A 57,671-nucleotide genomic window follows, 5' to 3' on the forward strand; every position below is an offset into this window, starting at 1 on the left:
TCGGCGGCCGACGCGGCACGCCAGACCCGAGCCTCGCTGCTGTTGCCGCGCTGGTCCAGGACGGCGGCCAGGCCGGCCATGGCCCGCACATCGCCGTGATCCGCCGCAGTGCGCCACCAGTGTTCGGCGGCGGCCAGCTCGCCCTGGCGGAAACGCACCACCGCCAGATCGTAGGCGGCGTCGAGGTGCCCGAATCCGGCTGCCTGCGACCACAACTGGCACGCCTGCTCCAGCTCGCCCCGATTGTGCATGGCCACGCCGAGGTCGTAGAGCGCGTCCCGATACTGTCCGGCTTCCGGATCGGGCTCGGGTTCGACCGGGGTCAGCTCGGTGCTGAGTTCGACCACCAGCTCCCCGAAATCGGCCGGACCGACCCCGGTGCTGCAGTGCAGCACCGTGCACGTGCGCTCCCGGGTGATGAGCATGCCGTAATTGCCGGCCCAGGAGACCACGGCATCGGTGTGATCCACCCACACCGGGGTCAGCGTGATGGTGGCCTCGGGCCCCGTGGGGCACACCCGTAGCTCGAGGCCGCTGGACATGGCGTCGCTCCAGGCGTCGACGCCGCGCATCTGTCTGCCGCCGAACGACACGTGCCCGTCGTCCACGGCCAGCCCCATGCCGAGCCCGTGCACGCCGTGCCGCGGCGCGGCGGCGCGCAGGCGCAACATCACCGTGGTGGGGGAGATGCCGATGCGCACCGAATGCATCGGATACACCTTGGCCCCGTTCCAGGTCACCGGTTCGGCGCTGTCGTATCGGTCGGCGAGCGTAGGCTCGGGTTCCAGCCACTCGACGTACTGATAGCGCCCCGTCATCTGCCCCGCCTTTTCCGCGCGCCACGTGTAGGTTTCGGGCCCACCGTAGTACCCGAGGCGGCCGGTGAACCCCGTATTTGCCAGGTGTTTCTCCCAGCAAACACCTGGTCGGATGACCTGCGAATCCAGGGCGTTCGCGCCCGATAGCTCGACGTGTCCAGCAGGTCCGGCCGGTGTGTCGTAGCGGTACTCGGCCCGGTGTCATGTTGAATGACGCCGAACTACCAGCGAACGAGTGAAAGGTTAAGGACATATGGCTCTGCCCACCATGACCCCCGAACAACGCTCCGAGGCGCTGGCCAAGGCCGCCGCGGTGCGCAAGGCCCGCTCGGAACTCATCGCGCAGGTCAAGAAGGGATCGGTCAGTCTGGCCGAAGTTCTCAAGCGGGCCGACAAGGAAGACCTTGTCAAGAAGACCAAGGTGGCGGCGGTCATCAAGGCGCTTCCGGGCATCGGCCCGGTCAAAGCGGCCAAGCTGATGGACGAGGCGGAAATCCCCGCCGACCGCCGCATCGGCGGCCTGGGTTCCCGCCAGCGCGCCGCGCTGCTGGACGCACTGAGCAGCTGACATCGGGGGGTCGCCGGCCGGGCCGAATCCGGGCCCGGCGGCAACCTTTCCCACCCCATCCGCTGCGGACCGAACCCCGCCGTCAACGGCCGATTTGGTCCACACGGTCTCATCCGATAACCTTGCTGAGCACCACCGGTCCGGGTGGCGGAATGGCAGACGCGCTAGCTTGAGGTGCTAGTGCCCGTATTAGGGCGTGGGGGTTCAAGTCCCCCTCCGGACACATTGAGGAAAGAGCTCTCCCTACATGTAGGAAGAGCTCTTTTTTCGTCCATTTTCGACTTCTCGTAATCAGATCGTTGTCGCTGGGCTCATAACCCAGAGGTCGCAGGTTCAAATCCTGTCCCCGCTACTACGAAAGGCGGTCCTGGCCAACAGGTTTCAGGATCGCCTTTCAATCTTTGTCGAGGTTGATGACATCGCCGTTGGCATCACGCCGAAACGGCTATTTCGGTCAACGCCTGAAACGGCTGAAATGTATCGCTACCAGATGACTTCGAGCGGACAGCGCAGGACATCTGGGACTGTGATCGCTGGGTTGCCGGCCCAGTGATGGCACGCCTCGTCGGCGTCGCCTGGAGTCCGCGCACCCATCGTCGGCCTGCTGGCGCAGGTGCCCACGCGCCCGACAATACCGCGGTAATCATCGCAATGATCGCTGACTTCCCGATCGCCAAGTTCCCGGCTTCTCACGCTCACTTCAGCGGCAGCGCGCCGTCCATGCCGCCGACGTCGGTGACCTTCCAGTCGGCATTGCGGTCGACGGTCACGTTGTAGGTGACGGTGGTCTGGACGCCCTCCGGGTTCTGGGCATTGGTGGAGGTGACGTTGACGAAGACGTTGACCCGGTAGGTGCCATCCTGCTCGCTCATCACCTTCGCGGCGATGGGGGTGCCGGTGGACGTCCACTTCAGGGGGACGAGCAGGTCCTGGAGTTTCGGAGCGCTGGCATCGAACTTGGTGGCCAGAGCGGGGGCTGTCTCGGCTTTGAGCCGGGTCACCCACGCGCCGAAATCGGTGTAGTTCACCGTGGACGCGCCGACCGCGTAGTCGGTGGCGACCTGTTCGGCGTGCGCGCGGTGGCCGGCGGTGGCGTCACGGTCGGCGAGGTCGTCCCGGGCGGCGATGAGGAAGCCGGACGCGACGAACGCGACGAGGATCGCCACCGTCACAGCGGCGGACCAGCCGAGGGTGACCAGAGGGACGGCGACCGAGCGTCTCCCACGCCGAGTGTCGGAGGCGGCATCGCTCCGATCCGGTTCGGGGGCAACGGACTTCTCCGCAGACGTGGTGGATTTCGCAGTGCCGGAGGAGGTTTCGATGCCTTCATCCGTGAGATCGAGTGTCATTGCTGTTCCCGCTCTTTCGTACGGTGGTTATTTCACGGCGATCTGCAGATGCAGAGCGCCGTCGTCGCTGGTGGCATGCAGCGCCTGCGCGATGAGTCCACCCAGGTCCACCCTGCTGACCAGCGCGGGAGCCTGGGCCAGCACCGGCGCGAGCATCGGCCACAGCGGTGCGAATTCCGGTCCCATCAGGTCCAGGCGTTCGGTGGTCTCGCGCAGGAACGGCACCAGGCCGATGGTTTCGCCGTTCTCCTCGAGGAAGGAGTCCGGAGCGTCTCCGGCGCGAATGACCCGCGCGATGGAGTCCGCCACCTCCGCGACCCGGGGCCCGAAGTCTGCCCACGGTCCGGCCGCGCCGCGCAGCGCCGGACCCGTCCAATCCATGTCGGTGGCGCGGGACTGCATGGCCAGCAGCATTTCCCGGATGATGTCGGTGCGGGCCAGCAGTGTGGCCGCGAGCAGATCGGTGGCCCGGGACAGTTGCGGCACCACTGTTTCCGTGCCTGACAGGGCCGTGCCGAAGGTGTCCACGATGGAGGCCAGTGCCTCCGGATTCAGTTGGCGCAGCAGTTCAGTGGTGGTGCGGGCGATATCCGGGATGGACCGTGGCGCGGTCACCTTGTCCGCGGCCACCGTCTGCCCGTCGCGCAGGTACGGTCCTGCCGCGGTTTCCGGCCGGAAGTCCAGGTAGGACTCGCCCAGCCCGGACAGCCCTTCGATACGGACCTTGCTGGCCAAGGGAATTCGATGGTCCCCGTCCACCCGGAAGCGCACCTCGACTCCGGCCCCGACATGCGTCACCGAGGTCACCTGCCCGACCTGTACGCCTGACAGCAGCACTTTCGAGCGGGGCAGCAGCCCACCGGATTCCGGCACCGTCATGGTGGCCTCGACACGATCGCGGAACCAATGCACTCCGACCACGCCGAAGGCCAGATACGCGCCGCCGAACACCAGGATCACGAAGATACTCGCCACCGACGCGAGAGAACTCGGCTTCACCGGACCACCCCGATCATCCGCAGGGCGCGCACCATGGCGTTGACCTGCTCCTCCGTCGACACCGGGGAAACGGTGTCCGCCCCGGTGATAGTGAGCTTCGGCCCCTTCTCCACATAGGGAACGACCTTGTCCCGCAACAACGCGACCAGCCTGTTCAGGTTGGACGGTGCGCTCAGATCGAGGGGGTTGTCGCCCAGCATGAGCGGCACGAAGGCGCGGGCGGCGGCGTCCCCGGCGGACAACAGCGGGGTCAGCCAGCTCAGCGATTCGGCGATGGCGCCGAGGGAGCCGACGATGCCCAGGGTGTTCACCAATGCCGCCACGTCGGCTGGAATGTCCACCGCGCCGCGTTCGCTCAGCAGCGCATCGAGTTCGCGCGGATTGTCCTGCACCGCACGCAGATCCTTCTGGAAGGCGGCCAGCGCGGCGTCGAGCACATCCAGATTGCCGCTCAGGTCCTCGACATTCGCACCCATGCGGTCGAAGATTCGCGCGGTCTCCGATTTATCCTGCGGCAGTGCGGCATTGGCCTGATTGATGATCTCCTGAACCTGATGCAGCGCGCCGCCGCCCACGAACGTGGACATGCCGACCAGCAGATCCTCCACCTGCAGTGCGGGTTTGGTCTGCTCCAGCGGGATGGTGCCGCCCGGCGCGATGGTCTCGCCGGTGTCGCCGACCGGGGTGACCAGGCCGATGAAGATGTCGCCCAGAATCGTGTTCTGCCGCAACTGCGCCGTGGACGATCTGGGGATTCTCACCGAGCTGCTGATGGCCACCACCGCGTCGATTCGTCCCGGGCTGGCGGCGGACGGGTCGATCACGGTGACCGAACGCAGACTGCCGATCTTCGCGCCATTGGCCATGACCTTGGCCTGCGCGGGCAGGTTCAGCGCGCTGGCGAACTGGATGTGCACGTCGTAGGTGTCGCCGGAGACCGCCGCACCCGGCATCGGCACGGTGGCCGGATTGAAGCCACAGCCCGCGGGCAGCAGCGCCGCCACGCACAGGGCGGTTCCGGCGAGTGCGCGGCGGGCGGGGGAATTCCGGGTCATCGCGCACCCGCCATTCCCAGCACCAGCGGCACCAGGCTCACATTCGCCGGTCCGTTGTCGCCGCGGCGGCAGCTGCCCGGGCGCACGGTGTCGGCCAGCGTGCACAGCTGTTCGGCATTATCTTGTGGCAGCGCCACATTCGGTGCTCTGTAGGTGACTCGCACCTGTCCTGTCTCCGGATCGAGGGATTGCTGGAAGGCGGTGACGAGGGGCGGGATCATGTCGAGCAGCTTCTGCAGCCCGGAAATGCCCGCCCCCAGCAATTTCACCTTCGGGATGGCCGCGTCCAGCCCGCGCAGGATGGGTTGCCCGTGCTTGCGGAAGATGTCGTTGAACCAGGGCAGGATCACCAGCAGTGAGTCCACGATCTGCACGGTGCTGCCCCAGACCTCGTTGATGAAACCGACGCCCTCCTCGGCCTGGGTGAGCGCGACCTTGATGTCCTCCCATTTGATCGCCACGCTGGCGGCGATCTCTGCGAAGGCATCGATCATCGTGCCCAGGTGCCCGATCGCGGCGTTGGGCGAATTCAACGCGGTTCCGAGGTCTCTCACCAGCTGGTTGAGTTTTTGCCCGGTGCCGGCGGTGGCCTGATCGAACAGGCTCACGCTGGTGCGCAGCCGGGCCTGTTCGGCGGGATCTCCGTGCCCGGTGAGTTGATCGGCGAGGTTGGAGAAGGCTTCCAGGGTCTGGGTGATGCTCTTGGGCGTGAAGGTCTTGGTGATGCATGTGTCCTGCCGCCACGGCGCGTCGGATGTGCTGTCGCCCAGCACTTCCAGCGCTCGGTCGGCTACGAGGGTGTCAGAGACCGTCGTGGCGGTGACCGCGCCGCGCAGTGGGTGGCTGGCGTCGATGCTGAAATCCACCCGCACCGCGGTGCCTTCGGGTTCGACCGCGGTCACGGTGCCGACCGGGATGCCGAGCATGGTGACGTGGTTGCCCTGGTACAGGCCCACCGCGTCGGGCATGATCGCGCAGTAGGACAGGTTCTGCCGCAGTGGGTTGACGGCGACCAGATAGCCGGCGACGGTCAGCACCGCTACCGTGGCGACGCCGGCCAGGGTGACGAAACCCTGTGATCCGAGAAAGCGTTTCACGACTCAGCACGCCTTTCCGGGCAGTGGGACACACACGTCGGGGGCCGCCAGCGTGATGGCGGACTGATCGACCGTCACGCCGTCCTCCGCCGTGATCGCCGACGTCAGCCGGGTCTTGATCACGCCGAGGTTGTTCAGCGCCTGGTCGAAGCGCCGGCCCAGGTCCTCCAGTTGCGGCACCGATTCGGCCAGCTTGTCGGCCAGCGGCTCGAGCTGACTGTCCCAGGCCGGTTCGATGGCGGCCATGCGCGAGAGCAGCTGCCCCGTGATGCGCAGGGCTTCCGCGATCTCGGCCTTCTTGGCCAGCCCGGCGGTTTCGAGCCCGCCGATCTCGCGCAGGAAGGTGCCGATCAGGCCCTTGTTGTGGTTGATGGCGGTCAGGTATTCGTCCATGACCGTCAGCGCCTGCGACACTCCGGCGTTCTGCCGGTTGAGCAGCCCGACGAGGGATTCCATGGCATTTCCCATGCGGCGCAACGCATCCGGGCTGCCTTCCAGGGACTGCTGGAGGGCGGTGAAGTTCTCCCGCAGCGTGTCCCCGTCCACCTGGCCGATCGGGGTGGCGGCATCCTGGAGAGTGCGGATCAGGCTGTAGGGCAGCCGCACCCTCTCCATGGGAATGACGGTGGCGCCCAATGGCTTTTCTCCGGCGGGGACGGCCGCGATGTAGTGGCCGCCGACCACGGTCAGCATGCGCACCTCGAGGGAGGTGGCGTCGCCGAGGAAGACGTCCGCGTCGACGGTGAAGGTCATGCGCACTCGATCGGGCAGCAGCTCCAGCGATTCCACGCTGCCCACGTGCAGCCCGGCCACGCGGATCTCGTCTCCGGCCTTGACCGCCCGCGCCTCGCTCAGCTCGGCGGTGTAGGTGGTCTTGCCGATCGGCAGCACGTAGATGACACCCACCGCGACGAGCAGCGCGGCCAGGGCGGCGACGCCGTACATGCCGAGCTTCAGCTCGCGCCGGGCGGCAGCGGATTCGCGTGCGTCGCGATGATGTGCCAGTCGCGCCTGGCGTGCGCGAATTCCCTTGCGGGGAAGTCTGTTCGAAGCAGGTGTCAGCTCTTGCATATCGAGATCCTCTGGCCGGAGATGAGCACCGAGAACGGCGCGGGAACCTCGGCCTGCCCCTTCGAGCAGTGCATATCGATCAGTCCGGCGGTGCTGCCCGCCGCGGGTGGCATGAGGCCGGCCAGGGATTGCAGCAGACCGGGCAGGCGGCCGAGCACCTCCAGGGACTCGTCGGGGTTCGGGAACAGCAGCCGTAGATCCGCTTCGAGGTTCGGGTTCTCGCCCTCAGCGAATCCCAGCGTGGCCAGCAGGCTGTTGAGCGGCCCCAGGGTGGACGGCGCGGCGGCCGCGAAGACCAGCAGGCCGTCCAGTTCCTTGCGGAAGGAGGTGAATACGTCGGCCAGACCCTCGAGGAGCGTGATCAGCTGCGGTGACTTGCCGCCGATCTGATTCGAGATGCCCTGCAGGTTCTCGACGATCAGCGTCAGCACGGCCTGCCGGTCGGAGACGTAGCGGCTCAGTTTCTCGAAAGCGTCCAGAGCCGGACCGATTCCGTCACCGTTGCCTTCGATGACGGCGAGCACGCTCTCGGTGAACTGGTTGAGCGCCCCGGGGGAGAATTCGGCCAGCACCGGCTGTAAACCGTTGAACAGCTGGGTGATGTCGAAGGATGGGACGGTCCTGTCGGCGCCGATGACGGCTCCCGGCCGCAGCCGCTCGCCCGGCCCGTCGGGCTGCCGGACGTCGACATACCGTTGCCCGGTGAGGGTTTGGTACCGGATGGCCAGCGTGCTGGTCGTGTACACCGGCCGGTCCCGCTGCACGGTGAATTCCACCGTGGCCCGGGATCCGTCCAGTTCGAGGCCGGTCACCTTGCCCACCTGCACGCCGTACATGCGCACGTCGTCGCCGGTCTTCAATCCGCTGACATCGGTGAAAACGCCGGAATAGCGTGTGGTTTCGCCGCTGACCGGCCGTACGATCGCGCTGATGACCACGAGCAGCAGCGCGATCATCGCCGCGCTGAAGAGTCCGAGTCGCAGCAACACTGCGCGCACGGTGGCGGGCTTCATCGTTCCCCCTCCGGCCGCGGCGTGGTCAGCGCAGTGAAAGCCTGCTGCCCGAGCATCGGAATACCCACGGCCGGAATGCCTTTCAACGTCACCGCGAGGTTCACGGTGGGCCCGTCGGGGGTGTCGGCGAACAGCCGGTGCAGTCGTTCGATGGTCTCGGTGAGCTGCGCCCGGGCGGTTGCCGGATCGGCGATGGTGGCCGCCAGCGCGGCCACGGTCGGTGCGAGTTGGTCGGTGGCGGCGGCGAAATGGGTGCCGAGTACGTTCATCGTCCCGGCCAGCCCACCGAGCACGCCCCGGCGCAGCATGTCGATGGAGGCGTTGTAGCGGTCGCGCTCGGTGACGAAGACCTCGATATCCATGACCGCCTTGGCCAGTTTGAAGGTGGCCGAGGTGAATTCGCCGAATCCGTCGAAGAATTCGCTGTACCGGCCCAGCAGATACGACACCGGATACTGCTGGGTGTCGGCGACGGCGGTATTGAGCATGATCACCGCCTGCAGGATCGGCGTGAACGCCCGCAGGTCCCCGTTGATCTGGGCGAGCAGTTCGGTCAGCTCGGGAGTGAGCACGTCGGTGGCGGTGGTGGTGAGCTGCCGTAGCAGCGCGCCCATGGTCACATCGCTGACCTTGCCCGCCAGGTCGATCAACTGCCCGTCATGCAGCGGGGCGCCGCCCGTCGACCTGCGCACGGCGACGGCGCTGACGCCGAACAGGTTCTCCGGCGCGTAGTCCACGGTGAGGGCGTCGGTGAGGCTCGCGGTCTGGGTGCGATCCAGATCGAGGGTCAGCAGCTGACGGCCCTGGTCTGCCGGAGCCACCTCGCTGATCGTTCCGACCGCCACCCCGTCGTAGCGCACCGAGGTTCCAGCGACAATGCCTTCACCGATCTGCTCGGTGCGCAACTGAATTCGAATGCGCTCCGCGGGCGCGCGGTCGGTGTAGGCATTCAACGCCGCCGCCACCAGGACGACGGCCACCGCCAGCAGCGCGCCGGCGGTCCGAGCTCGGGTGCGGGTGATGCTCACACCCGGAATCGCATAGTTCGGCACCGCTCACCCCGGGAATTCGATCGAGGAATTGACGCCCCACAGCAGCAGCGTCAGCACCATGTCCAAACCGATGACCGCCACGAAGCTGGCACGCACCGCACGACCCGAGGCGATGCCGACGCCCTGCGGCCCGCCGGTGGCGAAAAAGCCGTAGTAGCAGTGGATCAGGATCACCGCGACCCCGAACACCAGAATCTTGAGCACCGCGGCGGCGATGTCGTAGCCGCTGGTGAACTGGGAGAAGTAGTGGCCGTAGACTCCGCCGGCCTGACCGTGCAGCAGCACGATCACCGCGCCACAGGCCAGATACGACAGGATGAGCGCGATGAGGAAGGTCGGCACGATGGCCACCGCCCCGGCGATGACCCGGGTCGTCACCACGAACGGAATCGACCGCAGGCCAAGGGATTCGAGGGCGTCGATCTCCTCCGAAATGCGCATGGCCCCGATCTCGGCCGTCATGCGGCAGCCCGCCTGCGCGGCGAACCCGATGGCGGCGGCGATGGGCGCCAGCTCACGGGTGTTGGCGAAGGCCGACACCACGCCGGACATCGAGCCGAGCCCGATCAGATCCAGCGCGGCGAAGGCTTGAATGCCCACCCCCGCACCGATGGCCACGCCGAGCACCACCAGCATCGGCACCGTGCCGCCGCCCACGATGAAAGAGCCGCGTCCCCAGGTCATATCGGTCACGGCGCGCAGGGTTTCGGAGCGATATCGCCGCAGCGTCAACGGGATTCCCGCCAGCGCCTCCCAGGTGAACCCGAGGGCGAACCCGGCCCCCTCCAGCGGGGCGAGGGCCTTGCCAGGGTTGCGGGCCAGTCGGCTCGCGGTGCGAAATCCCCTGGGTACGTATGGAGTAGCCGCCATCATGCCACCCGCATCGGAAGGAACATGCTGACCACCTGGGTGATAGCCAGATTGACCACGATGATCGCGGCTACCGACAGCACCACGGCCGCGTTCACCCCGTCGGCCACGCCGCGCGGCCCGCCGCGCGCCTCGAGGCCGCGCTGGCACGCGACGATCACCACGAGGAACCCGAACAGCACGGCCTTGGCCAATGAGATCCACACATCGGTGAGCACGGTGAACGCCCCAAAGGTCGCCCAGTAGCTGCCGGGGGTCACATTCTGCGCGCCGATGGCCACGAAGTATCCGGCCATGATGCCCACGAAGATGATCAAGATATTGAGCAGCGGGGCCACCAGCACCATGGCCGTGACCCGGGGAATCACCAGCCGATGGACCGGGCTGATACCCATCACACGCAGTGCGTCGATCTCCTCGCGCACCGTGCGCGCTCCCAGATCCGAGGCTATGGCCGAGGCTCCTGCGCCGCCCAGCAGCAATCCCGTCGCGATGGGCGCGCCCTGCTGGATGACGCCGAGCCCGCCGGCCGCGCCGATGAGCGAATCCGCGCCCAGTTGATGGATCAGATTGCCCACCTGCACCGACACGACCACCCCGAAGGGCACGGCCATCAGGATGGCGGGCAGGGCCGTCACGGTGATCAGATACCAGGCCTGGTACAGCGTTTCGCGCCACTGGAACTTCCGCGCGATGATATCGGCGCAGCCGCCTCGGAGGGCTTCGGCACCCAGATCGACTGTTCGTCCGAAGGTGCGCAGGCTCGAGATCCCGACGTCGGTGAAGTTCTTGCGGACGATCCGCAGGGCCGTGGTCGTACCGCCTCGGGGCGGGGCCGCCGACTCTGGCTGCATATGGTGTCCTCCCTTGTCCGCCGCTCGGCAATTCGGAAGCAACCGATCGGACGGAGTCCTGGTGAACGCTATGCAGTGCGGGCCGTCCCGCCCATGACACGGTCAGCCACGCCGTTGACCTTTTCCGACCATGATCGAAACCACCTAGGAGGCCTTTGATGCCGAAGGTGTATGAGTCCGGATGAACGCGGTCAGGGCCGCGGCAATCGGTTCGGGACTCCCGTCCGCGCGCGGATGCGCGCCCGCCGCCACATCGCAGTGCAGATATCCGGGGAACCAGTGCACGTGCTCATCGGGGAAGACATTCCAGCGCGACAGCACCCGCGTGAAACTGGATCCGCCCATCAGGTTGACGAACGGCAGCCGCGCCGCTGCGGCTACATGCTTGATGGGAGTCAGCGATCCGGTGCGGCAGCCACCGAGGGCGGCCACGGCGTCGAGCTGCTGCCGGGTGGGGAAGTAGTCCTCGAAGACGTTGAGCCGTCCCCCGGCGAGCATCTTCGCCAGCTCCACGATGCTGACCACTTCGGTTTCCGCCGTGGCCATCGGTACCCCGGTGCCGGTGAATTGCGCTGGGGCGTCCGGGGTTCCGCAGCGGTCGTAGTCCCGCCAGCGGTACAGCGTGTCGAAGGAGGTGGGACTGTAGCGCGGGGCGCTACCGCACACGGCCTGATACAGCGGGCCGATGCCGCGCCGCTGCCCGGCCTCGAAGGTCATCGGGAAACTGCGCGGTGCGACCGCGTCACTGTCGAGCGTGCCGCAGCTCATCGACAGGATCGCGAAATTCATCGAGGTGTGCGCTCCGCCGATCAGTCCGAGCAGTGCCTGATTCGTGACACGCAGATCACGGTAGTCCGGTGTGCGGGTGAGGTATTCGCGCCAGGTGCGGGCCGTCGACCCGCGCAGTGCTTTGGCGGCGGTGCCCTGTTCGGGCAGCAATCGCAGAATGTCGGATTCCTCGTGCGGTGCGAGGGTGGCCGCCGCGCCGATCGCGGCGACGAGCGCGAAGGCCTCGGCATTCCCCCAGCCGCCCTTCATGACCGCGGTACTGCGCGGCGCGAATCCGCGGCGCATGGCGATCGGCGCGCGCTCCACGGTCCGCGCCAGCGCGCCCAGCGGCGCGGCCAGTCGCGGGCGGGCGGTGAGCCGCAGCGGATCCAGATGCGTGACGGTGTCCAGCGCGATGAGCCCGGCGATCTGCTCATGGCCCGGGCGTCCGTCGAAATCCCAGGCGGCGTAGGTCCCGGCCTGGATGCCGCCGAGTGAATGCCCGCCCAGGAACAATTTCCGGGCGCGCGCATCGGCGTCCGGCAACTCCCGGGTCAGCACCGTGTGCGCGTCCTCGATCGTGCGGGCCATCCCGAATTCCGCGAGGTAGCCGAGCTCGCGATCGGCGCGGAAGCCGTCGAAGACCCGTCCGCCCACTCGCCGCCCGCCCCAGAAGTAGTCGAAGGCGAGATGGTAGTCGCCCTCGGCCATGGCCACCTCGATGGCGGAATGGTCCTCGACTCCGTTGGCGCGGCGGTCCAGCACCCACACCTCGGCGCGCGTTCCGGCGGCGTGCAGATTGCGAACCGTATTGCGAGCCAACGGTTCCAAGGACCGCGCGCCGGCTATCGCGCCGGGCAACAGCGCGATCACGGCGTCGGCGCGGGCCGGGTCGTCGGGCATCTCGGCGAGCCGGACCCGCAGGTGCCGCAGTTGGTCGCACTCGGCCGGGTGCGCCGGGAATCCGTCGGGCAGGGGAACCGCATGGGTCACCATGGTCAACAGGACGCCGCCCGCGCGCTCCAGCACCTCTTCTTTGCGCACTGTGCACAACCTTCCCTTTGCCCCTGCTCTCTCGGGGCTGTGCGCAAAGATTAGGCACGAAGCCCGGCGCAGCGTCCTGACCGGTGCAAATGAGGCGGGAAGAGTCCATATTCTGTCCACCCTTGTCGAGTGCGGGGGAATGCTCCGATACTGTCCGGTACAGCTGCTTGTGTGGAGCTGCTAGGACGTCGATGAGGACTACGGGCATATGTTCGACTGGGATCTGCTGAGAAACACCTCCAGCGTGCACATCATGACGCGACTCGCGGAGGAGCGTGGGATGTCCGCGGCGGCCTGTCTGTCCGGGACGGGCCTGTCACCGGAAGCGATCATCGACCCCAGCTCCGAGGTCACCGCTCGCCAGGAACTGACGGTGGTGCGCAATCTGGTCACGCGCTTCGGACAGGAACCGGGATTGGGTGTGGAGGCGGGCAGCCGGTATCACATCTCCCTGTACGGCCCCTGGGGCCTGGCCATGCTCAGCAGTCGCACCCTGCGCGATTCGGTCGAGGTGGCACTGCGCTACGTGGAACTGGCCTTCGCATTCGGGCAGCTCGAATTCGAGGAGACCGAGACCGAGGCGCGGCTGGTCTTCGACGATCACGAAGTCCCCGCGGATGTGCGCGCGTTCTTGACCGAACGGGTGCTCACCGGCATTCAGATGATCGGCCGGGAGCTGTTCTCGGCCGGAGTTCCGCTGCACCGGGTCGCCTTCCGGCACGATGGCCCGGCCGACACCGAGCGCCACCGTGAGGTATTCGGCATCGAACCGATCTTCGGCGCGCCACGCAACGAGGCCGCGTTCGACCGTGCCTACCTGGACATACCGTTGCCGCAGGCCAATGAGTGGGCGCGCGCCACCTGCGAACAATTGTGCCGGGATCTGTTGAGCCGCCGCCAGGCCCGCACCGGGATCGCCGGTGCGGTGCGCGATCTGCTGGTGCGCGAACCGGGCCGGATCCCCGATCAGGCGGAGGTGGCGGCCCAGTTGTTCATCAGCTCGCGCACGCTGTCGAGGCGGCTCAACGAGGAGGGCACGTCCTTTCGTGCGCTGCTGGACGAGGTGCGGCAACTGCTCTCGGAGGAGCTGCTCGAACATACCGATATGACCACCGAGCAGGTCGCCGCGCGGCTGGGCTATGCCGAGTCGGCCTCCTTCATCCGGGCGTTCCGGCGCTGGAAGGGCTGCCCGCCCCGGGAATACCGGGCACGGCACATGCGCCCCACCGGCCGGGTGGCATAGCTCGTCTGATCACCATGCGAATTCGCCCTTCCCGCCGGGAAATCGGCCGTCGCCGCTCTCGGCGGCGTACGCGTGTTCCTGGCTGAAAGTATCAACCGGGCGTCCGCGCCTGCTCTGGCCGTGTCTGGGAAACCCCGGATACGGTGCCGGAAAATCGGAAGCGCGGAGGTTGCGACGTGGACAATTCCCTACCTGGACACCAGGATTTCGACTTCGACTGGCTCGTCGTCGGCAGCGGGTTCGGAGCCAGCGTCGCGGCGCTGCGGTTGTCCGAGAAGGGGTACCGGGTCGGCGTGGTCGAACAGGGCCGCCGCTTCGAGGACCGCGATTTCGCCGAGAAGGCCACGCAGCTCGGCAAATTCCTGTGGCTGCCCGGTCTCGGGCTGCGCGGAATCCTGCGCCTGGCCCCCTACCGGCACGCGACCGTGCTGGCCGGGGTGGGTGTCGGCGGCGGCAGCCTGGTCTACGCGAACACCATGTACCAGCCGCAGGGCGACGAGTTCTATCGCCATCCGCAGTGGGCCGACTTGGCCGACTGGCGTGCGGAACTGGCACCCCACTTCGAGACAGCGCTGCACATGTTCGGGGTGCTACCGTCCGTCGATGCTCGCCCCGTCGACGGGCTCATGCGTGAGCTGGCCGCCGAACTCGGTGTGCCGGAAGGATATCGGCGTACTCCCGTCGCGGTGTTCTTCGGCGAGGACGGAAAGACCGTGCCGGACCCGTATTTCGATGGCGCGGGCCCGGACCGGACCGGGTGTGTGCGCTGTGGTCAATGCATGCTGGGCTGCCGCTACGGCGCGAAGAACAGCCTGCCCAAGAACTATCTGTGGCTGGCGGAACGGGCCGGGACCTCGGTGCTGGCCGATCTGAAGGTGGTCGACATCGCACCCCTGGGCGGCGGCCAGGGGGAGTGGGGCTTCCGGCTACGGGCCCGTCGGCCCGGCCTGTTCCCCAGTGGTGCAAGGGAATTCACCGCCCGTGGGGTGGTGGTCGCGGCAGGGACTCTAGGAACCAATGAACTGCTCGCCGCCTGCAAACGTTCCGGTTCCCTGCCCGAGCTGTCGGACCGGCTCGGTGAGGTGGTGCGCACCAACGACGAATCCATCCCGGCCGCGACCACCTCGGCACCCGACGCGGACTATCGCAGCGACGTGGCCATCACGTCGAGCATCTTCCTCGACGAGCACACGCATGTCACCAACAACACCTACGGCGACGGCGGCGGGCTACTGGCTCTGTCCTACGGTCCCGCCACCACCGCGCGCACCGCGCTCGGGCGCTGGGGGCAGTTCCTGCTGCGCTATCCCGGCTACCTGCTGAGCCTGCTGCGCCGCGGGCGCTGGTCGCGACGCACCATCATCTTCACGGTCATGCGCGGAACCGACGTATCTCTGCGCCTGCGTAAGGGATTCGGTCCCGGACGATTGCAGACCGAATCGGCGGGCGCGCCGCCCGGCGGCGCGTCGGCCGTGGATGTCGCGCGGCGGGTAGCGTCGCTGGCGGCACGCAAGATGGGCGGCCGTCCGCTCGCCTCGCTCGGCGAAACCTTGGGCTCCGCACCTATGACGGCGCACTTCCTGGGCGGCGCGGTCATCGGCGCGGACCGTGAGCACGGGGTGATCGACCGGCACCATCGGGTGTTCGGATACACCAACCTGCTGGTGTGCGACGGATCGGCAGTGCCGGCCAATGTGGGCGTCAATCCGAGCTTGACCATCTGCGCCATGACGGAGGCCGCCATGGCGCAGATACCCCAGGCCCAGGCTGCCGATCAGCCCTCGGCCAGGTCCGCGACCAGCAGATGAACCAGGCGGGTGTAACGCCGCACCCGCCTGGGCAATTCGCCCGCCGCGGCGGCGTCCACAATCCGCGGCCGGGTGAAGGGGCGGGTGCGGCGGCGGTAGGTCACCTCGCCGCCGTCCGCCGCCAGCACATTGCGCACCCAGTCCGAACCGGTGCCGTAGGGCAGCGGCACATACAACCTGCCGTCGGCGAAGTGCGCGACCACCGGGGTGGCGAACGGTTGACCGGATTTCCGGCCCCGATGCTGGATCACGCTGTAGGGCGGCAGCTTTCCGGCGTAGAGCCGGGCAATGCGATTGGTGACCCGGCGATTGAATGCGGGCAGCCAGCGGGGGGCGATACCCCGTGCACCCGTTGCCGCCGATTCCGCAGTGCCCCGCGCATTTCCCGCGTCCCGCGTATTTTCCTGCGCCATGGTCGATTCCACCCTCCAGATTTCTGTTCGCCGGCGCACCGAAACTATCGGTGGATTGCGCGGCCGGCCACGTCCATCGCGGTCAGCCTGATGATGTTTCCCGCCATGATCTTGGTTGTCCGCAGATGTCAACCTCCTGGCACCTAATGGCGCACCGTCTCGATCGGCGGCGTCTTAGCGTTTCCTGGCAGGTTTGTTGTTCGCGTCACATCAGGAGGACCGGGTGGAATACTCCCGTCGACTAGCCCGCGCCGTATGCACCGTGACCGCGGTGGCGTCGCTCGCCGTAGCCGGGAGCGGGTTGACACCGGCCGCGGCGGAAACAGATTTCAGCCCGCAGCCGCCCGACCCGGCCTATGTGCTGAATCAGGTGGTGGAGATCCTGGGCGGCACCGTCACCGACGTGATGCGCCCCGGCATGCTCGACTATTTCGTCAAGGCCGGAATCATGACCGCGGCCGGCAACTGGACCGAGGCTTTCGAGGATCTCGCCAAACCGGAGACCTACAACTCACCCGATTCAGCCTTCCGGCTCGCGAGCGCGGCGCAGAAGATTTTCGACACCCTCGCCCATGTCGAGCCGGCCGGTATCGGTTTCCCACCGCACCCGGATTACCTGCCGGATTGGAATCACGACGGCAAGTTCGGCATCGCCGACACCGCCGGGCAATTGCTGCCCGGGTTCGAATCCGACACCCTGCTCGATGGCGAATACGACCGTCCCGAGTACAACAGCGCCAAGTTCCGCTACCCGTGCATGAACCCCGATGGCAGCGTCTGGTACGAAACCACGTCCGGCGCATGCGCTCCCGGCGATTCCGGCGCGGACTTCAAACTCGGTGACGTCCAGAAATTCCGGATCATCAACTCGCGCGGCATTTCCATGGCCGCCATGGTGTGGATGCCCTACGGCGCAATGGAATCCGATCGGAAGTATCCGGTGGCCGTCGGCGCGCCCGGTGCGGCGGAATCGATGAACCACATCGGCATGTACGCGCAGTCCGCCGCCCGCAACGGGTTCATGACCGTCACCTTCGGCCAGTCCGGTCAGCCCGACAGTGACGGCAACGCCCTCGACATGGTGCTGCCGGTGCTCAGCGTGGCGGACTGCTTCGCACCGGGTTCCTGCCGCGATGTCCAGGACGCGGTGCGCTGGGTGTTCAACGAGCCCATCACCCCGGTCATCGATCTGGGCAACGAGCTCAACAACATCCTGATGGTCCCGCGCGTGAACCGGCAGAACCCGGCCTACGAGACGGCGGGCGGCGCGAATATGAGCAATCCGTGGCTCGACAGAATGGACCTGAACTGGGTCAGCCTGTTCGGTCAGTCCGTCGGCGCGGTCGGCACCTCCAACTACCTGAACTGGCAGGTCAAGGGGTACGGCATCGACGGCCGCCCGCTGCCGCGCGTCAGATCGGCGTCGGTCATGTCCGGATACACCGCACTGGTCACCGACGTTCCCCTCCAGATGCAGACCGCCGACCTGGATATACCGGGGCTGTCCGGCTACGGCATCACCAACTTCTATCAGCCGTTCTTCAACGCCACCGATGGACCGTTCGGCACCATGGACCGCCACCACAACATCGTGAACGGCGGCACGGCAGCTCCGGTGCAGACCATCGTGTACGAGAGCGGCAGTCACGGCGACTCCATCAACTGGGTCGGCATCCCGCGCAACATCAAATCCCCCGCGCTGTCGGTGGACTACTCGATGGCCTGGTTCAACTGCTACGGCCGGCCCGATGCGGACACCGCCGCCTGCGATTCGCTGAGCAAGCCGCGCGACGGCCTGTCACGGGCTTTCGCCAGCGAGTACTCGCCCCAGGGCATCGCCGGCCCGACCCTGTGCATGCGGGTCCCCGATCGAGCCTCCATCGGCCAGGTCCTGCGGCCCGAGTGGTTCATCGACGCGCTCAACGGTCGGCCGCGCTACACCTGCACGCCACAGAGCTGAATGGTTGCGCGAAGGTTCAGAAAGGTTCTACATGTCTGGAGCACAACGGCTTTGGGCCGCCGGTGTGGTTGTCGCACTGTCCCTCGGCGCGGTCACGAGCGGGACGGCGGTGGCCGCGCCGACCGGATCCGGTGCGGGATCCAGCTCGGGTTCCTCGGAGGGCGCGAACCCGCTGTTCGGGGAATCGGCGCAGTACAACGTGGGCGGCCTCGGACCCGCCGTGGGATCGCAGACCATGGCGTACGCCGACTTCAACGGAGACGGGAACATGGATGTGGCGGCCACCGGCGTGGTCGACGGGACCGGCATCCTGTTCGGCGACGGCACCGGGCGGCTGCGACGAAATCAGTTCGTGCACACCGAGGTAGGCGCGAACGCGGTACACACCGCGGATCTGAACGGGGATGGTGCATCCGATCTGGTGGTCACCAACTTCCTGAGCATCTCGGTGCTGCTCAATGACGGTCGCGGCGTATTTCACGTGGATCGCACCTACGCTACCGACTTCAATCCCGATGTCAGCTACCGCACCGGCGGCATTCCGTTCGGTGTCGCGCTGGCCGACTTCGACAATGACGGCGCGGTGGACCTGGCGTTCAACAATCTGGTGCCGGTGCCCGGCGGGGTGGGCATTATGCGCGGTGACGGTCAGGGACACTTCGGCGTGCCGCAATGGCGCGGCGTCGGCCTCGGCAAGGCCAGTGTGGTGGCCGGTGACGTGGACAACGACGGCTACGCCGATCTGGCCTTCCATGATCTGGGGACCTCCGGCGTGTGGGTCATGGTCAACGATCGTAATGGTGGATTCGCCGCTCCCCGTTGGAATCTCGCGGCACTGCCCAGTGAGGATCTGAAGCTGGCCGACGCCGACGGCGACGGCAACCTGGATCTGCTCACCGCCAATATCGCGGGCTTCAGCGCCAGCGTGCACTGGGGCGACGGGCGCGGCAATTTCGGCCCGCCGCAATTGATCGGCCCGGCCGCCGCGCCGTGCGCGGTTGCGGTCGGCGATTTCGACGGCGATGGCATCCCGGATATCGCTGCGGGACAGTACGTTCCGTCCACCGCGATGATCTTCAAGGGCAACGGCCGCCGCGGATTCGACTATGTCGAGCAGCACACCATCGGCTTGGGGCCGCAGGCCATGGCGGCCGTCGACCTGACCGGTGACGGGCGGCCGGAAGTCATCAGCATGTCCAGCCTGTCCGAGGACGTGGCGGTCATGGTCAATCGCGGTAACGAAAGAGGCTGAGGCAGTGCGCAATACTCTTCTCGCGGCGGTCATCGCGGCCGGCGCGTTCCTGGCCGCGGCGATCGTCGGCGCACCGGGCGCCCGGGCGCTCGAGCCGACGCTGTCCTTCGGCACCAGCCTGGGCGGCACCAGCGTCAACCACTTCACAACCGTGCCGAGCGGGGCGCTGTTCGACGGCGACATCGTCACCCTGACACCGGGCATCAATGCCGGGATCATCGGCATCCTCGCCGATGCGACGCCGTTCGATAACACCTGCGCCACAGGCAAGTTCGTCTTCGAGACGAAGGGCGGCGCCAAGGAGGAAGTCCAGGTGGGCAGCTCCTGCGGCCTGCCGTTCCCCTACCTGGCGATCGCGAGCAAGCCGTCGGGCGACTACGCGGAGGTCTGCGCCGTGGTGGAGGTGGCCGCACAGGGGCGCACCCCGGACTCGCCGGTGCAGCGCACGGAGAACTGCTTCCGGTTCCCGAACGACGCCACCGTGGCCGCGCCGCCGCTGCTGCCGCCGTTCAACTTCAATGCCCAGATCCTGGGCTTCGACTTCAAGCACACCAATCAGTTCCCGGCCGGCGTCACCTACGACGGCGCGACCTGGGCGGTGAATCCGGAGTGGAACATCCTGACCATCGGATGGCTGGCCGATCTGGCCCCGTTCATCGATGCGCACTGTGCCGAGGGCGCGGTGGTATTCGAGACGAAATCCGGTGAGCAGGAGGTGCATCCGCTCGCACAGGCGTGCTCCAACGGCTACCTCTACGGCATTCTCTCGCAGAAACCGGCCAAGGAGTACCGGATGGTGTGCATGTCGTCGGCGACGGTGGGTGACGGCGGGCAGCGCGCCTGCTTCCGCTTCCTCAACTGAGGTCGGGGACCGGCGACCAAAAGGCGGTGCGGTGGTGGAATCCCCACCACCGCAACACTTTTCGTATGACGTAGGATCAGTCGCCCGGTGCGGCGGCACGGGCCATCAGATACTGCGCGCGGTAGGCGCCGGTGAGGGCGCAGACGTCGATCAACTCCCGGTCATCGAAGAACTTCTTGGCCGCGCCCCAGGTTTCGTCCTCGATGAAGCGGCCGGTATGCAGTTCGGCGACCAGTTCCCGCAGTAGTTCAGTGCGTGCGGAGACGAATCCGCCGGACTCGGGTGCGCCCCCGAAGTGCGCATCCAGTTGCCGCATGATCGCGGCGGCATCCGACGCGGGCAGTGTGCTGACCCATGCCGCCGCCCGGGTGAAGAACGGCAGCAGCAACGCGATCAACGGGTGTACCGAGGTGACCGTCGCGTGCAGTTCCGGGTCGGTAAGCGCCCAGCCGGGTACCGACCGCTCCGGGTTCGCGCCGGATTCGGTGCGAACCGGCCGCGGGTCGCGTCGCCCCTCGGTCGTCATACATTCGATTCCGGCGGTCTCACCCGTGCGCACCAGCCGCCACATGCTGCGCAGTGGAATGAAGCCCAGGCTGCCGAAGGTCATCGTCACCGTCTCGTACAGACCGACCTGCGCGGCGATGTTCACGATCTGACGCGGCGTGAAATACCGAGCCGCCGTGTCCCGGGTGGCGCGGGACAGATCGAAGTCCCGCTGCAACTCGTCGACGATCCGCAGCAGTACTGCCTCGCGGGGCCGCCAGCCGGAATCGGTGGGACCGTTCTGAATCGCCTGTTGTCCCCCGGCGCGGAACGCGGCCAGGGCGGCGGCTGGATTGTGCGCTGCATACGGGAAATAGCCGCCTACGTTCCAGGCGGTCCGAGCGATGATGATTTCGCGATGGGCCGCTCGCATACCGCGCGGCTGGAGGTAGCTGCCGCCTGCGACGCCGGCACACGCGGCGGCCAGCGACCAGGGCTGACGGGCCAGACTCAGTGCGTTGCTGAGCATTTCGGGTTGCCCGGGCAGCCGGACGATGGGCGCAACCCGCCGACCGGACGGGATGCGCCAGCGAGAATCGTTGTCGGACATGTGTGTTCACTTGCCTTCGGTGTTCGCGATGATGAAGTCGGTCAGATGCGCGGCGACGGGCTCGGGTGAACCGTCCGTGCGCGGCGATCCGCAGACGATGTCGGAATGCGAATAGCCGGGGACGAAATGAACGGTGCCCAGGTTGAACGGAATGCGGCGGGTCAGCCGGGGCGGCATCGTAGGCATCCGGCCGGAGCCCGGCATGACGCCGCCCTCGAGGATCGTCACGAGGGGTTTGGACTCCAGGGTCTTCTCATGTTTGATGTGTGCCAGCTCGCCGCTGCGTACGCCCAGTGCGGTGAGGAGCATTTCCAAGGTGAAGCGCGTGGGATGGTAGGGCTCCATGATCCCGACCGGGCCGCCCATGCACGCACGGGCGAAATCGCGGAGTGCGACTACGTTTTCATCATCTACGGTGCTGTCGTCCCAGGCGTAGAGCAGATCCGGATCCACGGCGGCTTCCAGCGGCCGCCCCACAGTGCCCGCAGGGCGAAGCCCGCGCCGGGTATGCGCCATGCGACCGGCGGTACCGGGAAGGTGCGTTTGCGCACCGGCCCGCCCGTAAGCCGTCCCATCGAGACCCGCAGCGGGTGCACGCCGTAACCGCTGCCCAGGATCGTGCCCATGGCCGCCGCACCGGTCAGCCTGCGCTGCAAGGGATCCGGCCGTCCGGTGAGGGCCTGTCGCCAGGTTTGCGCGAGCGACACGCGGATCGCGATCTCCCACACCAGATTGCGGACGCGGTCGGTGTCGACGAGGCTTCTGGCCTCGCGCAGGACTGAGATATCGCGGTCCGGCGCGAAGTATGCGTAGAGGCCCAGAAGTCTTAGCGCGTAGAGGAATTCGGGGCTCATCATGGGTAGGGCGTCCCAGGCACGCGGGAGCCGTCCGCTGCGCAGCATGGCCAGGGCGAACCGGTACAGGGGTGCGCCGATCAGGGTCGCCGGTCGACGGAACGGTCGCGTCAGCGCGCCGCCGTCGACGATGACCCCGGAATCCAGGGCGATGAACCCGCGTACCAGTTCGTGGCCTGGTGTGCCGTCGAAATCCCATGCGCCGAAGGCGCCCGCCACCGGGCCGCCCGCCGAATGGCCGCCGACGAACGCCTTCGCCCGGCTGATCTCGCGGTCCGGAATCTCGCGGGTGAGCACCTCGTGGGTGTCCCTGACGGCGGTGACGAATCCCAGATGCGCCAGGTAGGGCAGTTCGCGGCTGCTGGTGAAGCCGGCGAAGGTCTTGCCGTCGATCGGTTTGCCCCGGTAGTAGTAATCGAAGGCGACCTCCGGATCCTCTGCCGCGCGGGCGCTTTCGATTCCGGTGTTGTCGGTGGCGCCCTCGCCGCGCCGGGCCAGCGCCCACACTTCCACCGCGCGGCCTCGGGCCGCGGCCTGGCGCAGGGTGGTGCGCGCGATCCCGTCGAAGGAGTAGGGCCCGGCCCAGTTGCCCGGCTGCATGAGGAGGATGGCGTCGGCGTCGGTGGCCACGTGCGGACCGGTGGTCAGCCGGTAGCGGACGTAGTGCAGATGGTCGATTCCCGCCGGGTGTTCCGGAAAGTCCGGTGGAAGTGGCGAATACAGTCTGATGTGCCTGAGTTCGATGTCGCCGTCGGTCCGGACGACGGTTTCCTCGCGATCGGGGATGGATTCGGCGTCGTTGCGGGATATGGCCATGATCGCTCCTGCTCGTCTTCGAGTGCGTCGGATCACCTCACGGTAAATTGTCTGAGACAATGGCCATTTCGCCCTGCGCGCCAACTCCTTGACACTTCCGGCCGCACGGTCGTCAGCGGTCGTACGCTCGTTTGACGATGAGAGAACTGGTTATTCACGGGCACGCCGAGGACGGCTACGGGAAGACCGTCGATGCCTTCCGCCGCAACTTCGCCGAACGCGGCGAGGTGGGCGCCGCGGTGGCGGTGTACGACGGCGAGAAGCCGCTGGTCGACCTGTGGGCGGGATATCGCGACCGCGCGCGCCGACTGCCCTGGGAGCGTGACACGCTGGCACCTGTTTACTCGTGCACCAAGGGCGTTGCCGCACTGGTCGTCGCCACCCTGGTCGCGGCGGGCCACCTGGACTACGAGCAGCCCGTGGCACGCTACTGGCCGGAATTCGGCGCGCACGGCAAGGCGGCCATCACCGTGCGCGACCTGCTCGACCACCGCGCCGCGCTGCACGCCCTGCACGGTCCCCGGCTGACGATCGCGGACCTGGCCGACCTCGACCGCGTCGCGGCGGTGCTGGCCGAGCAGCGGCCTGCCTGGGCGCCGGGCGGCCGGCAGGGATATCACACCATCTCGTTCGGGCTGTTCCTGAACGAACTGGTGCGCCGGGCGGATCCGCGCGGGCGCACCATCGGGCAGGTGCTGGCCGAGGATATCGCCGGCCCCCTCGATCTCGACTTCAGTATCGGTTCGGCCGGCCCGCAACGGCTGGCCCGGCTTGCCACGCTCGTGCGCACCGGCGGCCTCGACCTCCGGCATGAACGAGATATTGCGTGGCGGTTGGGGATCGAGCTGCTGGTCCGGCGGGGCGACTTCTATCGCAGCACGCTCAGCCCCGACCTCGGAATGCCCGAGCGTTTCGACCGGCCCGATCTGGTCGGCGTGGAGGTGTGCGGCAGCAATGGCATCGGGAATGCCCGATCGCTGGCCCGCCTCTACGCCGCCGCCGTCACCGCGGCCCCGAAGCTGCCTGTCGGCGAGGGCATTCTGCGTCGTATGGCCGGTCCCAGCGGCCCCGCCGAGCGGGATGCGGTGCTGCGGGTGCAAACTCGCTTCCACCTGGGCTTTCGGCGCTCGTGCTCGCGCTTCGCGTTCGGTTCCGCCGATCACCGCGCGTACGGCGCCCCGGGGCTCGGCGGGGCGCTCGGCTTCGCGGATCCGGCCACCGGCCTCGCCTTTGGTTATGTACCGAATCGCTTGGGGCTCACCATCAATGGCGATGTGCGCTGCCGGGACCTGTTCGAGACCGTCTTCGGCGTGCGCCGGCCCTGACCCGGGCCGGCGCGCCGGAGATCAGACGGCCTCTCGGAATGTGTAGTGCCGCATGGGAAACCGGCGTGCCCGCCAGGAGGCCTCCGCCGTGAACGACGGCCGGACGAACGGCGCGTCGCCGTGTGCGTCGAAATAGTAGCTGTTGGCCGAGGCGCAGTTGCTGTTGAAGAACACCGCGTGCCGCTGTCGTCGCAGAATCTGCTGAAAGAACTCGTCATTGGCCTGCTGGGTGACCTCCACCGCGGTCGCGCCCCGCTGCCGCGCCGCGGTGATGCAGCGTAGGGCGTGGGTGGTCTGGTACTCGATCATGGCGAACCAGGAGTTGCCGGTGAACGAGTACGGTCCGAGCACCATCCACAGGTTCGGCATCTTCGGCACGCTGGTGCCCTCGTATGCCTGAAAGCGTTCGGTCTCCCAGAACTTGCCCAGATCGCGTCCGTCCCTGCCGATGATCGGGAAGCTCGGGAGGTTGCCGGGCTCGAACACCTTGAATCCGGTGGCCAGCACCAGCACGTCGAAGCGCTGCTCACGGCCGTCTCGGGTGCGAATGCCGGTCGGCGTGATGCGCTCGATGCCGACGGTCTCGAGATCCACGTCCGGGCGGGTGAAGGACTTCAGGTAGGTGTTCGAGAACGAGGGTCGCTTGCAGCCGAAACCGTATCCCGGCTGCAACTTCTCGCGCAGCGCGGGATCGGGGACCTGCCGGTGCAGATGCCGGCGGCAGACGGCTTCGATGCCGCGGGTGACGATGGGGAAGTCGCGCTGGTACGAGATGGCCGCGACCATGATGACTTCCGAGAGCGCGGTGGTGACCGCCCGGATGGACCGCTGGGTGATGGGCGCGGCGCGGAACAGCCGTCGCACCGGGGCGGGCAGCGCGAAGTCGAATTTCGGGAACACCCAGATGGGGGTGCGCTGATAGACCGTCAGCTGCTCGGTGTCGTCCGCGATGGCCGGAATCAGCTGTAGCGCAGAGGCTCCCGTGCCGATGACCGCGACTCGGCGGCCACGCAGATCGAGCGCGTGATCCCATTCGGCGGTATGCACGACCGCGCCGGTGAAGTCCGCGAGCCCGTCGATATCGGGGCGCTTGGGCTGGGTGAGCCCGCCGGTGGCGGTGATCATGAACCGGGTGGTGAGGTCGCGCCCGCCGGCCAGCCGGATCCGCCAGAAGTGCTGTTCCTCATCCCATTCCGCGGCCGTCACCTTCGTGTTCATGCGCAGATGCGGGCGTAGCCCGTACTTGTCGGCACAGTGCTCGGCATAGCGCGCGAGCTCCGCGCCCGGCGCGAACACCCGCGACCAGTCCGGGTTCGGTTCGAACGAGAACGAATACGTGAACGAGGTGATGTCGACCGCGACGCCGGGATAGGTGTTCACGTGCCAGACGCCGCCGATGCCGTCGCGGCCGTCGAGGATGACAAAATCGTCGATCCCGTTCTGTTTCAGCTTGATCGCCGCGCCGATGCCGGAGAATCCCGCACCGATGATCACCACTTCGTGATCGAGTTTCATGACTGGCTCCTGTAGGACGGGTTTTACGGGTACATGCGCGCGATGTCGTCGGCGTAGTGTTCGGCGATCGGCCCTCGCCTGAGCTTCAGGGTCGGCGTGACGAGCTCACCGCCCGGCTCCCAGACCTCGGGGACGATGGTGAAGTCCCTGATCTGCTCGACTCGGGATAGCTTCGAATTCGCCTGCGCCACAGCTTCTTCGACGAGCTTGTGGATTTCCGGGTCGGCCGCGAGCGCGGCCACCGTGGCATCGGCTCTACCGTGCTGGGCGGCGTGCGCCGCCGCGGCGTCGGGGTCGAGGGTGACCAGGGCCGTCACATGAGGACGGCCGTCACCGATGGCTACGACCTGGCCGAGCAGCGGGCACGCCACCCGCAGCGCGCCCTCGATGACGGTGGGGGACATGTTCTTTCCGCCGGCATTGATGATGAGCTCCTTCTTGCGCCCTACGATGCGGTAATAGCCGTCGGCGTCCACGGTGCCGATATCGCCGCTGTGCAACCAGCCGTCGGCGTCGATCGCCGCCGCGGATTGCTCCGGGTCATTGCGGTAGCGGGGCATGACCATGGGACCGCGGATGAGCAGTTCGCCGTCCTCGGCCACGGCGATCTCACAGGTCGCGATGGCCGGGCCCACGGTGCCGATGCGCCAGGCATCGGGCGGATTGAGCGTCGCGACGGCCGCGCATTCGGACATACCCCAGGTCTCCAAGACCTGCACACCCAATCCGAGGACGAACTCGTGCGCCTCGGGGGCGATCGGGGCGGCACCGGAGATGGCCACGCGAGAGCGGTCCAGGCCCAAGGCGGCGCGCAGTGTGGACAGCACCAACTGTTCGGCGACGGCATGCCGCAGCCGCAGCGCGGCCGGGATCGGTATGCCGGCCGAGGTCCGCCGCGCCACCTCAGCGCCCACGCCCAGCGCCCAGGTCGCGAGGCGCTGCTCGAGCGCGGACCGCTCCGCGATGCCCGCCTCGATGGCCGACTTCAGCCGGTACCAGGTCTGTGGCACGCCCAGGAAGACGGTGGGCCGCACGGTGATCAGCGCATCCCGGATCTGCCGCAGATCGTCGAGCGCGGCGATCCGGACGCCGAAAATCTGGCTCGCGTAATGGCACAGCATGCGGTTGGCCGCATGGGCGTCGGGCAGATAGGAGATCATCTCGTCGGCGGGACTCAATCCGGCCGTGGCGTCGACCGCCCGGTGCACAGCGAGCACATTGGTGTGTGTCAGTTCCACGCCCTTGGGTGGCCCGGTGGTGCCGGAGGTGTAGATGATAGTGGCCGGGGCATCGGGATTCACTGCCCGCCAGGTGGATTCGAATTCGAAGCCGGGATCGCCCGCGGCCTCCAGCTCCGCCAACGTCATGAAGCCGCCCACCGCGTCCAGGCAGACGAGGCGCTCCACCGTGCCGCCCATGGCCTGTGCGGCGGTGAGCGCGTCCACGAACTGCGCTTCGCACAGGACGATCCGGTTCTCGGCATTGGCGAACAGCTGATGGATCTTCTCGGGGGGATTGGTGTTGTAGATGGAGAACGGGATCGCGCCGGTGTGCAGCACCGCGGTGTCGATGACATGGAATTCGGGCCGGTTGCTCAACATCAGCCCGACGGTGTCGCCGGGACGGACGCCCAGGGCCACCAGTCCCGCTGCAATGCGTCGCACCCGCGCGGCGTAGTCGCGCCAGGTGATGACGGTGGCGTTGTCGGCGGTGCGCAGCGCCACCGCGTCGGGGTCCGTGCTCGCCGTGGCCTGGAAGGCCTCGCACAGTGTTCGGGCGGTGACGGTCATCATTGTTCTCCGGAATCGGGTGCGGCGGGATAGGGCGCGGACGCATCCGGCGCTGTCGGGAAATCGGCGGTGAACCGAATCGGTTGCGGCAGAGCGGCTCCCGGTTTCGCCGGGACGAAACTCATGGCGCGCTCTGCCATCGCGGTGATGGTCAGACTCGGATTGACGCCCACATTGGCCGGGATCGCCGCGCCGTCGCAGACCAACAGTCCGGTGTAACCGAACACTCGGTGCCGGGCGTCGACGACGCCAGTGGCGGGACCGTCCCCGATCGGCGCCCCGCCCAGGAAATGCGCGGTCGTCGGAATCGACAAGATGGCCTCGGGCACCGCGGCCCGCACCACCCCGCCGGTTTTCGCCGCGATCCATTCCGCCGCCCGGTATCCAGCCGGAATGAAGCTCGGAATCGGGTGCTGTGGGTCGGGATTCGTCGTCAGGACGGGATACCCGGACGGCAACCGAAACCGTACCCGCAGCGAAATCGAGTCGTCGACCGACTGCATCGTGGTCAGCAGCATGGTGCGGCGCGACGAGTGCCGGATCCGGGCCACGCGCAGCAACTGCCGGGGATGACGCAGCACGGTCGTGAGAAAGTACAGTGGCCGGGTGCGTCTGCTGCCGCGCGAGGTTGCGAGGGTCGTCAGCAGCGACATCATGTCCCCGTCGGCGCCGTAGGTCGGCGGCTGGATGTGGGTGTTCACGTCGGGTTCGATCCCCGAGCTGAGCGCGACCCCCGTGGCGAAGTCGTAGCTGTCGTCGGGCACGGTGACGGCGAGGATGGATTCGCTGTTCGTGCGGACCAGCTCGCCGAGCCGATCGGACAGTCGTGGCAACGACCCGGACAGCTTGCAGCGCAACAGTAGTCGATTGGTGCCCAGTGCACCGGCCGCCACCACCACGCCGCGCGCGGTCAGCGTCCGGCGGTCGCGACGCACCCAGCTGCCGGAGTGGACACTGGCGACCGCGTACCCGTCGCTGCCGCCGGCATCGCCCAGCGGCCTTATCTCGGTGACCGTGCGTTCGGGCAGAATCCGGCAGCCGTTGCGCTCGGCGAACCAGAGGTAGTTCTTCTCCACGGTGTTCTTGGCATTGTGCGGGCAGCCCAGCATGCAGCCGCCGCAGCGCACGCAGGCGGCCCGGTCCGGGCCCGCGCCGCCGAAATACGGGTCCGGCACGGTCTTTCCGGGAATGTGACGCCCCGGCTGGCCGAGGAACACCCCGATGCGGGCGCGCGCATAGGTATCCGCGCAGCCATGCGAGTCCGCGTACTCCCGCAACAGCTGGTCGGCGGCATCGTCACGGTCGTAGGCGACCACGCCCAGCATGCGTTCGGCGGTATCGAAATGGGGTGCGAGTTCGGTGTGCCAGTCGCCCAGGTGTGCCCACTGCGGGTGGTCGGCGAATTCCGGTTTGGGCCGGTACAGGGTGTTGGCGTAGCCGAGCGACCCGCCGCCGACCCCCGCCCCGGAGGCCACCAGGACGTCCTTGAACAGTGTGGGCCGGAAGATGCCGCGCATGCCGAACGCGGGCAGGAAGTAGTACCGGTGCGGTTTGCCCGCGCTGTCGGCGAGGTCGGCATCGGTGAAGCGGCCGCCTGCCTCCAATACCGCTACCCGATAGCCCTTTTCGCTCAGCCGCAGCGCCGCGACGCTGCCGCCGAATCCCGAACCGATGACGAGCCAGTCGAAGTCGAAGCCTTCGGTCATATCTCCCTCGGTGGTCACTGCCGAATCACTGCCCGAGCCAGCGAGGTTCGCGCCGTTCGAAGAAGGCGCTCACACCTTCCACGGTGTCCTGAGAGGTCAACACGGCGACCACCGCCTCCCGCGTGATCCGCCAGGCCCGCTCGTCGTCCGCGGAGTTCATCCGCTCCAGTGCGACCAGGCTCTCGCGCACCGAGGTGGGGGCATTGCGGCAGATGCGCCGGGCCAGCGCCACCGCCGCGTCCACCGCCGCGCCCTCCTCGGTGACCTGATTGACGAAGCCGAGCTGGAAACCGCGCTTCGCGTCGATCGGATCACCGGTCAGCAGAATCTCTTTCGCGACGTTCAACGGCAGCGCGCGGTGGGTCCGGAACAGGCCGCCGCACAGGGCGATCACGCCCCGGCGCGGTTCGGGCAGGCCGAATGCAGCCGTCCGCGACGCGACCACCAGGTCGCAGGCCAGCACGATCTCCATCCCACCGCCCAGCGCCCGGCCCTCCACCGCTGCGATGAGCGGTTTGCGTCGCTGCCGGCGCACCACACCGTACTCGCCGCCGCGTTCGGTCGGCTCACCCGATCCGGTGCTGAGATCCGTTCCCGCCGAGAACATCTCGGGACCGCCGGTGAGCACCGCGACCCACAGGTCCGGATCGTCCTCGAAGTCGTCGAGCGCGGTATCGAGGGCAGCGGTGAGGGCCGGATCGATGGCATTGCGCTTGTGCGGGCGGTTCATTCGTATCACCAGCACCCGCCCGTGCCGTTCCCGCAGTACGAGATCCATGGGTCTTCCTCACTACTGGGCGTTCAACAGCACCGAGATGCCACCGTGCACCAGCACGTTGTCCTCGACCGCGAGGCTGGGGACATTGCCGGTTGCCAGATCGGGTTTGCCGTCACCGTTGAAATCGGCGGTGGTGATCGAGTTGGTGCCGATGATCCACTGCGACCCGTGGTAGCCGTCCGGACCCGACAACGCGACCGTGCGCGCGCCCGGCTGGGTGTGGTTGGTGAAGACGCTGATGCTGTAGCCCGGGATCGGGAAGTCGTTGTTGGCGGCGATATCCGGGCTGCCGTCGCCGTCGAAGTCGGCCACCGCCAGGCCCTCGGTGACGACGCCGAGCGTGCCCTGAGCGCGGGTCACCTCGCCGATCAGGTCGTTCACGATGTCCTCACCGAATTCAGCGGTGGGCGCGCCCGGCGTGGTGCGATTGAGACGGACGCTGAACCCACCCGCCGTGCGGGCGATGATCATGTCCAGCCGCCCGTCGCCGTCCAGGTCGGCCAGTTGGGCGTCGGTGCTGGTGACCACCCACTCCTGGGTGGTGTTGAACGTCGGTGTCAGCGATCCGGGCGCGGTGGTGTTCACCAGTACCGCCACATTGCTGGTGGTGGTGTTCGAGACCAGGATGTCGTCGCGGCCATCGTTGTTGATATCGCCCACCGCCAGGCCCTCGGCGACGCTGCCGCCCAGAAACTGGACCGGGGGAGTGAAGGTGATCGGGCCGCCGAGCTGACTCGTGTTGAGCAGCACCGTGATTCCGAGCCCGAACGGGATGCCCGCGTCCCCGGTCACCAGATCCAGTTTGCCGTCGGCATTGATGTCGATGATCTTCACCAGCGACGGGAAAGCGCCAGTGGGCAGGTTGATCGGCGCGGCGAACTCGGCCGTCGTGCCGCCCGCCGGCGTGAGATTACGCAGGATGGAAATGCCGTTGGCCCCGGTGTCGAAGAAGTTCGAGGTGAGGATTTCCGGCGCGCCGTCGCCGTCCAGGTCGGCGATCTCGACCGACAGCGTGCCTATGCCCGCCACGAACTGCCGGGGAGCGGTGAACGACGGGGTGCCCGCACCGGTGGCGGTGGTGTTCAGCAGAACCGAAACACCCTTCAGCCCACCGTAGGTGGTTCCGTTGACGGTCGTGGAGCCGGCATTGGCGGTGATGATGTCCGGCTTCCCGTCACGGTTCACATCCGCGCCGCGCAGCACCCATGGCGCGGTACCGGCATCGAAGTAGTACGGATCGGAGAACGCCGTGCCCGCGTTGCCCGCCGAACCTGTCGACGGCGCGGCCACCGCCTGCCCACCCGCGAGCGTCGCACCCGCCACGACCACCGCGCACCCCAAGACAAGAGACCTCATGCCGGGGACGCTAGGCGCGCGGCGGTCGTGAGTCACTGGCACCGCCGGACGCATTGTTGATCTTCTCTGCCGTGGTCACGCGGATCGCCCGGCCTCAGGCTCCGCCGCGGTGCGGCGACAGGTCGATCGTTCGACCCGCCACGCACGGGGCGGACGCGGGCTCCCCGTATATGGCGGAGAGCAGCGCCTTGAACGGACCCAGCAGCAGGGTGACCAGGGTCTGATTGTCGGGCGTGTTCATGCAGTAGCTTGGGCCGCCCGGTCCCAGCGGCGAGACCTCGGCGGCCACCGCCCGGGACAGGCCGGGCACCGGAGTAACCACACGGGCGCAGGCGGATTCGTCCTCCTGGATGTGGCAGTCGAGCCAGTCGACTCCGTAAGTGATGGAGTTGCGCCAAGATTCGAGCGCGCGCGGGAAAACCACGCCTACGCCGACGGTATCGAAGTGACTGCCGCCTTCGAACGTGAGGAACTGCAAAGGCGCTGCGTCCGTGCGGTTCCGGCGCTCCCAGTCGTACCAGGACTTGCCGCCGAGTGCGCCGTCGGTCGGATCGAAGCCGATGTGCGCGCCGAGGATGTCGAAGTCGTTGACGGGGAAGACACCGCCGCTGGTCAGGCCGGGGATGTCGAGGTCGGCGGTCTGAATCTGGGTGGGCACGTCGACGAAGCCCGCGGATGGCTCGAATCCCGACATCAGCACGGCCGCAGCGGGTTTCGGCAGCGGACGACCGTCCATACCGCGCCCCTGCCCGACATCCCACAGGTAGTGGCTGGTGGCGATCGACCCCATCGACTGCCCCCAGATTCCGATCCGGCCGGTGTCGATGAGATCCAGCACCGGATTGCGCTCATTGTCGCCGCCCGGACCGTAACCGGGGTCGTACCGGTGGCCGACGCGCGGCATGTGCACGGTGTTCCAGAAGTTCACCAGACTGGTCGTATCGCCCAGCAGCGTCCGCGTGTCGGGCGCGGGCAGGATGTCGTCGCCGACCACCCAGCGCATCACGTCCTCGATATCGCGGCATGCTCCGGAGGCGAAGCAATGCGGAGTGTTGTACGGCACCACCAGATCCAGGATGGTGCCGTCGCTCGCGCCTTGACCGGCCTGGTCGTAGGTGAGCCCGACATACCCGCGGCGCACCGCGTTGGTGGTCCACCCCAAATAGGTGCCCTGGGTTGCGACCGCGCCGTCACTGAACACTGCCATCGGGAACTTGCGGTCGGTGCCGGGTTCGAGCGCTTCCTCCGGCAGCCAGAGGGTGGCGGCCAGACGCAGCCCCCGCGCATTGACGATCTGGATCTTGCGGGCCTCGCCCAGCTTGAAGTCCGCTCCAGGCGTATCGCCGGAAACGCAGTCGCCGCTGCGGGTTTCGTAGCGCACCACATCGCCGTGCTCGGTGCACGGGTAGCGGAAGTTCGCTGTCAGCCCGACATTGCCCGCGAACTCGACGGAGGGACTGTCACTGTCGAGCGCGCCATCGGCCACCTCGCCGAACACACCGTTGTTGTTCCAGTCGGGTAGATACCGATGATCGGGCGGCTGAATCGCGGTGCCCAGGAACGTCGGCAGCAGGTGAACCGTATTGTCGATCACCTTCTGCAGGGCATTGCGCAGCCGCTGCTGCCCGTCCGGCCCCTGATACTGGGTCGGTTCGAGCAGATTCGCCAGGCTCTCACCGGTCCGGCCGGGCCAGCTGAGGATGTGTTGCACGAGATAGGACAGCTTGGCTGGATCGGTCAGATCGTGCTGGTAGCCCTGCAACAGCATCAGCGCGTTCTGCAGGATATACAACGGATCCATGGTCGTAGTCACTGTCGGGGAATCGGCTGCCGGAGGTGGACTTTCCTCTTCCGCGACGGCATAGCCACCGGAAACGGCCAGTAGCAGCGCCGTGCCGACTAGGACCGCGGCGCCACGTCTGCGGCCTTCGAGCAAGCGATACATGATCGCCCCCCATCATCGAACGAATGAGTTCGTCGGAAACGATGGTCGAACGGTATCGCCGAACTCACTTGGCAGGAAATGCATTGGCCGCCAACACCTTGACGTTGCGCGCCTGCCGGTTGGAGTGATAATCGGTGCGCATACTCGAACCCCCGCCTGAACGTCGTAGCAGGGCCGCGAGCCGCTGTCCGTCGTGCGAAACACGCGGAGCGCCGTGTCAGACAATCTGTCGGCTTCTGCCTACTCGCTGGCGGGTTATGTACATGGTCGTGGCAGCGCGCGGTGCCATGATTCGTGGTGGTCCGATGTTCGCCGAGAAGGAGCAAGACCATGGCAATGCCGCCATTGATGGTCGCAATCACCGATAGTATCTATCGACTGCCCGCGCCCATTTCCACCGCCTGGCGAATCCGCAACGGATTGCACGAAGTCGTCATCGAACCGGGCATCAACAGAGTTCAAGCTTCCCACTTCTGGTTTCGCAGGAATGTGGCGTGGCGAGCGCTGGGCGTGGTCGGCGTCCCGCAGGCCATACTCGACTCTTCCGGGCGTTTGCACGAACGCGCTTTCGGCCGGTTGTACTCGATCGCACGGCACGTCTCGTGGTACCTGTGATCGGGCGTTGGCAAGTATCGCAACGCGCGCCGAAGAATGTGTGATCACCTGCGGTACTTATGCTTCCCTCTGATCGGCGGACCGAGCGACGCGGTTGCCGCCGAGGCCGCCACCGTACTGCTGCCAGGTGCACGGTCGCTCCTCCTCGTACCGCGCAATGCGGGCCGCAATCGGAGAACCGCAGTGTCACCTGAGGAGGTCTGGTGCCGAGTGCCGGTAGTCGGATACTGGCACGACTACACGATGGTCAGCAGTTTCCGCTGATGGAACGTGTGGGCGTAGTGGTCGTGTCCTCCCTCCGGACGTGACCACCTATCTGCATGCGCGGCGCCGAATTCCTGGGGTGTGTGCGGGTCGCACCGCGCTGATCGCGGCTAAACCCGAACCCAAACCGGCATGGCGACATTTCGTTCTTGTGTCGCCGCCCCGAAGAAGGCCCGCGGATCGGTCGACACGCTGTCTCCTTCTCGTTTCAAGCGCCGAACAGCCGGACGTCGCATGGAATTTGGCATCAAGTTTGGCATCACGACAGCACAGGAACCGCCGGACGCAGTGGGAGCGGTAGGACACCGGGAACGTTGGAAATTTCGTCGACCTGCATGAACGGGACGCTGTGGCATGGGATCGCAGGTGTGGGATGGCATCCTGTTGGCTCATAACCCAGAGGTCGCAGGTTAAAATCCTGTCCCCGCTACTAGGGAAAGCGGCCCTGGAACCACTGGTTCCGGGGCCGTTTTTCGTTGGATTGGCAACGGATCTGGCAACGTTAGCCAAACTGAGCGTCATCCGTCGCGTGACGTCCCACGCTGTTCGTGGTGCCCGCCCAACAGGTGGGTGGCGGCGCGGGCTGCGGCGTCTTCGTCCTGGCCGGGCAGCACGTGCTGGTAGGTCTTCATGGTGGAGGCGACGTCGGCGTGGCCGACGCGCTGGCTCACCGCCTTCGGGCTAACGCCTGCGATCAATGCCCTTGGTGGAGACCGACAACACCCGGTGTCGAAATCGAGTGAGGGCCAGCGAATTCCCCATATGTCCGCGCGCCTCAGCCTCGTCCCCGCCGCGGAGACGGTGACGCTTCAGCTCGCCCGCTGACGCCGGCCTCTAGGTGTTCGTGACGGCGGGCGGCTTCCAAGTGTGATCGATGGCCGTGGGTTGGGGCGCGTACAACCGCATGGTCAAGGTGAACTTGCCGTGCTCGGGGATCGGCAGCCAGTTCGCGGCCGCGACTTGCGCTGTGGGATGGGCGTTTTGGATGAGGATGTCGACGCTGCCGTCGGGATTCGTCGCGACCGGGAGCTGGTGGCCGACGGAATACACGCTTGCCGGGTTGGGGATCAGGAAGCCGTCGGCGGCGTAGGCGGTGATCGACCAGAAGGCGTCCACCGGCGGCAGCTGACCGGGTGCGAAGTGCAGGCGCATCGAACCGTTGCCGTCGACGCTGCCGTAATAGGTGGGATAGAGGGCGTCCTCGGGCAGGTTGCCGCCCAATCCCATTCGCGCCACATACGCGCGCTGGCCGTAATTTGTGCCGTAGCGCCCGGCGGCCGCGCTGTAGTTCCAGCCCTCGATGATGGTGTTCGCCGGATCGCGATAGTTCTCGACCCGCCCGCGCCCGTCGGCGACCGCGCCGTCGAGCACCTCGGCCGCGATCTTGCCCGCGCTTCCGCCCGGCGTGATGCCGAGCGCCGCGAACCGTTGCAGCGCGGGCGCGTCCACCGGCGCGGGCGGATCGATAGCCATGAGCGCGCACATCCGATCGAAGAACGCGCGTCCGTCCATGCCCGCCACGATCTGCACCGCGTCGGCGGTGGACGGCGATTCGGCGGCCGGATTCCCGGCTCCCGGATTCGCCACCCACGCACTCAACGGCGCGATGCGCAACCCGTCCTGGATCGCGTGCACCGCCGGCAGATCCGCCTGGCCGTCGACCTGGATGCGCCCGAGAATCCACGCCTGCGGTGTCGGCAGCGGCATCGGGGTGATACCGGGCGGCAGCGTGCCGTTCCAGCCGGGCGGCAGGAACGCGTAGGTGAACGGCCCGCCGGTCGCTCCCGAGCTCAGCTGCGGCCGCACGCTGCTCGGGTTCTGCGCCACGTTCGTCCACATGTCCATGGTCTCCATCAGCCAGTAGCGGCCGGATTCCATGGCGGGCACCTCCAGCACGACGGGCTCGGTCCGCAGATCCAGCCACGCCTTGGAGTACAGGGTGTCCTGATTCGGCCGCACCAGCGTGCGATTGGCCGCGTCGGGCAGCGTCCGGGAATGCTCGAATCGGTTGGCGGGCGCGCCGTGCTCCCGAGTGACGTCCATGAGTACCAGCGGATAGCCGAAGACGTAGGCGTCGGTGGCGACGGAACGGTCGTCGCCGGGCGCGGTGGTCACCGAAGATGTTGCCGTCGAACCGGATTCGGATCGCCCGCAGGCGGTCAGCCCGAACGCGGTGAACGCCAGCGCACCCGCGCCGAACAGCATCGACCGTCGCCCGATGCCGTCGCCGCGCAGCGCCGGGCTCACATCGACCCCCAGGACTGGAGCAGGTAGGTCACGTTCGCCATGATCGACGTGACCGTGCCGGCCAGGTCGATCGCCGCGGAACCGAGATTGATGACCGGGAAGTTCATCGAGCACCTCACTGTGAGAATCGCTTTCGTTGACGATCCCGACTATTCCCCGGTCAGTACCGGTAGCCATCGCCCCACGAGGGTGAACCCGGGCGCGCACGGCGCGTATCCGTCACGGCATAGGTCATTGCCTCGCGCCCGGCCCGCCACGGGCCGCACGATGGGGGTCACAGCGGAGGGCCGCCCGCCCGTCGATGACCCCTCACGACCGCCACCTGGGCGGCCCGTCCGCTGTCCACGGCGGCGTTCACAGCGACAACCGGAACCCGCGCTCGAAATCGATGCTCGCCAGCTGCTCGCGCCGCGCCAACCCGAGCTTCTGGAAAACGTTCGACAGATGGTGCCCCACCGTGCGCGGGCTGATCAGCAGCCGGGCCGCGATATCCCGATTGGTGAGCCCGGTCGCGGCCAGCTTCGCGACCTGCAACTCCTGTGCGGTCAGCAGGGTCCGCTGCGGCGTCTCCCCGGTACCGGCCTGCCGGTCTCCTGCCATGGTGAGCTCCCGTGCCGCCCGCGCGGCCCACGGCCCCGCCCCGAACCCCTCGAATACCCGCAGCGCGCCCCGCAACTGCTCCTGCGCGTCCAGCCGCCGCCGCGCCCGCCGCAACCATTCCCCGTAGGCCAGCCGATACCGCGCCAGCGCGAATGGCCGATGCGCGGGCGCGGACTCGAGTGCGGCCGTGAAATGGGCTTCCGCATCGGCCCCGGCGGCCAGCAACGCCCGGCCCAGTTCCACGTCCGCCCGCACCCAATCCGGTACGCCGCCGCGCACCGTCCCCGTCTCGGCCGACCGGGCCACGACGCCCTCGGCCGATGCCGGGTCGCGCCGCGTGCTGCGGCCCACGGTGGTATCAGCCGGAGTGCGGCCCGACCGCGCGTTCGTCCGGGTCCGACCGGTCCCGATCGGGCCGTCCGGCACCGCCCCGGACAGCGGCCCCGGTCCGAAGCTCTCCCCGTACTCCACAAGGGTTTTCAAGTATCGTTCGGCGCGCTCCGGACGCCCGGATCGCACCGCCGCCTCGATGGCGTACCCGGCGCTGAGCAATGCGACGCTCGGATGGTGGGCGGGATGCCCCGGCTGCGCGATCAGGTCGAGCAGTTCCCCCGCGTCGTCGGTCCGCCCGTCGCCCAAGGCATGCAAGGCCCGGCACCAGTACGCGGCCGACGTGAGCGGGTAGTACCCGCGCGGTTCCGCGAATTCCAGTACCCGCCCGTTGAATTCGTCCACCGCGGCCGCGTCCCCGCGCAGCGCGGCGATGAACGCCATCGTCCGGTAGGCGTCCGCGACGGTCTTGCGCCCGGTGAAATCCACTGCCAGCCGCAATGCCTCGGCGGTGTCGGTGAGCGCGTCGTCCCAGCGGCCGGTCACGAAGTACAACCACGACCGTTGCCCGAGGGTGTATCCGAGCCAGCTGATCGGCCCTTCGGTCCGCAATCGGTCGATACCGGCGTGATACAACGCCAGCGCCTGTGTCTCCGTGCCGAGCAGCATCGCGATGTCGGCGACCGGTAAACGCCACGGCAGCAACGGATCACCGGCATCCTCGCCACGAGCATCCCGGCCGATGACAGCCCCGCCACGGGTATCCCCGTCACGGGCATCCGCACCAACGGCGGCGCGCCCTTCGGGATACACACGGTCGGCCGCTCGACCACCGCCGACCGCCGGCACTTCCACTCCCTCGGCGGCCAGGGTCGCGAGTTGCTCCATGGACATGGCGTCGCCGACCACCCACTCCGCACGGGTCACCCCGTGGCGCAGTTCGGCCCGGAATCTGGGTTCCACGCGGGCGGCATCACGGCTCAGAAGTTCCCGCGCCCGCTCCGGATTGCCTTGTCCCAGTTCGAACATCCCCGCCAGGCCGCCACCGGCGATGGATACTTCCTCGGGGTCGGCGCGGTCGCCCGCGGCGGTCAGCAGTTCCCGGGCGGTCTCGACATCCCCGCTGTCCCAGGCCGCTCGCGCCGACCGCGACAGCCGCAACGCTGCCGATGCCGCATCCGGGGACAGTGCGGCGGCTCGGCGGAGGGTGCGGGCGGCGGTGATGAGACCGCCACGCGCCCAAGCCCTTTCGGCTACTGCGTCGAGGGCGGCGGCGATGGATTCGTCGGGGTGTGTGGCTGCCTCGGCCAGATGCCAGGCGCTGCGGTCGGGGTCGGTCTCGGCCAGTACCTGCGCCAGGGTGGCGTGCACGGCGCGGCGTTCGGCGGGGTCCGCCGTCTCGAGCACGGCGGCGCGAATCAGAGGATGCCGCACCGTGATTCGGCCTTCTTCGGCGCGCATCAAGCCCGATTCCAGTGCGGCATGCCAGTCGGCGTCGGAGGCGCCCCGGGCATGGGCGGCGCGCAGGACGACGGCGGTGTCACCACCGTCCTCGGCGGCCGCCACCAGCAACGCGGTGAACCTGCCCGCGCCGAGCTGCCGGAATGCCACTTCGAAGGCGTCGCGCAGGCGCGGTCCCAGTTCCGGTCGCCGATCGGCCGCCGGTCCCAGTTCCCTTCCCGCGCCGCGGCTCAATTCCACCAGGGCCAGCGGATTACCGGCTGTGAGCCGCAGCAACCGTCGCATCCGCAGCGGGCTCAGGCTCGGATTCTGCTGCGCCGCAAGCTGTTGCGCGCTCGCCGGATCCAGCTCCGGCACCGTCAGTACCGGCAGCGTCTGCGCCGGTCCGGCCGTACCCGGGTGGGCGGCGAACAGGACCAGGATCGGGTCAGCCGCGGTGCGCCGGGCCACGAACGCCAGGCTGTTCCGGCTGGCCGCGTCCAGCAGGTGCAGGTCGTCCACCACCACCAGCACCGGCTGCCGCTCCGCGAGCTCGGACAGCAGCGTCAGCACCGCCACCCCGATGAGCAGCGGCCCGCCCTGTGGTTCGGCCAGGCCGAGCGCACCGCGCAGCGCGTCGGCCTGGGCGGCGGGCAGCCCGTCCACCAGGTCCAGCACCGGCCACAGCAGCTCGTGCAGCGCCGCGAACGCCACTTCGGTCTCGCTGGGCACGCCCCGGCAGCTCAACACCCGGAATCCGGTCGCGCGGGCCACGGCGTAGTCCAGCAGTACGGTCTTGCCGATTCCGGGTTCGCCGATCAGCACCAGCGCCGCCCCGGTCCCGCCCCGCGCGCCCTCGATCAGCCGGTCGAGCCGTTGCTGTTCGGTTTTCCGGCCGAGCAGGCGTGGCATCGCTGCGGACTGTGGCATCGATCGACACGTTCCCTTCCACTCGGGGCACCCGGCTGCTGGTCCATCATGCCCCAGCGAACCTCCGATCCCGCCGGGACAGCCGCAACCGACGCCCCGCGTTCCCGGGATTCACAGCAACCCCACCGCGCGCCCGCGGCTGATCGCTTGACCGCGGCTGTTCGCGCCCAGTTTGAGGTACACGCTGCGCAGATGCGTCTTCACGGTATTGATCGACACCCCGAGGTCAGCGGCGATTTCGCCGCCGGTGCGCCCCGACGGAAGGCGCTGCAGGACAAGCAGTTCCGATCCGGTCAGGGTCGGTGCCGGATACTGCCGCACCGCTGCCGGATGATGCCGGATCACCTCGGCGAAATCCTCACCGCCGCCGAACCTCCCGCTGTGGATATCGAGCAGTTCGATGGCCATCGGAAAGTTGAGCCAGGGCCGGATCAGCCGCTCGGGCGCGGACAGGCTCAATGCCGCCCGCAGCGCCTCGACCGTTTTCCCGAATGCCCCCAGCCGATGCTGGGCCTCGGCATAGAGCAGCCAGCCGGTGACCACGGTCATCGGATGCGCCGAATCCTCGTACCACAGCATCGGTTCCAGCAGCGCTCGCGTCGAGCGGGTCTGATGCGCCGCCGCGCTCAGCAGCGCCTGCGCCACCCTCACTTCGGTGGTGTCGCCCAGGGTCTGCCGAGCCACGGTCACCACTTCCGCGGCCGCGGACACCTCCCGCAGGCGCAGCAGCCGCCCGGCCGTCGCCACCACGAGCAGTCCCGCGCCGGTAGACGGTTGCGGACTTCGGCGCAGCAGATCGAGCAGCCCGGCACGCAAGGCGTGCACCACTTCCCGGTTGTCGGCGGTGGCGATGCAGACCAGCAGCCGCCAGTCGATCTCGGTGGGCAGGGCGTCCACGGGCATGCCGGGCGGGGTGGGCAGCCCGGCCGCGTCGGCGAGATCACCCACGACGCGCCGATCCCAGTCCTCGCCCTGGATGACCCGCCCGATAGCGGCGGCGATCAGCGCCCGCTGCGCATCCGGTGATCCGAGAATGTCGTGCCGGCGCGCGAATTCGACGGCTTCGTCGGCCAGCACCCGCATGGCCGTGATCGAGCCCTGATACCCGACGGTGACCGCCAGCCGCGTCATGGCGAGCAGGGTCAGCCGCGGGCGCGCGAAATGCTCGGCGATGGTGATCCCGGATTTCAGCAGCGCCGCCGCCCGCTCGAACCGCCCCTGCAACAGCATCGCGGTGCCGTACTGCACGTACACGTAGCAGTCGATATCGCTGTTGCCGGTGGCCGCGAAGGTATCGAGTGGATCCAGATCGGTCACGCCCGCGCCGAGGCTGACGGCGGTATCGGCCGCGATGGCGAAGTCCAGCGCCGCCAGCCAGGCCGCGGGCGCGATCTCCGACGGCAGCTCCGCCTGCCCGATTTGGAAATTCGAATACGTCGCGGCCTGCCCGAAAGCGCCGCGGGTGAGCGCGTCGGCGATGCGCAATCGCCACAGGTACGGATCCCCGGCGAATTCGGTGCCGGGCTCGGCGACCACGTCGAACAGTTCCGGTCCGCGCCCGTCCAGCACCAGTCCCGCGCCCCGCTCGCGCAGGAAATCCCGCCGGAACTCCCGCTCGACGTCCCGCAGCCGCAACCACTCGGATTCGTTGCGGCGGTGAGCTTCCGCCGCGAAATACGCGCGCAGCAACGGATGATAGGAATACCAGACCTCCCCCGCCGCCGACCGCCGGGCGAACGGGATGCCCAGGCGCGGCAGTTCGTCGAGGATCTCGCGGGTCCGTCCGCCGTGCAGCGCGACCGCGAGCTGTTCGGTGAAGCGCGGCGCCACCCCGGTGCGCATGAGGAATTCGCGGATGTCCCAAGGCAATCCGGCCAGCACCTCACCGAGCAGATAGTCCGCCACAGGCTGCGCGGGCCGGGCCAGCTCCGCCAGCGCGGCCTCGGGATCGGACGCGTCGGCCAGCACGATCGCCGCGATCCGCACCACCACCGCCCAGCCGCCGCTCATCTCCTGCACCCGCTCCAGGATCGCCGCGCCGGGTTCGCTGCCGTGCTGCCGGAACAGTTGCGCCACTTGCGATCCGGACAGTTCCAGCTCGGCCGCCCCGATGCGCGCCACCCGATCGTGGGCGTTCAGGCCGTGCCAGCGCAACGGCGGTTCGTGCCGTCCGGACAGCACCACGGTCACCGTCGGCGGCGCGTGCCGGATCAGGTACTCGATCGCGGCCAGCAGGTAGGAATTGGTGAGCAGATGCGCGTCGTCGACCACCAGTATCGCCGGAATCGATTGCGCCGCGAGCGCACCGGTGAGATGGGCGGCGTACTGCACCGGGGTGACGGTGCCGGACGGCGGGGGAGGGGTGCCCAGCACTTCGGTCGTCGCCGCGGCCAGTGCGTCCCAGTGCAGGGAATCGCGATCGAGTGCGGGGGTGACGGTCAGCCAGCCGACCGCGGTCTCCGGCGTGTGCGCCACGCGCCGACCGAGCCAATCGTGCAGCAGTGCGGTTTTCCCGCTGCCCGCCGGAGCGGCCAGCACCACGATGTGCGCGCCGTGCGCCGGTACCGCGGGGGTGAACCGGTCGTCGAGTTCGGGCCGCGCGACGGGCTCGCAATTCGGTGCCGGAATCCGGCACAGCTCGGAACGTTCCAATACCGAGCGGGGACAAGATGTTGTTCGTTGTGAGGTGGTCATCGAGCCTCCGGACCGAGTGCCGACCCATCACAACCGCCGTGCCCAACGCTACCGCAAATGCCAGGTCGTGGGCCGGTCCATGAATTTGTTCACACTCGGTCCGGAATCGGCTCGAGGGCCGTCAGCTCACTTCGTTCGCGGCCTGATCGATCAGATCCGTGACGGCTTTGGCCCGTGATGCCAGTGAGGCGTGACTGGCGGGCAATTCGATCAGCGTGCGCGGGTTCATGCGCCGCGCCATGCGCCGCTCGTTGTCAGGATTGATCATCCGGTCCTCGGTCGAGACCTGATACCAGGTTGGTTTGATCTTCCAGGCGGGCGCGGTGACGGCATCGCCGAAGGTGGAGCCCAGCGGGGCCTTCTGCGTCACCGCCATGACCAGGGCCTCGTCATCGGGCAGATCCTGACAGAAGCTCTCCTGGAACTTGTCCTGCGCGATCCACAGATAGCCGTCGGAATCGGGCGCGATATTGGCGAACGCGGCGGGCGGCAGCTGTTCGCTGATCTGACCGGGACTCTCCCCCTCGTCCGGCGCGAAGGCCGCGATATAGACCAGTCCCGCCACATTGGGCTGATCCCCGGCCTCTGTGATGACCGCGCCGCCGTAGGAATGCCCGACCAGCAGGACCGGGCCGTTGATCTGGGCGACCATTTTGCGGGTGCGTTCGGCGTCGTCGGCCAGAGAGGTGAGCGGATTCTCCACCGCGTGCAGATCGGTGTAGCCGCGCTGCCGCAATTCGACGATGACCTTCGCCCAATGGGCGGCGCCGCCCCAGAATCCGTGAACCAGAACGATTGCCGGTTTGTCAGCCATGACCGTGCCTTTCGTTGACGTGGAAATTCACTTCAGGTGGAAAAGCAGTGCGGCATTCCCCTCCAGCATCGCCTGTGCCGCGGCGGGCGGGATCGTCGGGTCGCTCAGATAGTCCACGGCCCGTGCGAAGACCTTGCCGTTCTCGTAGGGGAAGTCGGTGCCCAGCAGCAGCCGGTCCGCGCCGAAGGAATCGAGGGCGGCCCGCAGTGCGGGGAGGTGGCCGTGGCCGACGGTGTCGTACCACATCAGGCGGGCCACGGTGCTGGGCAGTTCCGGGGATTGCGGTGACTCCCAGCGGTATTGGTTGTCGGCGCGCTGCAGCAGCATGGGCAGCGCACCGCCCAGGTGGGAATTGATGATCCGGATATCCGGATAGCGCAACGGAATTCCGCGCAGGATTAATTGCAGCACGCTGATGGTGTCCTCGATCGGCGCGCCCGCCATCCAGGTCATCTGATAATCGCGGATCAGCGGCGAGCACGCGGCATTGCCGGCCGGGTGCAGGTACAGCACGGCGGCGCGCCGGTTCAATTCCTCGAAGACGGGCGCGAATTCGGGTTCGACCAGCGCGCGGCCGAGCACCGTGGTGTTCACGGCGACCCCGGCCATACCCAATTCGTCCAGTGCCCGGCCCATTTCGGCGATGGATTCCGCGATGTGCGGCATGGGCGTGGCGGCGAAGGCGAGGAACCGCCCGGGGTGCTCCGCGACCACCTCCGCGTACTGATCGTTCACGAAACGCGCAGCGGCAACGGCCTTCTCACGATCCTCGCCGTAGGGCAGCTGCGGCGCGGCCGAGAGCACCTGCAGGTCGACCCCGGTACCGTCCATGAGCGCCAGCCTGGCGTCCATTTCCGCACCGGCCCCCGCGCCCATTCCCCGCTGGGTGTCGGTATCGGTGTGGCCGAGTTCCACCAGCAGATCCAGGTAGTCGTCGGTCCAGTAATGCGCGTGCACGTCTACTCGCACTCGAATCCCTCCTGTCCAGCTCCCGCGGTCCGGGGCGGGCACCGCGCGCCCCGCCGGTGTTCCGATCACCGCATCCCCACCCTAGGAGCGCGCCGGCGCCCCGGCACCGCCCGCACGGGGTGAAACCGCAGGACAACACGGTCTCGGGGCCGGGTTCACCTCGGCGGGGTGAGGCGTGGACGGCGGCCGCGCGGCCACGATCGGAACCGCATCGACCAGCGGGAAGGAAGTGTGGAAATGCCGAAGACGCGAGGACACCGGCGGACGGCTCGGAGGGCTACCCGGAGGCTGCTGCCGTGGACCGCCGGACTGCTCGTGGCCGCCTTGTTCATCGTGACCGCGTGCGCTGATTCCGGCGATTCGAAGACGGCCGCCTCCACCGGCGCGGCACCCACCACGACACCGGAGCCGGAGTATCCGCTCGATCGGCCGGTCACCGTGACGGCCGACAATTTCGTGCGCGCGGAGACCGATCGCGAATTCGCGGGCACGGTCGCGCAGGGCGGGTTCGGCGCGTTCCATCACAATCGGGAGCCGATGCCCGTCGATCATCAGACGGTGGTGCGCCCCAATCGCGACACCCTGTACTCCTCCGGGGTTTTCGACCTCGACGCCGGTCCGGTCAGCATCACCCTGCCCGATGCCGGGAAGCGCTTCCTGTCCATGCAGGTGATCACCGAGGACGAGTACAACCCCGAGATCGTCTACCGATCCGGCACCTACACCTACGACCGCGATCAGATCGGTACCCGCTACGTGATGTTCGGTATCCGCATCTTCGCCGATCCGAACGATCCCGCCGATATCGATGCCGTGCACCGGCTCCAGGATCAGGTCCGGGTGCAGCAGGCCCAGCGCGGCGTCTTCCAGATTCCGCAGTGGGATCAGGCCAGCCAGGATGCCGTGCGCAGCGCCCTGCTCACCTTGGCCGCGACCTTGCCGGACACGCGAAAAGCGTTCGGCCCCAAGGGGGAAGTCGACGAGGTGCGGCATCTACTGACCGCGGCCTCCGCGTGGGGCGGCAATCCGGACAAAGACGCGCTCTACCTGACCGTCACCCCGCCGGACAACACCGGGACCGTCGATTACACCCTGCACGTCGAACCCGTTCCTGTGGACGGCTTCTGGTCGGTGAGCCTGTACAACGCCGAGGGCTACTACGTGGCCAATCCGCAGCACGCCTACTCGATCAACAATGTCACCGCCGCGACCAACCCGGACGGTTCGGTGGACATCCGCTTGGGCGGCTGCGACGGACAGGCGCCCAACTGCCTGCCCACCATGCCGGGCTGGAACTACATGGTCCGGCTGTACCGGCCGCAGCCCTCGATTCTGGACGGGCAGTGGGTGTTTCCGGCTCCGCAGCCGATCCGGTGATCCGGGTCCGGAAGTGTCAAAGTGGTGACCGCCAACGCGAACACATGAGCCGACGTGTACAGGCGTCGTCACGTGTAGCGGAACAGTTGCACAAGCTTGGCTACCAATGGTCGTTCCAAGGAATCAGGCCCTAGGTAGTCGTGATTGAGCGCGGCGCGGGTCTTTCCGCCCCGAAGCGGCCGAAATCGGCAACGGATTTGGCAACCGGGCACAGCGAAATCCAGGGGACCCGATGACACGACGCGGACAGCGCGGACGAACGAAACCCCGTTGACCAGCACAGAACGGATTCCGCCGAACACGGAGGGACTATGCGAGACGGGGCCTCGTTGGCTAATAACCCAGCGATCTCCGCGGTTGGATCGCGGCGACCTTGATGATCGAGGGCGGGTGCGACACCGACGGAGCGCACCGGAATGACATGCCTCCAGTCGGACGTCAATCCTTGCTTGACCGGCGATAGGTACGCCGCGCCACCTCCATATCGGCGGAAATTCGCAGCTCACGGCGGGGCTGCGTTGTTTTAGATGCTGTACGTGCCACCCCGGGGCACCAATCGCGGAACCTAACCATCGATGCGAAACCGTTTCTGCCGGTGGAAGGCGTGTGCGTAGTGGTCGTGTCCCCCTCCGGACACTTTGAAAGAGCCTCTCCCTGAATTCAGGGAGAGGCTCTGCTCATTGGGGACCCGGTTGGCTCGCGGGACTCTCGGCGCTCATCTGCGCGAGGTACTCGGCGGCGCCTCTGATTCGCGGGCATGGTGGTGTGCAGGTTGCATGCAGTTTCACGATGCCTTGTGCGCGGCGGATGCCTTCGACGTAGGAATCTTCGCAGTAGTCATTGATCCAGTTCATGAGGTTCCCTCGAATCGTCGCGTGGGCCACGCTGCCCGATGCCGCCCTCTGTGCCACCGGCCCACCCGTCCTGACGCGGGAACGTAGAGGCATCCGTTTCCGTCGAGGTGGGTGAGTCGGAGAAACCGGGCATCACCTCCTCGGGAAGCCCCGGTATATCCCCATATGGACAACGCGATCAGTGCCGTTACGAGTGCGACCAGTACCCAAGTTTCCCAGAACATTTCGGATCCCTTCGCGAGGTTTGGATGGATCGTCGGCGTGATGGTGTCAGCACACCACCGGCACGGAAACGGTTGGCGGGAAATCGGGTATCCGATTCAAAGTCACCCGAAAACCCTGGGTTGCAACCGATAATGAGATGCGCAGCACCCGAATTCATGACCGGACTCATCCGACTTCGACGATGCATGGGATGTCGACATGACAGGCCACCGCTCCGGTGACGACTCGCCCGATTCGTCCAGCTCCACGTTGCCGCGTCGGCAACTCGGCCGCTTTCTGCGAGAGTGCCGGGAGGCCAACGGGTTCACGATCGCCGCTGCCGCCAAACTCGTGGATCTTTCGGCCTCGGCGCTGCAGCGGATCGAGGCGGGACAGACTCAGAAGGTGCGCAAGCAGGACGTGCGCGCGCTCTGCGAGCTGTACGCTGTCGGCGCTGAGGAGCTCCGTGCCGCAATGGATTTGGCGTCTCTCGCTCGAACTCAGAGCTGGTATCACGCATACGGTGGTCTGTATTCCGAGGCGTTCAACATGTACACCGGGCTAGAGGCTGCGGCGCACCGCCTGCTCACTTATCACGAGCACATTCCGGGGCTGCTGCAGACCGCGGACTACGCGCGGGCGATCATCAGTGCGTACCCCGGTTTTGCCGGTGCTGCCGACGTGGATCGGCGGGTCGAGCATCGAATGCGGCGGCAGGCCATCGTCACTCGCAAGGCGCGCCCGATCGCCTTGGAGGTGTTGCTGCACGAGTCCGCGTTGCGGCGGGTGATCGGCGGCTCGCGGGTCATGGCCGCACAGTTGCGGTATCTGGCAGAGGTCTCGAAGTTGCCCAACGTGACGGTTCGCCTGCATCCGTTCTCGGCAGGGCTTACCTGGGGGATGCCGCGCGGGTCGTTCACGATACTCGAGTTCGACTCCAGCGCAGGTGGGGTCGCCGAGCCTCCGATCGTGTACATCGAAGGCGGCCCGACCCAGGACGTGTACCTGGAGAAGCCCGACGAGGTACTGCTGTACAGCAATCTCGCGTCGGCGATCCGGCATGCGACGCTGGAGGAAAACCAGACCCGGGATCTCGTTCGCCGGGTGACGAAGGAGTACGAACATGGCCAGCGCTGACCGATCCGGTGCCGTGTGGTTCAAGAGCAGTCATAGTGGTGCGCAAGGGGATTGCGTCGAGGTCTCGTTCCTGACCGCGCATCTGACAGGAGTCCGCGACTCGAAGGACCCAACCGGCCCCGTTCTGGTTTTCGCTGCAGGCGAGTGGAACTCCTTTGCTGCCGCCCTCGCCGACGGGCGGCTGGACTGGCGGTGAACATGTTGTCGAGCCGCCACCGGTTACGGCACCCCGAGCTAATCGATCACCGGCCCCGGACACTGGCCGCCCCTCTGAGCCGAACAGGCTCGCTTCCTAGCTGCGGCATGATCACCCTCTCGTAGTTCAGCTATTTTCTGGCATCGCTTACCTCGGTAAAGTCGCTGACCATGGGAAGACCGGTCGATCTTGAGCTGTGGCGGGAGCTGATCGAAAGGCTCGTTGAGCAGAAACGGCGACTTGTGGCCTATCGGAGCTACGAATCGGATACGCAGCCGAAGGCGGGGGCGAGCGAGGAGGAGTTGTGTGCTGCGGAATCCCGGTTGGGGCGGCGTCTTGACCCGCAATATCGGGACCTGCTGTCGGTGGCCAACGGATGGGATCACTTCTGGATAACTGAAAGTTTGCTTGGTACCGAGGACATCTGTGTCGGCCGGCGCTGGGAGATGGGGGTGACGCAGGCTGACGAGTGGTTCGCCGACAGCAACTGGGGTGTCGATCTCGGCGCTCCCGACGACCCGGGGAGCTACCAATTGGTTGTCGAGAACGACAATGGCTACAGCGGCAACCTGTACCTCTTCGTCGGTGTGGCGCCGGGACTGCCGACCGGGGCGACGGTTCCGCTGCCGTTGGAGACGACCTACCCGGATCTGTACAGCTACTTTCGTGACCAGCTCGAGCGTATGACCGATGACGCCGATCAGCTTGCGCTGGGCGAGTATTCGGAACCCTGGCGGGGCCGCAACATCCGCGCGGATCCGCCCACGATGGCCGAGATCGTCGCGAGAATCGCCGAGCTGATCAGGAGTGGGAATCCCGGTAATCCCGAACCTGTGCGCGACGGCGCGACGGCTGAGGAGCTCGACCTGCTCGATCGTGCGCTGAGTGGCACGCTGCATCCCGAGCATCGGGAGCTGCTGTCGGTGTCGAACGGATTGGCCACCCCGCATTGGGGTCTCGGGGATGTCCTGTCGGTCCAGGACATCCTTGACGGCGGCCGATGGCGAGAAGGCTTGGCGCGCATGCAGACCAAGGAATACCCCCAGTACGGACCGCCACCGCTGCTCGAACGGATCGGGTACCTTCCCGCTGTCCCGTTCGCCATGTCGCCCACGACGTTCTACGGCGTCGACCTCGCCGACGGCTGCGTGCGGGATCTCCTGCAGGATGGTGACTATTTCGCGAAGTACGGTGAGCGCCCCCTATTGGGCCGAACCGTCCGGGAACACCTCCTGAAAGGATGCTGGGACCTGTGGTGGACTGCCCGGCCGGGGACAATTTGATGCTTGCCCGAGGGGAGCTCGTTTCGTAGGTGAGGCGGAGGATGGTCAGCACCTCGGGCATCGGGTTGCCGGGCTATCGGCGGGCTTGCTCTCGGGCTAGCGCCCGGTCCCGCTGCTCCTCGAAACGCGGTACGCGCACGTGTTCCAGATCCTCGAGAAAGGCGGCCAGCCGTTCCCTTGCCTGTTCTCCCGCAGGGCCGAAATCGGTGCGGTCGAACAGATTCCAGTGTCGTACCACCGGTAGGAGGACGTCCTCGAGGTGCTGGCGTAGGTCGTAGACGCCGTGTTTGGCCATGAGGACGCCGTTGCGGCGGAAGTCGGGCATGCCCGCGCCGGGCATGCGGAAGTTCTCGACTATGGCGTCGATGGCGACCATTGCCTGATCGGGGACCAGGTCCAGGGCTGCGCCGCAGAGGGTGCGGTAGAAGAGCATGTGGAGGTTCTCGTCGAGGGCCAGGCGCTGCATGATGTCTTCGGCGATGGGGTCGGCGCAGAATGCGGCGGTATTGCGGTGGCTGATGCGGGTGGCGAGTTCCTGGAAGCTCACATAGGCGACGGAGTACAGGAAGCCGGGTTCGCCGGATTCGGTCACCGGGTCCAGTGGGGCCGCGAAGCCGTTGGTCATGTGCGCCATGCGGGCGTTCTCCAACGCTACCGGGTCGACGCCGCGGGTGACCACCAGGTAGTCGCGGAGTACGACGCTGTGCCGGTTCTCCTCGGCGGTCCAGCGGCCGACCCAGGTGCCCCATGCGCCGTCGCGGGAGAAGTTCTCGGAGATTTCGCGGTGGTAGGAGGGCAGGTTGTCCTCGGTCAGCAGGTTGGTCACCAGTGCTGCCCTGGCTACCTCGCCGAGTCGCGATTGTTCCGGATCCCAGTCCACGCCACCGAGTTTCGCGAAGTTGCGGCCGTCGTCCCAGGGGACGTAGTCGTGAGGATTCCAGTCCTTGGCCACCGCCAGGTGCCGGTCGAGCGCGCTGCCTGCCACCGGTTCGAGCTCGGTGAGAATCTCGTGCTGGGTCAATGTGCGTGCCAAGGGGATCGACCGCCTTCCTGTCGAGCTGGGGACCTCCTGCCGCGGGCGCGGCATAAGGTCCCATGTCAACAGCGCGCGGCGGCCCAGCCCAGTGTCAAATGTCCCGGCGTGAAGAACGGGGTGGGGCGTGATGGTGGCCGATTCGATGAGGATGCCTGGGATGTTCCTGCGGTCTGGTGGGAGTCGGCATTTCGATCCGCGGCTTTGCCCGTATCGACCGTTCGCACCTGTGCCGAACTCGGTTGAGTGGCACGATGAACTGATTGCGGCGGAACGGGTTTCGCTGCATTCTCAGCTGACGTTCTCGGGGCCCGCGGCATCGGCGGAGGCCGGGTCGGCGGCGTTGGCCGACGCGGCGTCGGCGACGCCGCTCGGGGCGGCCGGGGCGGCCCTAACGGCCGGCATCGCACCGGGTAGTCTTCAGCGACAGTTCAGCAAACCCTGCTCATGTGTCAGTCATCGGTTTCGCGACGCAGGAGGTGCCGCAATGCGTGTTCTGCTGGTCAAGGCTTCGACGCTGACGATAGGGATGGCGGCGGTCTCGCTCACCACGTTGGGAATGGCGCAGGCGCAGGAGTTCGCGCCCGGGGTGAACTGCGCGGGGCTCAGCTGTACCAACGACTCCGACGAGCCGTATGTCGTGTCGGGCGTGACCTACTTTTTGACCAACCCGGCCAATACCCCGGCCATGCCCGGCCAGCCACCGGCCGCCCCCACCTCGTACACGAACGCCATGAGCGTTGTCGTCAATCCGCATTCGACGATGACGCTGAACCCCATATGCCGCGGCGGCGACAGCATGACCGGAGCCGCCATCACCGGGGCCGCACCGGGGTCGGCCCTGCCACCCTCCGGATCCGGAGGGTGACGAACGAGTCTCTGCCGAGGATGCTGCCCAACCGGCGACGCGCGAGTAGGAGGGGATGGGGGCGTATTCCGTTGGCTCCGCAACGGATTCGGCAGGTCGGCCGAATTGAGCGGTATCCGTCGTGTGGCGTCCCGCTGCGCTCGGCCGAAGAGGAAGCGTCACTCCTCGCTTGAATCGACTCGGGTGTAGAGGTGGAACTTCACCTCGCTGATGTCCCGGGAAACCGTCAGATCGCCGTGCGGCGATCGCATTATGGCTCGAGTTCGAGAGCCATCCCGACCTGATGGCCGCTGACTCGCCGCGTTCTTCGGACAGCCCATTGGCAGCCGTTGATGTCCTGCCCGGCCCCACCGGTTCAGAAGTTCGGGCGGTTCTGCACCCAGTGGAACGGTGTGCTTCGCTGAGGGAAGCTGTCCGGGTCGATCCAATCGAGCGTGAGGGTGACCTGGTGACCGTCCAGTTCGCCTGTGAGCACGGCTTTGTCCGGGGCGGGCTGCTGGAAGGTGAGTGTGCCCAGGGGATGTCGGCTCTGGCCGGAGGTGGCCCCCGGTCCGGATTGCGGTGTCCCATTGATCAGTCGGATCCGATGGGAGGCGGCGTCCACGTCGACGGGAACGGTTACCAGGGTGTCGTTCATCAGCTGCAGCGTGATGGCATCGCGGTAGTCGAATACCACCTTTTTCCAACGAGTTTCGTCGGTGGTCAGCGGTGGCACCGGCTGTCCGTCGCGGACGTACTGCGATACCGACCAGATGCCGTACAGCGCAGGCTTGGGGCGGTCGGGCCCGCCGGAACGCCAGGCGTGCCAGCCGCCCTGCACGAGCGCCACCGCAATCCACATGCCGAGCGCGACGTGCATCACCGCCGCGATGCGGCGAGATCTACTGGTGTGGAACGGATCCGGTGCGTCCGACGGGCCGGTGGCGCGGTTGAGCAGTAGCGCTCGCATCAGCCGTCGCGCGTCGGGCGCCAGCAGCATCAACGACATGAGCAGAAGATGTATGGACGAGATCTTCTCGGGCACATCGAATGTCAGGTTCAGTACGACGATCTGCAGGGTGTCGATCAACGCCAGCAGCGCGCCGAGCAACGCGGTCCGCGGGATGAGCAGCAGGACCGCCGCGGTGATTTCCGCAGCGCCGAGCAGCATTTCGTACGGTCTCGACACACCTACCTGCGACCACAGCACGGCCATCGGCGTGAGGTTGCCGTATTGGGTCAGCAGCGTGGTCAGCGAAGGTTCGGGCATCTGCGTCGGAATTGCCTTGGCGACACCGAAACTCAACAACTGACCGGCCAGCAGTATCCGGATGGCGAGGAGAAACCAGCCTGCGAGTGTGCGATATCGCGTACGGCGCCGATCCAGTACCGACCACACCGCTGCCCCGGCCACCGCCACGACCAGGATGCAGAACAACAGCACCCAGAAGATCGTCTGGTCCCCGACCCCGGTCGGATGCAGCTGGACGGGGGTACCGAACAGCTCCCGGCCCACCCAGTTCAAGGCGGGCTGCAGTTTCCGGATGTGCCAGTACTGTGCGTCGTAGCCCAGCTGGCGGCCGAGCGGACCGGTCAGCACGAAGACGAAGGGCGGAGTCAGCAGACAGAACAAGCCGAAGTACAGGAAACAGAACCGGAACGCGATACGTCTCATGCCGCCAGTCAAGGGACGCCGGTGTTGTCGCCCTGTATGCGACTTTCGATATGCCGACGAAATGTTCCGCTTCGTACCATCGAGTGCATGCGTGTTCTGGTCGTAGAAGACGAGCCCTACCTTGCGGAGGCCATTCGCGATGGGCTGCGCCTGGAAGCGATCGCGGCCGATATCGCCGGTGACGGCGATACGGCCATGGGGTTGCTGAGCATCAACACATACGACATAGCGGTCCTCGACCGCGACATCCCGGGACCATCGGGTGACGAGGTCGCCGAGCGTATCGTCGCCTCCGGTACCGGCATGCCGATCCTGATGCTCACCGCTGCCGACCGGCTCGATGACAAGGCCACCGGCTTTCAGCTCGGCGCCGACGACTATCTCACCAAGCCGTTCGAACTTCGTGAACTCGCGCTGCGGCTCCGCGCGCTCGACCGCAGGCGTGTCCACAACCGGCCACCGGTGCGGGAGGTCGCGGGCCTGCGGGTGGATCCGTTCCGCCGCGAGGTCTACCGCGACGGTCGCTATGTGGCGCTCACCCGCAAGCAATTTGCCGTGCTCGAGGTTCTCGTCGCTGCCGAAGGAGGTGTCATCAGCGCCGAAGAGCTCCTGGAACGAGCGTGGGACGAGAATGCCGACCCCTTCACCAATGCCGTGCGAATCACGGTCTCGGCGCTGCGCAAACGGCTCGGCGAACCCTGGCTCATCGCCACCGTGCCGGGCGTCGGGTACCGCATCGACACGGGACCGGACGCCGACCACCGCGGAGCGGAGCGGCGTGGATAGGCGTCGCGGGTTGAGTGTCCGGGTCAAACTCACCCTCAGCTATGTCGGATTCCTCATGGTTGCGGCCATCCTGCTACTCGCCGCCGTGTGGGTATTTCTCCTTCGAGGAAGGTCGAACGTCCTCGTCCCCGATCTGTCCGACTTCCGACGCACTGTGGACCCACACAACTTCGGCCCGGCCGTCTTCGTCCCGGCTGCAGTCCTGGTGCTGGGATTCCTGCTGGTGTTCGGCCTTGCCGGCGGGTGGATTCTCGCCGGTCGCATGCTGGCCCCGGTGACTCGAATCGCCGAGGCCACGCGGACGGCCGCGAGCGGGTCGCTGTCCCAGCGGATCCGGCTGCCGGGCCGCCGCGACGAGTTCCGCGAACTCGCCGACAGCTTCGACACCATGCTCGCTCAGCTGGAAGCACATGTAGCCGAACAGAAGCGATTCGCGGCCAACGCCTCCCATGAGCTGCGCACCCCGCTGGCGATCACGCAGGTACTTCTCGACGTGGCCCGCAACGATCCGGACATCCGCACCGGTGAACTCGTCGAACGACTTCGCACCGTCAACATCCGAGCGATCGAGCTCACCGAGGCATTACTCCTGCTCAGCCGTGCCGACCAGGGATCCTTCACCCGAGTGCGTGTCGACCTGTCCCTCATGGCGGAAGAAGCCGCTGAAACACTGCTCCCCCTCGCGGAGAAACGCGGGATCACCATCGAAACCTCCGGCGACGTAACCCCTACCATCGGCGCACCCGCACTCCTGTTGCAGTTGACCACAAACCTCGTGCACAACGCGATCGTGCACAACCTGCCCGATGGTGGCACCGTGTGGGTCACGACCAGCGTGCACCCCGGCACGGTCGTGCTCACTGTCGAGAACACCGGCGAGAAGCTCTCGCCACAGCTGGTTTCCACGCTTGTCGAACCGTTTCGCCGAGGAACTGAGCGCCTGCACACAGACCACACCGGCACCGGCCTGGGCCTGGCAATCGTCCACAGCATCACCCGGGCCCACAACGGCACACTCACCCTCACTCCCCGGCCCTCCGGCGGGCTCCGAGGCACCGTGCGACTACCAGCCGCACCACCACACAGCAGCGGCTGATGGCCCCGGACTCTGGTTACGCGCCGTTGAATTCGCCGTCGACGACTCTGGACGTGAAGGCGAACCATTCGCTCGGAATCGAATTCACCTGCGGCACACACCGACCGAATCGCACTGTGACGCGACCGCTGCGCGCGGTCGATCCCACTCGTGTCGGGGGCGTAGTGGTCGTTTCCCTCTCCAGACACTTGTGAAAGAGCCTCCCCTGAATTCAGGGGAGGCTCTTTTCTTACAGTCCTGCTGGTCGGCTCGGACGAGTCTCGGTGCTGATGTGCTCGAGGTACTCGGCCGCGCCGCGCACCCGGGACACGGCGGCGTGCAGGATGCGTGAAGTTTCAGGATTCCCTCGGCCCGGCGCACACCTTCGACGTAGGAGTCCTCGCAGTAGCAATTGGCTGGATCGACTCTTTCGAGCAGAGCTCTCGGGCGGTTGCTGGCCCAGTACCGAAAGCGCGCAGGATTGACTGTTTATGCCGCAGCCCAGGTCGTGGAGACATCGATACAGACCATGGGCCGGGTGGAAGACGGTGTGAAATCCAAAGTGCCCCAACTGTGGATCAACGCCCTTTCGAACGCGTATCAGGTCACCGGCAATGAACGGCGAGTCATGATCGGGCTCGCGCAGGAGCTTGCCTCGGCCCAGAAGAACTGGTGGCGGCCCTATGCCGATGGACTGAAGTCGGGGTTCGACTACTACATCGGATTGGAGGAAGCTGCCCGCAAACTCGAGGTGTGGAAGATGGCCGTCGTGCCCGGGTTGCTCCAAACTGCCGAATATCGCCGTGCGGTCGAATGGATCGAGGCGCCGAACCTGCTGCCCGAACAGGTCGAGCGGCGTGTTGAGGTCGCGATGCTTCGGCAGGAACGCTTGAAGGACAGCGCATTCGGAGTTGATGCTGTGCTATCGGAGATGGTTCTTCGAGACCAGCTCGGCGGCCGCGGCGTGATGGCCGATCAGCTACGCAGACTCGCCGAGCTGGCGCAACGGCCCAATGTCTCCATCCGTGTTGTGCCGTTCGACGCGCCCGCCCATCTCGGCAGCCTGGTCGGATCCTCGTCATGGAACGCGAGCACGAGGTAGTGCGCTATCGAGATGCCTTCTGTGAGATCAGCCGGGTAGCGTTGGCCCCCGAGCAGAGCAGGCAACTCATGCTGTCGGTAGCCGAGGAGTATGACAAGTGAACGTCGACTTGACCGCAGCCAAGTGGTTCAAGAGCAGCCGAAGCCATGGTGGGGGTGAGTGTGTGGAAGCGGCTCATCTGAGTAAGGGGTGCGTCGGCGTGCGCGACTCGAAGCTTGGAAACGCCAGCCCCATACTGGTTTTCGACGGCGCGGCATGGGACAGCTTCACCGCGGCGGTGCGGGCCGGGGCCTTCGACCGCACTGCGAGCGGCCAACAGTCCGTGTGCTCGGCGCGGGCGTCGTCAGTAGCGGAATCGCTGTGAATGCTGGTGCGGCAGAGTGAGTTCGGTGTCTGCTCCGCTCAGGTGCAGTACTCGGTTCACGCACGGTGAGCCGAGTACCTGCATCGGGCATTGCAGGACGTCGGCGAGGTCGTGGACTTTGAGCAGGACTCGGGTCGCGCTGAGACTGAAGAAGGTAACCGCGCGCAGGTCGACGACGACCGGTTCACCGATGTGCAGCGCGGAGGTCAGCTTCGCTCGGAATTCTTCCAGGTTGCTGAAATCAATCTCTCCGCTCATCGTGCAGCGGCAGCCGGTAGCGCTGATGGTTGTGGCTACGGCCGGTGCGCCGCGTGCTCGCTTGGTGGACATCACAGGGACCTGGCCTTTCGTACGTGCTGGGCAACAGGCGTCGACCTTGACGTCCACTGCGATGGAGGCAATCACGAGACCGTGGGCTGTGTGCTCAAACCCATCCGCCCGGTGTACCCGTTCCGTCGACGACTACACGCGGCGGGGCCCGCTCGCCTACCGAGCCGCTCGGCGGCGGTCCCAACTGCTGCGCCTGAGCATGTGTAATCACCCGGCAACAGGGAACCGCCTCGACATGTCCGAGGTAGTGGCACGGGTACCCGGATCGGCCGAGGAAGTCTTCGCGATCCTCGCCGACGGCTGGTCTTATGGACACTGGGTAGTGGGTTCGACCCATATGCGAGGCGTCGATCCTGAGTGGCCCGCGGCGGGTGCCCGTATCCACCACAGCGTCGGCGCGTGGCCGCTGACAATCCAGGACACGACCACTGTGCTCGCCGCCGAACCACCCCGGCTGCTCGAGCTGGAAGCGGGCCTGCGCCCGTTCGGCAGAGCGCGGATTCGACTGGAACTGTGTGGCGTGAACGCCGACACCACCGAAGTGCGCATGACCGAAACCGTCACCAGCGGTCCGGGCCGACTGATCCCCGCTCCGCTGCTGGCATTGCTCTTACGGCCTCGCAATCAAGAATCGCTGGCGCGCCTGTCCGACCTCATTGGTGGCCGCTATCGACCGGCTCCCTAGCCATTCCCGAGAAGTCAAGCGGCGCAACGGAACTACTCGCAACATGCCGCTGCTGCGGTCCGTGCTGGTGACCGGACCGAGCACGGGCCGAGGCCATGCGCCGACTGAGGCCAGGTGCACCCAGTGCGGCGACTCTCCGAGCCGCCGCACATCCCGGCGCGTGGCGAGCGCCGTTTGCCTACTCGAAGACCTTCGCGAGCGTGTCGGCGGTGAGTACGCGGGCCGTCCACTGCTGAAGCTGGTCGATGGAAGCGTTGTGGACCCGGTTTGCGGTAGAGGCTGGAACGGGGCCGAACCGCAAGGCCAGCAGTTCGAGGAGGGCCTCCGCACGTCCTTCGGTTCGTCCCTCGGCGCGGCCCTTTGCTTCGAGTCGTTCCGCGGTGGTCATCAGGGCCTCCTTGGCCTCGGGTCCGAGCTGGTCGACCACGGGTTCCAGATCGGTGCGATCGGTGTCACCCATACACAGAATGTACGTCAACGCCGCCTCCAATTCGCCGCCGCCGACCCGTGCGAGCATGTCCAGACAGCGCATGTTCGGGCGCA

The 57,671-nt window shown here is 67.0% G+C and carries 49 protein-coding genes and 1 tRNA gene (1 of these 50 only partly in view); 19 read left to right on the forward strand and 31 right to left on the reverse strand.

Translation table 11 applies throughout. The annotated features are described in order from the left end of the window. On the reverse strand, window positions 1–818 hold the 5' portion of the coding sequence (locus JK358_RS33845) for a tetratricopeptide repeat protein (protein ID WP_201955783.1). 49 nt of this gene lie to the left of the window's left edge; the window shows 818 of its 867 coding nt (coding positions 1–818); the start codon lies at window positions 816–818; its stop codon lies off the left edge, out of view. A 253-nt stretch (window positions 819–1,071) separates the two neighbouring features. On the opposite strand from JK358_RS33845, the gene mihF reads away from it, so the two are divergent. Together mihF and JK358_RS33855 are read left to right on the forward strand one after the other, a co-directional pair. After that, the gene (gene mihF / locus JK358_RS33850; RefSeq protein WP_201955786.1) at window positions 1,072–1,386 is read left to right on the forward strand and encodes an integration host factor, actinobacterial type; all 315 of its coding nucleotides are present in this window, start codon (window positions 1,072–1,074) and stop codon (window positions 1,384–1,386) included. 138 nt (window positions 1,387–1,524) lie between these two features. After that, window positions 1,525–1,609: transfer RNA gene (locus JK358_RS33855), tRNA-Leu, on the forward strand. Between the two features lie 472 nt (window positions 1,610–2,081). On the opposite strand, the gene JK358_RS33860 is transcribed toward JK358_RS33855, so the two are convergent. From JK358_RS33860 to JK358_RS33905, 10 genes are all read right to left on the reverse strand, one after another. Then, complete coding sequence (locus JK358_RS33860; RefSeq protein WP_201955788.1) at window positions 2,082–2,735, reverse strand: hypothetical protein; 654 nt, start codon at window positions 2,733–2,735, stop codon at window positions 2,082–2,084. Window positions 2,736–2,762: 27 nt separating this feature from the next. Beyond that, the gene (locus JK358_RS33865) at window positions 2,763–3,734 is read right to left on the reverse strand and encodes an MlaD family protein (RefSeq protein WP_201955791.1); all 972 of its coding nucleotides are present in this window, start codon (window positions 3,732–3,734) and stop codon (window positions 2,763–2,765) included. Beyond that, window positions 3,731–4,789 carry an MlaD family protein gene (locus tag JK358_RS33870; RefSeq protein WP_201955794.1) on the reverse strand — a complete coding sequence of 353 codons (1,059 nt, stop codon included), beginning with the start codon at window positions 4,787–4,789 and terminating at the stop codon, window positions 3,731–3,733. The genes JK358_RS33865 and JK358_RS33870 overlap by 4 nt, the downstream gene beginning before the upstream one ends. Beyond that, a complete protein-coding gene (locus tag JK358_RS33875) occupies window positions 4,786–5,886 on the reverse strand; it encodes an MlaD family protein (protein ID WP_201955807.1) in 1,101 nt (366 codons plus the stop codon). Before JK358_RS33875 ends, JK358_RS33870 begins: the two co-directional genes overlap by 4 nt. A gap of 3 nt (window positions 5,887–5,889) precedes the next feature. Further along, window positions 5,890–6,957, reverse strand: coding sequence for an MlaD family protein (locus JK358_RS33880; protein ID WP_201955825.1), 1,068 nt, complete (start codon window positions 6,955–6,957; stop codon window positions 5,890–5,892). Next, entirely contained in the window at window positions 6,945–7,970 is a 1,026-nt protein-coding gene (locus tag JK358_RS33885; protein WP_201955826.1) for an MlaD family protein, read from the reverse strand. The genes JK358_RS33880 and JK358_RS33885 overlap by 13 nt, the downstream gene beginning before the upstream one ends. Continuing rightward, window positions 7,967–8,998: an MlaD family protein gene (locus JK358_RS33890; RefSeq protein ID WP_201955838.1), complete on the reverse strand. Its 1,032-nt coding sequence runs from the start codon at window positions 8,996–8,998 to the stop codon at window positions 7,967–7,969. The genes JK358_RS33885 and JK358_RS33890 overlap by 4 nt, the downstream gene beginning before the upstream one ends. 27 nt (window positions 8,999–9,025) lie before the next feature. Next, window positions 9,026–9,892 carry an ABC transporter permease gene (locus JK358_RS33895; protein WP_201955841.1) on the reverse strand — a complete coding sequence of 289 codons (867 nt, stop codon included), beginning with the start codon at window positions 9,890–9,892 and terminating at the stop codon, window positions 9,026–9,028. Then, on the reverse strand, window positions 9,892–10,746 hold the full coding sequence (locus tag JK358_RS33900) for an MlaE family ABC transporter permease (RefSeq protein WP_201955844.1): 855 nt from the start codon (window positions 10,744–10,746) through the stop codon (window positions 9,892–9,894). The genes JK358_RS33895 and JK358_RS33900 overlap by 1 nt, the downstream gene beginning before the upstream one ends. A 144-nt stretch (window positions 10,747–10,890) precedes the next feature. Continuing rightward, a complete protein-coding gene (locus JK358_RS33905; RefSeq protein WP_201955854.1) occupies window positions 10,891–12,558 on the reverse strand; it encodes an alpha/beta fold hydrolase in 1,668 nt (555 codons plus the stop codon). 208 nt (window positions 12,559–12,766) lie between these two features. On the opposite strand from JK358_RS33905, the gene JK358_RS33910 reads away from it, so the two are divergent. After that, the gene (locus JK358_RS33910; protein WP_201955857.1) at window positions 12,767–13,801 is read left to right on the forward strand and encodes an AraC family transcriptional regulator; all 1,035 of its coding nucleotides are present in this window, start codon (window positions 12,767–12,769) and stop codon (window positions 13,799–13,801) included. A 176-nt stretch (window positions 13,802–13,977) separates the two neighbouring features. Next, on the forward strand, window positions 13,978–15,609 hold the full coding sequence (locus JK358_RS40530; RefSeq protein ID WP_201955860.1) for a GMC oxidoreductase: 1,632 nt from the start codon (window positions 13,978–13,980) through the stop codon (window positions 15,607–15,609). Here the strand turns inward: JK358_RS40530 and JK358_RS33920 are convergent. Continuing rightward, complete coding sequence (locus JK358_RS33920; protein WP_201955874.1) at window positions 15,576–16,022, reverse strand: nitroreductase family deazaflavin-dependent oxidoreductase; 447 nt, start codon at window positions 16,020–16,022, stop codon at window positions 15,576–15,578. The two genes, JK358_RS40530 and JK358_RS33920, sit on opposite strands and share 34 nt — an antisense overlap. Before the next feature lie 223 nt (window positions 16,023–16,245). On the opposite strand from JK358_RS33920, the gene JK358_RS33925 reads away from it, so the two are divergent. Genes JK358_RS33925 through JK358_RS33935 form a run of 3 tightly spaced genes read left to right on the forward strand, consistent with a single transcriptional unit; the run spans window position 16,246 to window position 20,096 of the window. Continuing rightward, window positions 16,246–17,982 carry an alpha/beta hydrolase family protein gene (locus JK358_RS33925; protein WP_201955877.1) on the forward strand — a complete coding sequence of 579 codons (1,737 nt, stop codon included), beginning with the start codon at window positions 16,246–16,248 and terminating at the stop codon, window positions 17,980–17,982. A 31-nt stretch (window positions 17,983–18,013) separates the two neighbouring features. Then, entirely contained in the window at window positions 18,014–19,234 is a 1,221-nt protein-coding gene (locus JK358_RS33930; RefSeq protein WP_201955880.1) for an FG-GAP repeat domain-containing protein, read from the forward strand. A gap of 4 nt (window positions 19,235–19,238) precedes the next feature. Next, entirely contained in the window at window positions 19,239–20,096 is an 858-nt protein-coding gene (locus tag JK358_RS33935; RefSeq protein ID WP_201955883.1) for a hypothetical protein, read from the forward strand. Window positions 20,097–20,172: 76 nt separating this feature from the next. Here the strand turns inward: JK358_RS33935 and JK358_RS33940 are convergent, their stop codons facing one another. From JK358_RS33940 to JK358_RS33950, 3 genes are read right to left on the reverse strand one after another with little or no spacing between them, the layout of a single operon-like run. After that, a complete protein-coding gene (locus tag JK358_RS33940) occupies window positions 20,173–21,192 on the reverse strand; it encodes a carboxymuconolactone decarboxylase family protein (RefSeq protein WP_201955886.1) in 1,020 nt (339 codons plus the stop codon). Window positions 21,193–21,198: 6 nt separating this feature from the next. Next, window positions 21,199–21,645, reverse strand: coding sequence for a hypothetical protein (locus tag JK358_RS33945; protein ID WP_201955888.1), 447 nt, complete (start codon window positions 21,643–21,645; stop codon window positions 21,199–21,201). Next, the gene (locus tag JK358_RS33950; protein WP_201955891.1) at window positions 21,603–22,862 is read right to left on the reverse strand and encodes a hypothetical protein; all 1,260 of its coding nucleotides are present in this window, start codon (window positions 22,860–22,862) and stop codon (window positions 21,603–21,605) included. Before JK358_RS33950 ends, JK358_RS33945 begins: the two co-directional genes overlap by 43 nt. 137 nt (window positions 22,863–22,999) lie before the next feature. Between JK358_RS33950 and JK358_RS33955 the strand changes: the two genes are divergently transcribed. After that, entirely contained in the window at window positions 23,000–24,187 is a 1,188-nt protein-coding gene (locus tag JK358_RS33955) for a serine hydrolase domain-containing protein (RefSeq protein WP_201955894.1), read from the forward strand. A gap of 21 nt (window positions 24,188–24,208) precedes the next feature. Here the strand turns inward: JK358_RS33955 and JK358_RS33960 are convergent, their stop codons facing one another. From JK358_RS33960 to JK358_RS33985, 6 genes are all read right to left on the reverse strand, one after another. After that, window positions 24,209–25,702 carry a flavin-containing monooxygenase gene (locus tag JK358_RS33960; RefSeq protein ID WP_201955896.1) on the reverse strand — a complete coding sequence of 498 codons (1,494 nt, stop codon included), beginning with the start codon at window positions 25,700–25,702 and terminating at the stop codon, window positions 24,209–24,211. Window positions 25,703–25,725: 23 nt separating this feature from the next. Continuing rightward, window positions 25,726–27,495: an AMP-dependent synthetase/ligase gene (locus tag JK358_RS33965; protein ID WP_372440782.1), complete on the reverse strand. Its 1,770-nt coding sequence runs from the start codon at window positions 27,493–27,495 to the stop codon at window positions 25,726–25,728. Next, window positions 27,492–29,216, reverse strand: coding sequence for an FAD-dependent oxidoreductase (locus JK358_RS33970; RefSeq protein WP_307817874.1), 1,725 nt, complete (start codon window positions 29,214–29,216; stop codon window positions 27,492–27,494). Before JK358_RS33970 ends, JK358_RS33965 begins: the two co-directional genes overlap by 4 nt. A gap of 7 nt (window positions 29,217–29,223) precedes the next feature. Next, the gene (locus tag JK358_RS33975) at window positions 29,224–29,976 is read right to left on the reverse strand and encodes an enoyl-CoA hydratase-related protein (RefSeq protein ID WP_201955903.1); all 753 of its coding nucleotides are present in this window, start codon (window positions 29,974–29,976) and stop codon (window positions 29,224–29,226) included. A gap of 12 nt (window positions 29,977–29,988) precedes the next feature. Further along, on the reverse strand, window positions 29,989–31,332 hold the full coding sequence (locus JK358_RS33980) for an FG-GAP repeat domain-containing protein (protein WP_201955907.1): 1,344 nt from the start codon (window positions 31,330–31,332) through the stop codon (window positions 29,989–29,991). A gap of 94 nt (window positions 31,333–31,426) precedes the next feature. After that, the gene (locus JK358_RS33985) at window positions 31,427–33,133 is read right to left on the reverse strand and encodes an alpha/beta hydrolase family protein (RefSeq protein ID WP_201955910.1); all 1,707 of its coding nucleotides are present in this window, start codon (window positions 33,131–33,133) and stop codon (window positions 31,427–31,429) included. A gap of 474 nt (window positions 33,134–33,607) precedes the next feature. Here JK358_RS33985 and JK358_RS33990 point away from each other — a divergent pair, with 474 nt between their 5' ends. Continuing rightward, window positions 33,608–33,892, forward strand: a complete 285-nt coding sequence (locus JK358_RS33990; protein ID WP_201955913.1) for a hypothetical protein — start codon at window positions 33,608–33,610, stop codon at window positions 33,890–33,892. A 782-nt stretch (window positions 33,893–34,674) separates the two neighbouring features. Here JK358_RS33990 and JK358_RS33995 read toward each other — a convergent pair. The 6 genes from JK358_RS33995 to JK358_RS34020 all read right to left on the reverse strand — a co-directional run bounded on the left by JK358_RS33995 (window position 34,675) and on the right by JK358_RS34020 (window position 44,180). After that, complete coding sequence (locus tag JK358_RS33995) at window positions 34,675–34,827, reverse strand: hypothetical protein (protein ID WP_201955915.1); 153 nt, start codon at window positions 34,825–34,827, stop codon at window positions 34,675–34,677. Between the two features lie 163 nt (window positions 34,828–34,990). Next, complete coding sequence (locus tag JK358_RS34000) at window positions 34,991–36,403, reverse strand: DUF1254 domain-containing protein (protein ID WP_307817875.1); 1,413 nt, start codon at window positions 36,401–36,403, stop codon at window positions 34,991–34,993. Between the two features lie 354 nt (window positions 36,404–36,757). Continuing rightward, on the reverse strand, window positions 36,758–39,685 hold the full coding sequence (locus JK358_RS34005) for an AAA family ATPase (RefSeq protein WP_201955917.1): 2,928 nt from the start codon (window positions 39,683–39,685) through the stop codon (window positions 36,758–36,760). A 129-nt stretch (window positions 39,686–39,814) separates the two neighbouring features. After that, window positions 39,815–42,355 carry a winged helix-turn-helix domain-containing protein gene (locus tag JK358_RS34010; protein WP_201955920.1) on the reverse strand — a complete coding sequence of 847 codons (2,541 nt, stop codon included), beginning with the start codon at window positions 42,353–42,355 and terminating at the stop codon, window positions 39,815–39,817. 163 nt (window positions 42,356–42,518) lie between these two features. After that, window positions 42,519–43,211 carry an alpha/beta hydrolase gene (locus JK358_RS34015; protein WP_201955924.1) on the reverse strand — a complete coding sequence of 231 codons (693 nt, stop codon included), beginning with the start codon at window positions 43,209–43,211 and terminating at the stop codon, window positions 42,519–42,521. 27 nt (window positions 43,212–43,238) lie between these two features. After that, entirely contained in the window at window positions 43,239–44,180 is a 942-nt protein-coding gene (locus JK358_RS34020; protein WP_201955929.1) for an amidohydrolase family protein, read from the reverse strand. Window positions 44,181–44,618: 438 nt separating this feature from the next. Here JK358_RS34020 and JK358_RS34025 point away from each other — a divergent pair, with 438 nt between their 5' ends. The 4 genes from JK358_RS34025 (at window position 44,619) to JK358_RS34040 (ending at window position 49,231) form a co-directional block, all read left to right on the forward strand. Continuing rightward, window positions 44,619–45,557, forward strand: a complete 939-nt coding sequence (locus JK358_RS34025) for a DUF1254 domain-containing protein (RefSeq protein ID WP_201956024.1) — start codon at window positions 44,619–44,621, stop codon at window positions 45,555–45,557. A 1,277-nt stretch (window positions 45,558–46,834) separates the two neighbouring features. Continuing rightward, entirely contained in the window at window positions 46,835–47,752 is a 918-nt protein-coding gene (locus JK358_RS34030; RefSeq protein WP_201955932.1) for a helix-turn-helix domain-containing protein, read from the forward strand. Continuing rightward, the gene (locus JK358_RS34035; protein WP_201955935.1) at window positions 47,739–47,948 is read left to right on the forward strand and encodes a DUF397 domain-containing protein; all 210 of its coding nucleotides are present in this window, start codon (window positions 47,739–47,741) and stop codon (window positions 47,946–47,948) included. Before JK358_RS34030 ends, JK358_RS34035 begins: the two co-directional genes overlap by 14 nt. A 170-nt stretch (window positions 47,949–48,118) precedes the next feature. Further along, window positions 48,119–49,231 (forward strand): SMI1/KNR4 family protein, encoded by a 1,113-nt coding sequence (locus JK358_RS34040; protein WP_201955937.1) that lies wholly within the window; start codon window positions 48,119–48,121, stop codon window positions 49,229–49,231. A gap of 73 nt (window positions 49,232–49,304) precedes the next feature. Here JK358_RS34040 and JK358_RS34045 read toward each other — a convergent pair whose 3' ends face one another. Continuing rightward, window positions 49,305–50,264, reverse strand: a complete 960-nt coding sequence (locus JK358_RS34045) for an acyl-ACP desaturase (RefSeq protein WP_201955939.1) — start codon at window positions 50,262–50,264, stop codon at window positions 49,305–49,307. A gap of 487 nt (window positions 50,265–50,751) precedes the next feature. Between JK358_RS34045 and JK358_RS34050 the strand changes: the two genes are divergently transcribed. Beyond that, entirely contained in the window at window positions 50,752–51,132 is a 381-nt protein-coding gene (locus tag JK358_RS34050; RefSeq protein WP_201955941.1) for a hypothetical protein, read from the forward strand. Between the two features lie 355 nt (window positions 51,133–51,487). Here JK358_RS34050 and JK358_RS34055 read toward each other — a convergent pair whose 3' ends face one another. Continuing rightward, window positions 51,488–52,786 (reverse strand): DoxX family protein, encoded by a 1,299-nt coding sequence (locus JK358_RS34055; RefSeq protein ID WP_201955943.1) that lies wholly within the window; start codon window positions 52,784–52,786, stop codon window positions 51,488–51,490. 87 nt (window positions 52,787–52,873) lie between these two features. On the opposite strand from JK358_RS34055, the gene JK358_RS34060 reads away from it, so the two are divergent. The 4 genes from JK358_RS34060 (at window position 52,874) to JK358_RS34075 (ending at window position 56,113) form a co-directional block, all read left to right on the forward strand. Continuing rightward, window positions 52,874–53,572 carry a response regulator transcription factor gene (locus tag JK358_RS34060; protein ID WP_201955945.1) on the forward strand — a complete coding sequence of 233 codons (699 nt, stop codon included), beginning with the start codon at window positions 52,874–52,876 and terminating at the stop codon, window positions 53,570–53,572. Then, the gene (locus JK358_RS34065; RefSeq protein WP_201955946.1) at window positions 53,565–54,668 is read left to right on the forward strand and encodes a sensor histidine kinase; all 1,104 of its coding nucleotides are present in this window, start codon (window positions 53,565–53,567) and stop codon (window positions 54,666–54,668) included. Before JK358_RS34060 ends, JK358_RS34065 begins: the two co-directional genes overlap by 8 nt. Window positions 54,669–55,098: 430 nt before the next feature. Continuing rightward, window positions 55,099–55,749, forward strand: a complete 651-nt coding sequence (locus JK358_RS34070; RefSeq protein WP_201955947.1) for a helix-turn-helix domain-containing protein — start codon at window positions 55,099–55,101, stop codon at window positions 55,747–55,749. A 97-nt stretch (window positions 55,750–55,846) separates the two neighbouring features. Continuing rightward, window positions 55,847–56,113: a DUF397 domain-containing protein gene (locus tag JK358_RS34075; protein WP_201955948.1), complete on the forward strand. Its 267-nt coding sequence runs from the start codon at window positions 55,847–55,849 to the stop codon at window positions 56,111–56,113. On the opposite strand, the gene JK358_RS34080 is transcribed toward JK358_RS34075, so the two are convergent. After that, entirely contained in the window at window positions 56,093–56,443 is a 351-nt protein-coding gene (locus tag JK358_RS34080; protein ID WP_232852397.1) for an STAS domain-containing protein, read from the reverse strand. The genes JK358_RS34075 and JK358_RS34080 overlap by 21 nt on opposite strands. Window positions 56,444–56,678: 235 nt before the next feature. Between JK358_RS34080 and JK358_RS34085 the strand changes: the two genes are divergently transcribed. After that, the gene (locus JK358_RS34085) at window positions 56,679–57,128 is read left to right on the forward strand and encodes an SRPBCC family protein (RefSeq protein WP_201955951.1); all 450 of its coding nucleotides are present in this window, start codon (window positions 56,679–56,681) and stop codon (window positions 57,126–57,128) included. A 178-nt stretch (window positions 57,129–57,306) separates the two neighbouring features. Here JK358_RS34085 and JK358_RS34090 read toward each other — a convergent pair whose 3' ends face one another. Beyond that, a complete protein-coding gene (locus tag JK358_RS34090; protein ID WP_201955953.1) occupies window positions 57,307–57,588 on the reverse strand; it encodes an RpnC/YadD family protein in 282 nt (93 codons plus the stop codon). Window positions 57,589–57,671 lie beyond the last annotated feature (83 nt).

It is taken from the genome of Nocardia acididurans (assembly GCF_016741815.1).
In the GTDB taxonomy this organism is placed as follows: Bacteria; Actinomycetota; Actinomycetes; order Mycobacteriales; family Mycobacteriaceae; genus Nocardia; species Nocardia acididurans.

Bases quoted from the DNA above. Each gene is read 5' to 3' on its own strand.
- JK358_RS34050 (WP_201955941.1), top strand. From the start codon at position 50,752: ATGCGTGTTCTGCTGGTCAAGGCTTCGACGCTGACGATAGGGATGGCG.
- JK358_RS33870 (WP_201955794.1), bottom strand. From the start codon at position 4,789: ATGACCCGGAATTCCCCCGCCCGCCGCGCACTCGCCGGAACCGCCCTG.
- JK358_RS33955 (WP_201955894.1), top strand. From the start codon at position 23,000: ATGAGAGAACTGGTTATTCACGGGCACGCCGAGGACGGCTACGGGAAG.
- JK358_RS33950 (WP_201955891.1), bottom strand. From the start codon at position 22,862: ATGGCCATATCCCGCAACGACGCCGAATCCATCCCCGATCGCGAGGAA.
- JK358_RS33985 (WP_201955910.1), bottom strand. From the start codon at position 33,133: ATGGATCCGTTGTATATCCTGCAGAACGCGCTGATGCTGTTGCAGGGC.
- JK358_RS33965 (WP_372440782.1), bottom strand. From the start codon at position 27,495: ATGATGACCGTCACCGCCCGAACACTGTGCGAGGCCTTCCAGGCCACG.
- JK358_RS34055 (WP_201955943.1), bottom strand. From the start codon at position 52,786: ATGAGACGTATCGCGTTCCGGTTCTGTTTCCTGTACTTCGGCTTGTTC.
- JK358_RS33920 (WP_201955874.1), bottom strand. From the start codon at position 16,022: ATGGCGCAGGAAAATACGCGGGACGCGGGAAATGCGCGGGGCACTGCG.
- JK358_RS33860 (WP_201955788.1), bottom strand. From the start codon at position 2,735: ATGACACTCGATCTCACGGATGAAGGCATCGAAACCTCCTCCGGCACT.
- JK358_RS34060 (WP_201955945.1), top strand. From the start codon at position 52,874: ATGCGTGTTCTGGTCGTAGAAGACGAGCCCTACCTTGCGGAGGCCATT.
- JK358_RS33975 (WP_201955903.1), bottom strand. From the start codon at position 29,976: ATGGATCTCGTACTGCGGGAACGGCACGGGCGGGTGCTGGTGATACGA.
- JK358_RS33885 (WP_201955826.1), bottom strand. From the start codon at position 7,970: ATGAAGCCCGCCACCGTGCGCGCAGTGTTGCTGCGACTCGGACTCTTC.
- mihF (WP_201955786.1), top strand. From the start codon at position 1,072: ATGGCTCTGCCCACCATGACCCCCGAACAACGCTCCGAGGCGCTGGCC.
- JK358_RS33980 (WP_201955907.1), bottom strand. From the start codon at position 31,332: ATGAGGTCTCTTGTCTTGGGGTGCGCGGTGGTCGTGGCGGGTGCGACG.
- JK358_RS33880 (WP_201955825.1), bottom strand. From the start codon at position 6,957: ATGCAAGAGCTGACACCTGCTTCGAACAGACTTCCCCGCAAGGGAATT.
- JK358_RS34080 (WP_232852397.1), bottom strand. From the start codon at position 56,443: ATGTCCACCAAGCGAGCACGCGGCGCACCGGCCGTAGCCACAACCATC.
- JK358_RS33895 (WP_201955841.1), bottom strand. From the start codon at position 9,892: ATGGCGGCTACTCCATACGTACCCAGGGGATTTCGCACCGCGAGCCGA.
- JK358_RS34090 (WP_201955953.1), bottom strand. From the start codon at position 57,588: ATGGGTGACACCGATCGCACCGATCTGGAACCCGTGGTCGACCAGCTC.
- JK358_RS33900 (WP_201955844.1), bottom strand. From the start codon at position 10,746: ATGCAGCCAGAGTCGGCGGCCCCGCCCCGAGGCGGTACGACCACGGCC.
- JK358_RS34040 (WP_201955937.1), top strand. From the start codon at position 48,119: ATGGGAAGACCGGTCGATCTTGAGCTGTGGCGGGAGCTGATCGAAAGG.
- JK358_RS34030 (WP_201955932.1), top strand. From the start codon at position 46,835: ATGACAGGCCACCGCTCCGGTGACGACTCGCCCGATTCGTCCAGCTCC.
- JK358_RS33940 (WP_201955886.1), bottom strand. From the start codon at position 21,192: ATGTCCGACAACGATTCTCGCTGGCGCATCCCGTCCGGTCGGCGGGTT.
- JK358_RS33930 (WP_201955880.1), top strand. From the start codon at position 18,014: ATGTCTGGAGCACAACGGCTTTGGGCCGCCGGTGTGGTTGTCGCACTG.
- JK358_RS34035 (WP_201955935.1), top strand. From the start codon at position 47,739: ATGGCCAGCGCTGACCGATCCGGTGCCGTGTGGTTCAAGAGCAGTCAT.
- JK358_RS33990 (WP_201955913.1), top strand. From the start codon at position 33,608: ATGGCAATGCCGCCATTGATGGTCGCAATCACCGATAGTATCTATCGA.
- JK358_RS34005 (WP_201955917.1), bottom strand. From the start codon at position 39,685: ATGCCACGCCTGCTCGGCCGGAAAACCGAACAGCAACGGCTCGACCGG.
- JK358_RS33960 (WP_201955896.1), bottom strand. From the start codon at position 25,702: ATGAAACTCGATCACGAAGTGGTGATCATCGGTGCGGGATTCTCCGGC.
- JK358_RS33910 (WP_201955857.1), top strand. From the start codon at position 12,767: ATGTTCGACTGGGATCTGCTGAGAAACACCTCCAGCGTGCACATCATG.
- JK358_RS34085 (WP_201955951.1), top strand. From the start codon at position 56,679: ATGTCCGAGGTAGTGGCACGGGTACCCGGATCGGCCGAGGAAGTCTTC.
- JK358_RS34015 (WP_201955924.1), bottom strand. From the start codon at position 43,211: ATGGCTGACAAACCGGCAATCGTTCTGGTTCACGGATTCTGGGGCGGC.